At 73.8% G+C, this 55,672-nt stretch carries 51 protein-coding genes and 1 pseudogene (1 of these 52 cut by a window edge); 30 read left to right on the forward strand and 22 right to left on the reverse strand.

Annotated elements, in window-relative coordinates; translation table 11 throughout:
- Window positions 1-110: 110 nt before the first annotated feature.
- Both ACFVYI_RS27380 and ACFVYI_RS27385 read right to left on the reverse strand, forming a co-directional pair.
- The gene (locus tag ACFVYI_RS27380) at window positions 111-2,600 is read right to left on the reverse strand and encodes a Tex family protein (RefSeq protein ID WP_387890280.1); all 2,490 of its coding nucleotides are present in this window, start codon (window positions 2,598-2,600) and stop codon (window positions 111-113) included.
- 124 nt (window positions 2,601-2,724) lie between these two features.
- Window positions 2,725-3,306: a hypothetical protein gene (locus tag ACFVYI_RS27385; protein WP_387890283.1), complete on the reverse strand. Its 582-nt coding sequence runs from the start codon at window positions 3,304-3,306 to the stop codon at window positions 2,725-2,727.
- A gap of 63 nt (window positions 3,307-3,369) precedes the next feature.
- Between ACFVYI_RS27385 and ACFVYI_RS27390 the strand changes: the two genes are divergently transcribed.
- Entirely contained in the window at window positions 3,370-4,266 is an 897-nt protein-coding gene (locus ACFVYI_RS27390; RefSeq protein WP_387890284.1) for an aminoglycoside phosphotransferase family protein, read from the forward strand.
- 96 nt (window positions 4,267-4,362) lie between these two features.
- On the opposite strand, the gene ACFVYI_RS27395 is transcribed toward ACFVYI_RS27390, so the two are convergent.
- From ACFVYI_RS27395 to ACFVYI_RS27405, 3 genes are all read right to left on the reverse strand, one after another.
- Window positions 4,363-4,881: a DUF3995 domain-containing protein gene (locus tag ACFVYI_RS27395; RefSeq protein ID WP_387890287.1), complete on the reverse strand. Its 519-nt coding sequence runs from the start codon at window positions 4,879-4,881 to the stop codon at window positions 4,363-4,365.
- A 201-nt stretch (window positions 4,882-5,082) separates the two neighbouring features.
- Window positions 5,083-5,718: a tetratricopeptide repeat protein gene (locus ACFVYI_RS27400; RefSeq protein WP_387890289.1), complete on the reverse strand. Its 636-nt coding sequence runs from the start codon at window positions 5,716-5,718 to the stop codon at window positions 5,083-5,085.
- 10 nt (window positions 5,719-5,728) lie between these two features.
- Complete coding sequence (locus ACFVYI_RS27405) at window positions 5,729-6,163, reverse strand: ATP-binding protein (RefSeq protein ID WP_387890291.1); 435 nt, start codon at window positions 6,161-6,163, stop codon at window positions 5,729-5,731.
- Between the two features lie 172 nt (window positions 6,164-6,335).
- On the opposite strand from ACFVYI_RS27405, the gene ACFVYI_RS27410 reads away from it, so the two are divergent.
- The 10 genes from ACFVYI_RS27410 (at window position 6,336) to ACFVYI_RS27455 (ending at window position 14,235) form a co-directional block, all read left to right on the forward strand.
- Window positions 6,336-7,265, forward strand: a complete 930-nt coding sequence (locus tag ACFVYI_RS27410; protein ID WP_387890293.1) for a helix-turn-helix domain-containing protein — start codon at window positions 6,336-6,338, stop codon at window positions 7,263-7,265.
- Entirely contained in the window at window positions 7,258-7,395 is a 138-nt protein-coding gene (locus ACFVYI_RS27415; protein WP_387890295.1) for a DUF397 domain-containing protein, read from the forward strand. The genes ACFVYI_RS27410 and ACFVYI_RS27415 overlap by 8 nt, the downstream gene beginning before the upstream one ends.
- 208 nt (window positions 7,396-7,603) lie before the next feature.
- Window positions 7,604-8,476, forward strand: coding sequence for a heavy metal-binding domain-containing protein (locus ACFVYI_RS27420; protein WP_387890296.1), 873 nt, complete (start codon window positions 7,604-7,606; stop codon window positions 8,474-8,476).
- A gap of 1 nt (window position 8,477) precedes the next feature.
- Window positions 8,478-9,341: a heavy metal-binding domain-containing protein gene (locus tag ACFVYI_RS27425; RefSeq protein ID WP_387890298.1), complete on the forward strand. Its 864-nt coding sequence runs from the start codon at window positions 8,478-8,480 to the stop codon at window positions 9,339-9,341.
- Window positions 9,334-9,726 (forward strand): hypothetical protein, encoded by a 393-nt coding sequence (locus tag ACFVYI_RS27430; protein ID WP_387890301.1) that lies wholly within the window; start codon window positions 9,334-9,336, stop codon window positions 9,724-9,726. The genes ACFVYI_RS27425 and ACFVYI_RS27430 overlap by 8 nt, the downstream gene beginning before the upstream one ends.
- A gap of 131 nt (window positions 9,727-9,857) precedes the next feature.
- Window positions 9,858-10,589 carry a tyrosine-protein phosphatase gene (locus ACFVYI_RS27435; protein WP_387890303.1) on the forward strand — a complete coding sequence of 244 codons (732 nt, stop codon included), beginning with the start codon at window positions 9,858-9,860 and terminating at the stop codon, window positions 10,587-10,589.
- 356 nt (window positions 10,590-10,945) lie between these two features.
- On the forward strand, window positions 10,946-11,347 hold the full coding sequence (locus tag ACFVYI_RS27440) for a hypothetical protein (protein ID WP_387890306.1): 402 nt from the start codon (window positions 10,946-10,948) through the stop codon (window positions 11,345-11,347).
- Window positions 11,348-11,538: 191 nt separating this feature from the next.
- Window positions 11,539-12,327 carry an ATP-binding cassette domain-containing protein gene (locus ACFVYI_RS27445; protein ID WP_387890307.1) on the forward strand — a complete coding sequence of 263 codons (789 nt, stop codon included), beginning with the start codon at window positions 11,539-11,541 and terminating at the stop codon, window positions 12,325-12,327.
- 1 nt (window position 12,328) lies between these two features.
- Window positions 12,329-13,636, forward strand: a complete 1,308-nt coding sequence (locus ACFVYI_RS27450; protein WP_387890310.1) for a hypothetical protein — start codon at window positions 12,329-12,331, stop codon at window positions 13,634-13,636.
- Window positions 13,633-14,235 carry a hypothetical protein gene (locus tag ACFVYI_RS27455; RefSeq protein ID WP_387890312.1) on the forward strand — a complete coding sequence of 201 codons (603 nt, stop codon included), beginning with the start codon at window positions 13,633-13,635 and terminating at the stop codon, window positions 14,233-14,235. The genes ACFVYI_RS27450 and ACFVYI_RS27455 overlap by 4 nt, the downstream gene beginning before the upstream one ends.
- A 51-nt stretch (window positions 14,236-14,286) precedes the next feature.
- Here the strand turns inward: ACFVYI_RS27455 and ACFVYI_RS27460 are convergent, their stop codons facing one another.
- Entirely contained in the window at window positions 14,287-15,219 is a 933-nt protein-coding gene (locus ACFVYI_RS27460; protein ID WP_387890314.1) for a pentapeptide repeat-containing protein, read from the reverse strand.
- 277 nt (window positions 15,220-15,496) lie between these two features.
- Here ACFVYI_RS27460 and ACFVYI_RS27465 point away from each other — a divergent pair, with 277 nt between their 5' ends.
- The gene (locus tag ACFVYI_RS27465; RefSeq protein ID WP_387890316.1) at window positions 15,497-17,152 is read left to right on the forward strand and encodes a DUF2079 domain-containing protein; all 1,656 of its coding nucleotides are present in this window, start codon (window positions 15,497-15,499) and stop codon (window positions 17,150-17,152) included.
- A 218-nt stretch (window positions 17,153-17,370) separates the two neighbouring features.
- A complete protein-coding gene (locus tag ACFVYI_RS27470; protein WP_387890318.1) occupies window positions 17,371-18,375 on the forward strand; it encodes a magnesium and cobalt transport protein CorA in 1,005 nt (334 codons plus the stop codon).
- A gap of 80 nt (window positions 18,376-18,455) precedes the next feature.
- On the opposite strand, the gene ACFVYI_RS27475 is transcribed toward ACFVYI_RS27470, so the two are convergent.
- The 3 genes and pseudogenes from ACFVYI_RS27475 to ACFVYI_RS27485 form a co-directional block, all read right to left on the reverse strand.
- On the reverse strand, window positions 18,456-19,268 hold the full coding sequence (locus tag ACFVYI_RS27475; protein ID WP_387890320.1) for an SGNH/GDSL hydrolase family protein: 813 nt from the start codon (window positions 19,266-19,268) through the stop codon (window positions 18,456-18,458).
- 405 nt (window positions 19,269-19,673) lie between these two features.
- On the reverse strand, window positions 19,674-20,126 hold the full coding sequence (locus ACFVYI_RS27480) for a DUF3291 domain-containing protein (protein WP_387890323.1): 453 nt from the start codon (window positions 20,124-20,126) through the stop codon (window positions 19,674-19,676).
- 73 nt (window positions 20,127-20,199) lie between these two features.
- Window positions 20,200-20,589: pseudogene (locus ACFVYI_RS27485) on the reverse strand (winged helix-turn-helix transcriptional regulator); the annotation flags it as partial.
- Between the two features lie 96 nt (window positions 20,590-20,685).
- Here ACFVYI_RS27485 and ACFVYI_RS27490 point away from each other — a divergent pair.
- Together ACFVYI_RS27490 and ACFVYI_RS27495 are read left to right on the forward strand one after the other, a co-directional pair.
- Window positions 20,686-21,900 carry a pyridoxal phosphate-dependent aminotransferase gene (locus ACFVYI_RS27490; RefSeq protein ID WP_387890325.1) on the forward strand — a complete coding sequence of 405 codons (1,215 nt, stop codon included), beginning with the start codon at window positions 20,686-20,688 and terminating at the stop codon, window positions 21,898-21,900.
- Window positions 21,901-21,969: 69 nt separating this feature from the next.
- On the forward strand, window positions 21,970-22,302 hold the full coding sequence (locus ACFVYI_RS27495) for a YnfA family protein (RefSeq protein WP_387890327.1): 333 nt from the start codon (window positions 21,970-21,972) through the stop codon (window positions 22,300-22,302).
- A 120-nt stretch (window positions 22,303-22,422) separates the two neighbouring features.
- Here ACFVYI_RS27495 and ACFVYI_RS27500 read toward each other — a convergent pair whose 3' ends face one another.
- Window positions 22,423-23,511: a sugar ABC transporter substrate-binding protein gene (locus ACFVYI_RS27500; protein ID WP_387890330.1), complete on the reverse strand. Its 1,089-nt coding sequence runs from the start codon at window positions 23,509-23,511 to the stop codon at window positions 22,423-22,425.
- A gap of 277 nt (window positions 23,512-23,788) precedes the next feature.
- On the opposite strand from ACFVYI_RS27500, the gene ACFVYI_RS27505 reads away from it, so the two are divergent.
- Window positions 23,789-24,274 (forward strand): peroxiredoxin, encoded by a 486-nt coding sequence (locus ACFVYI_RS27505; RefSeq protein WP_387890332.1) that lies wholly within the window; start codon window positions 23,789-23,791, stop codon window positions 24,272-24,274.
- A gap of 98 nt (window positions 24,275-24,372) precedes the next feature.
- On the opposite strand, the gene ACFVYI_RS27510 is transcribed toward ACFVYI_RS27505, so the two are convergent.
- The 4 genes from ACFVYI_RS27510 to ACFVYI_RS27525 all read right to left on the reverse strand — a co-directional run bounded on the left by ACFVYI_RS27510 (window position 24,373) and on the right by ACFVYI_RS27525 (window position 29,049).
- Window positions 24,373-26,040, reverse strand: coding sequence for a fibronectin type III domain-containing protein (locus ACFVYI_RS27510; protein ID WP_387890334.1), 1,668 nt, complete (start codon window positions 26,038-26,040; stop codon window positions 24,373-24,375).
- A gap of 229 nt (window positions 26,041-26,269) precedes the next feature.
- Entirely contained in the window at window positions 26,270-26,533 is a 264-nt protein-coding gene (locus ACFVYI_RS27515) for a hypothetical protein (RefSeq protein WP_360629539.1), read from the reverse strand.
- A 112-nt stretch (window positions 26,534-26,645) separates the two neighbouring features.
- Entirely contained in the window at window positions 26,646-27,056 is a 411-nt protein-coding gene (locus tag ACFVYI_RS27520; protein ID WP_387890337.1) for a (2Fe-2S) ferredoxin domain-containing protein, read from the reverse strand.
- Between the two features lie 4 nt (window positions 27,057-27,060).
- Window positions 27,061-29,049: a heavy metal translocating P-type ATPase gene (locus ACFVYI_RS27525; RefSeq protein ID WP_387890339.1), complete on the reverse strand. Its 1,989-nt coding sequence runs from the start codon at window positions 29,047-29,049 to the stop codon at window positions 27,061-27,063.
- Window positions 29,050-29,120: 71 nt separating this feature from the next.
- On the opposite strand from ACFVYI_RS27525, the gene ACFVYI_RS27530 reads away from it, so the two are divergent.
- Window positions 29,121-29,471, forward strand: a complete 351-nt coding sequence (locus ACFVYI_RS27530) for an ArsR/SmtB family transcription factor (RefSeq protein WP_387890340.1) — start codon at window positions 29,121-29,123, stop codon at window positions 29,469-29,471.
- Between the two features lie 205 nt (window positions 29,472-29,676).
- Window positions 29,677-30,351, forward strand: a complete 675-nt coding sequence (lepB, locus tag ACFVYI_RS27535) for a signal peptidase I (protein WP_387890343.1) — start codon at window positions 29,677-29,679, stop codon at window positions 30,349-30,351.
- 7 nt (window positions 30,352-30,358) lie between these two features.
- Here the strand turns inward: lepB and ACFVYI_RS27540 are convergent, their stop codons facing one another.
- The gene (locus ACFVYI_RS27540) at window positions 30,359-30,730 is read right to left on the reverse strand and encodes a winged helix-turn-helix transcriptional regulator (protein WP_387890346.1); all 372 of its coding nucleotides are present in this window, start codon (window positions 30,728-30,730) and stop codon (window positions 30,359-30,361) included.
- A gap of 106 nt (window positions 30,731-30,836) precedes the next feature.
- Between ACFVYI_RS27540 and ACFVYI_RS27545 the strand changes: the two genes are divergently transcribed.
- Entirely contained in the window at window positions 30,837-31,484 is a 648-nt protein-coding gene (locus tag ACFVYI_RS27545; protein ID WP_387890348.1) for an NADPH-dependent F420 reductase, read from the forward strand.
- A 43-nt stretch (window positions 31,485-31,527) separates the two neighbouring features.
- On the opposite strand, the gene ACFVYI_RS27550 is transcribed toward ACFVYI_RS27545, so the two are convergent.
- From ACFVYI_RS27550 to ACFVYI_RS27560, 3 genes are all read right to left on the reverse strand, one after another.
- Window positions 31,528-33,486, reverse strand: a complete 1,959-nt coding sequence (locus ACFVYI_RS27550) for a protein kinase (RefSeq protein WP_387890349.1) — start codon at window positions 33,484-33,486, stop codon at window positions 31,528-31,530.
- Window positions 33,487-33,547: 61 nt separating this feature from the next.
- Window positions 33,548-34,189 carry a TetR/AcrR family transcriptional regulator gene (locus ACFVYI_RS27555; protein WP_387890350.1) on the reverse strand — a complete coding sequence of 214 codons (642 nt, stop codon included), beginning with the start codon at window positions 34,187-34,189 and terminating at the stop codon, window positions 33,548-33,550.
- Between the two features lie 180 nt (window positions 34,190-34,369).
- Complete coding sequence (locus tag ACFVYI_RS27560) at window positions 34,370-36,025, reverse strand: FAD-binding dehydrogenase (protein WP_387890352.1); 1,656 nt, start codon at window positions 36,023-36,025, stop codon at window positions 34,370-34,372.
- 315 nt (window positions 36,026-36,340) lie between these two features.
- On the opposite strand from ACFVYI_RS27560, the gene ACFVYI_RS27565 reads away from it, so the two are divergent.
- Window positions 36,341-37,285 (forward strand): SGNH/GDSL hydrolase family protein, encoded by a 945-nt coding sequence (locus ACFVYI_RS27565; protein ID WP_387890353.1) that lies wholly within the window; start codon window positions 36,341-36,343, stop codon window positions 37,283-37,285.
- Between the two features lie 66 nt (window positions 37,286-37,351).
- Here the strand turns inward: ACFVYI_RS27565 and ACFVYI_RS27570 are convergent, their stop codons facing one another.
- Both ACFVYI_RS27570 and ACFVYI_RS27575 read right to left on the reverse strand, forming a co-directional pair.
- On the reverse strand, window positions 37,352-39,781 hold the full coding sequence (locus ACFVYI_RS27570; protein WP_387890356.1) for an endonuclease/exonuclease/phosphatase family protein: 2,430 nt from the start codon (window positions 39,779-39,781) through the stop codon (window positions 37,352-37,354).
- Between the two features lie 422 nt (window positions 39,782-40,203).
- Entirely contained in the window at window positions 40,204-41,190 is a 987-nt protein-coding gene (locus tag ACFVYI_RS27575; RefSeq protein WP_387890451.1) for a LuxR C-terminal-related transcriptional regulator, read from the reverse strand.
- 472 nt (window positions 41,191-41,662) lie between these two features.
- On the opposite strand from ACFVYI_RS27575, the gene ACFVYI_RS27580 reads away from it, so the two are divergent.
- Window positions 41,663-41,887, forward strand: a complete 225-nt coding sequence (locus ACFVYI_RS27580; protein ID WP_387890359.1) for a hypothetical protein — start codon at window positions 41,663-41,665, stop codon at window positions 41,885-41,887.
- 7 nt (window positions 41,888-41,894) lie between these two features.
- Complete coding sequence (locus ACFVYI_RS27585) at window positions 41,895-42,164, forward strand: hypothetical protein (RefSeq protein ID WP_387890361.1); 270 nt, start codon at window positions 41,895-41,897, stop codon at window positions 42,162-42,164.
- Window positions 42,165-42,399: 235 nt separating this feature from the next.
- Here ACFVYI_RS27585 and ACFVYI_RS27590 read toward each other — a convergent pair whose 3' ends face one another.
- Entirely contained in the window at window positions 42,400-42,720 is a 321-nt protein-coding gene (locus ACFVYI_RS27590; RefSeq protein WP_387890363.1) for a hypothetical protein, read from the reverse strand.
- Between the two features lie 343 nt (window positions 42,721-43,063).
- Here ACFVYI_RS27590 and ACFVYI_RS27595 point away from each other — a divergent pair, with 343 nt between their 5' ends.
- From ACFVYI_RS27595 to ACFVYI_RS27620, 6 genes are all read left to right on the forward strand, one after another.
- Complete coding sequence (locus tag ACFVYI_RS27595) at window positions 43,064-45,007, forward strand: ATP-binding protein (RefSeq protein ID WP_387890364.1); 1,944 nt, start codon at window positions 43,064-43,066, stop codon at window positions 45,005-45,007.
- 141 nt (window positions 45,008-45,148) lie between these two features.
- Window positions 45,149-47,506, forward strand: a complete 2,358-nt coding sequence (locus ACFVYI_RS27600; RefSeq protein ID WP_387890367.1) for a hypothetical protein — start codon at window positions 45,149-45,151, stop codon at window positions 47,504-47,506.
- 165 nt (window positions 47,507-47,671) lie between these two features.
- Complete coding sequence (locus tag ACFVYI_RS27605) at window positions 47,672-48,325, forward strand: DedA family protein (protein WP_387890370.1); 654 nt, start codon at window positions 47,672-47,674, stop codon at window positions 48,323-48,325.
- Window positions 48,326-48,454: 129 nt separating this feature from the next.
- Window positions 48,455-50,335: a threonine/serine exporter family protein gene (locus ACFVYI_RS27610; protein WP_387890372.1), complete on the forward strand. Its 1,881-nt coding sequence runs from the start codon at window positions 48,455-48,457 to the stop codon at window positions 50,333-50,335.
- A gap of 130 nt (window positions 50,336-50,465) precedes the next feature.
- A complete protein-coding gene (locus tag ACFVYI_RS27615; protein WP_387890375.1) occupies window positions 50,466-51,521 on the forward strand; it encodes a hypothetical protein in 1,056 nt (351 codons plus the stop codon).
- Between the two features lie 232 nt (window positions 51,522-51,753).
- Window positions 51,754-53,124 carry a C40 family peptidase gene (locus ACFVYI_RS27620; RefSeq protein ID WP_387890377.1) on the forward strand — a complete coding sequence of 457 codons (1,371 nt, stop codon included), beginning with the start codon at window positions 51,754-51,756 and terminating at the stop codon, window positions 53,122-53,124.
- Window positions 53,125-53,214: 90 nt separating this feature from the next.
- Here the strand turns inward: ACFVYI_RS27620 and ACFVYI_RS27625 are convergent, their stop codons facing one another.
- Window positions 53,215-54,060, reverse strand: a complete 846-nt coding sequence (locus ACFVYI_RS27625; RefSeq protein ID WP_387890380.1) for an oxidoreductase — start codon at window positions 54,058-54,060, stop codon at window positions 53,215-53,217.
- A 106-nt stretch (window positions 54,061-54,166) separates the two neighbouring features.
- On the opposite strand from ACFVYI_RS27625, the gene ACFVYI_RS27630 reads away from it, so the two are divergent.
- Entirely contained in the window at window positions 54,167-55,081 is a 915-nt protein-coding gene (locus tag ACFVYI_RS27630) for a LysR family transcriptional regulator (protein ID WP_387890382.1), read from the forward strand.
- A gap of 149 nt (window positions 55,082-55,230) precedes the next feature.
- A protein-coding gene (locus tag ACFVYI_RS27635; RefSeq protein ID WP_387890384.1) for a VOC family protein crosses the window boundary here: on the forward strand, window positions 55,231-55,672 show its 5' portion. Its footprint extends 296 nt past the window's final position; 442 of the gene's 738 nt are visible here — the first part of the coding sequence; it begins with the start codon at window positions 55,231-55,233; the stop codon falls past the right edge of the window.

Raw genomic sequence — 55,672 nt, forward strand, 5'->3', positions numbered from 1 at the left:
GGGGTGCTCCCCCCCCCGGGGCCCCGGCCGGCCGGCGGGGGGGGGGGTGCCCGCCCCCCCCCCCCCCCCGCCGTACGTCCGTCACCGCCCTCGGCGGCCGGTTCCGGGGCTCAGCGGCGCCCGGAGCGGCGGCCGCCCTCGGAGCCGGACCCGCCGGCCAGACCGGCCCGGCGCAGCGCGTCCGCCATCGCACCGTTGCCCAGCGGGGCCTGGCCGCCCGAACCGGAGCCGCCGGCCGAGCCCGCACCGGAGCCACCGCCCGAGCCGCGCCGGTCCTGGCGCGGCGGGCGCGCCTGCCGGCCGCCCCGCTCCCCCGCGCGGTCGCCGCCACGCTCCCCACCGCGCTCGCCACCGCGGCTGCCGCCCCGGTCGCCGCCGCGCTCCCGGCCGGCCTCGTCGTCCAGCCGCAGCGTCAGCCCGATCCGCTTGCGCGGCACGTCCACCGTGGTCACCCGGACGGTGACGATGTCGCCCGGCTTGACCACCTCGCGCGGGTCCTTGACGAAGGTCTTCGACAGCGCCGAGACGTGCACCAGGCCGTCCTGGTGGACGCCCACGTCCACGAAGGCGCCGAAGGCGGCGACGTTGGTCACCACGCCCTCCAGCAGCATGCCGACCTCCAGGTCGCCGATCTTGTCGACGCCCTCCTTGAAGGTGGCCGTGCGGAAGGCCGGGCGCGGGTCGCGGCCCGGCTTGTCCAGCTCGCCGAGGATGTCGGTCACGGTCGGGATGCCGAAGGTGTCGTCGGCGAAGTCCCCCGGCCGCAGCGCCCGCAGCGCGGCGCTGTTGCCGATCAGCTCGCGCAGCTGGCCCCCGGTGCCGGCGAGGATCCGGCGCACCACCGGGTAGGCCTCCGGGTGCACGCTGGAGGCGTCCAGCGGGTCGTCGCCGTCCGGGATCCGCAGGAAGCCCGCACACTGCTCGAACGCCTTCGGGCCGAGCCGGGCAACGTCCTTGAGCGCCTTGCGGGTCCGGAACGGGCCGTTGGCGTCACGGTGCGAGACGATGTTGTCCGCGAGCGTGCCGGTGATGCCGGAGACCCGGGTGAGCAGCGGCGCGGAGGCGGTGTTGACGTCCACGCCGACCGCGTTGACGCAGTCCTCGACCACCGCGTCCAGCGAGCGGGACAGCTTCACCTCGCTCAGGTCGTGCTGGTACTGGCCGACGCCGATCGACTTGGGGTCGATCTTGACCAGCTCAGCCAGCGGGTCCTGGAGGCGGCGGGCGATGGAGACCGCGCCGCGGATCGACACGTCCAGCTCGGGCAGCTCCTGCGAGGCGAACGCGGAGGCCGAGTAGACCGAGGCGCCGGCCTCGCTGACCATCGCCTTGGTGAGCTTCAGCTCCGGGTGGCGCTTGATGAGGTCCTCGGCGAGCTTGTCGGTCTCGCGGGACGCGGTGCCGTTGCCGATCGCCACCAGGTCGACGGCGTGCTTCTTCGCCAGCGCCGCCAGCGTGGCCAGCGCGGCGTCCCACTTGTTGGCGGGCTGGTGCGGGTAGATCGTGTCGTACGCGAGGACCTTCCCGGTGGCGTCCACGATCGCGACCTTCACGCCCGTCCGGAAGCCCGGGTCCAGACCCATCGTGGCGCGGGTGCCCGCCGGGGCGGCGAGCAGCAGGTCGCGCAGGTTGGCGGCGAAGACGCGCACCGCCTCGTCCTCGGCCTCCTGGCGCAGCCGGCCGCGCAGGTCGATGCCGAGCCGCACCAGGATGCGGGTGCGCCAGGCCCAGCGGACGGTGTCGCCGAGCCACTTGTCGGCCGGGCGGCCGTGGTCGGCGATGCCGAAGCGGGCGGCGATCCGCTGCTCGTAGTCGCTCTCGCCGGGGAGGTCGCCGCCCTCCTCACCGTCGAACGGGGAGAGTTCGAGGTCCAGCACCTCCTCCTTCTCGCCGCGCAGCATCGCCAGGATGCGGTGCGAGGGGAGCTTGGTGTACGGCTCGGCGAAGTCGAAGTAGTCGGCGAACTTGGCGCCGTCCTGCTCCTTGCCCGCGCGAACGGTGGCGACCACGCGGCCGCGCGTCCACATCCGTTCGCGCAGCGAGCCCACCAGGTCGGCGTCCTCGCCGAACCGCTCGACCAGGATGGCCCGCGCGCCCTCCAGCGCGGCGGCCCGGTCGGCCACCGACTCGTTCAGGTAGGCGTCCGCCACGGCCGCCGGGTCCTGCGCCGGGTCGGCGAGCAGGGTCTCGGCCAGCGGCTCCAGGCCGGCCTCGCGGGCGATCTGCGCCTTGGTGCGCCGCTTCGGCTTGTACGGGAGGTAGATGTCCTCCAGGCGGGCCTTGGAGTCGGCGGCGAGGATCTGCGCGCGCAGCGCGTCGTCCAGCCTGCCCTGCGTCTCGATCGACTCCAGGACGGCCGTGCGCCGCTCCTCCAGCTCCCGCAGGTAGCGCAGCCGCTCCTCCAGGGTGCGCAGCTGCGTGTCGTCGAGCGAGCCGGTGGCCTCCTTGCGGTAGCGGGCCACGAACGGCACGGTCGCGCCGCCGTCGAGCAGGTCGACGGCCGCCTTCACCTGCCCGCCGCGGACGCCCAGCTCCTCGGCGATCTTCCGCTCGATGGCCTGCTGGGCCTGCTGGGCCACCTGTCCGTCTGGCGTGCTCACGAAGCCGGTCACCTTCTCCAGAGTTGCTTTCCCCGTACCCCCGCATTCTGGCAGGTACCCCCGACGCCCCCGCCCGCCCCGTCGCGGCCGGGCGTGGCGCGGGCCCGCCTGGTGCGGAACCTCGTCAGGACCGGTCACCGACGGTCGACTCCGGTCGGCCGTCGGCGAGGATCGCGATCAGCCGGGTGCCGCCCTTGCTCGTCACCACGCGCAGCCGGTCCGGTCCGTCCCAGGCGGCCTCGCGGAGGTCGTCGTGGTCCCCGTCGACGTACGTGACACGCCAGCGACGGGTGGCGAGACCCGAACCCTGGTCGACGTAGACCCAGTAGAGCGGGTCGGGCCCGAACCCGGCCTGGTCCTGCCGGACCACCAGGACGCGGTCCGGGCGCCCCGGTGCGGCCTCGGTGTGCGTGGTCCGGGGGCCGTCCGAGGAGAGGATCCAGAACGGCACGGTGCCCACGCCCAGCACGACCACGGCGCAGCCGAGCCCGCCGCGCACCCACGACGGCCACGGCGAGAACACCAGTGCCACGATGAGCAGGGCCAGCGCCGACGTCCCGAACAGCAGCGGCTCGTCGAGCCGCTGCTGCGCCACCAGCAGTCCGCCCGAGCGCCGGTTGGACCGCCCCACCACGGCGGCGCCCACCAGCGCGGCCGCGCCCCCGAGCGCCCCCCACATGACCCAACGTCCCCACCTGATCGCCATCGCCCCACCCTAGTGTTCGAAATACCGCGAACAGCCGAGGAGCCCGGGAGTACAGTGCCGGGCATGTGCGCTGCAGCCCGGATGCATGACGACGAACCGGACATCGACACCGCCCTGGTACGGCGGTTGCTCGCCGCCCAGTTCCCGCACTGGGCCGGGCTGCGGATCGAGCCGGTCGCCTCCGCCGGGACGGACAACGCGATGTTCCGGCTCGGGCCCGAACTCGCCGTCCGGCTGCCCCGGGTGGGCTGGGCGGCCGAGAGCGTCGGGCGCGAGCAGCGCTGGTTACCGCAGCTGGCCCCGCACCTGCCGCTCCCCATTCCCGCCCCGCTCGCGCTCGGCCGGCCGGCCGCCGGCTACCCGTGGGAGTGGTCGGTGCTGCACTGGCTCGACGGCGCCAACCCGGTCGTCGGCGCGACCACCGCGCCCGTCCAACTCGCCCAGGACCTCGCCGGGTTCGTCACCGCCCTGCGCGCGGTCGACCCCGCCGACGGCCCGCCGGCCTCTCGGGGCGTGCCCCTGGCCGCCCGCGACGCCTCCACCCGGGCGGCGATCGGCCGGCTGCGCGGATCGATCGACACCGACGCGGCAACCGCCGTGTGGGAGAAGGCACTTCGACTGCCGGAACACACCGGCAGACCGGCCTGGATGCACGGCGACCTCTCCCCCGGCAACGTCCTGCTGCACCGTCAACACCTCAGTGCTGTCATCGACTTCGGACTGATGGGCGTCGGCGACCCGACCGTCGACCTGATCGTCGCCTGGAACCTGCTCCCCGCCGCGGCCCGGCCCGTCTTCCGCGCCGCCCTGGCCGCCGACGACGACGCCTGGGCCCGCGGCCGGGCCTGGGCCCTGTCCATCGCCCTGATCCAACTCCCCTACTACCGCACCACCAACCCGGCACTGGCCGCCAACGCCCGCCATGTGATCCGCGAGGTCCTCGCCGACCGCAGTGTGTGACGGGCCGCGCTGCCGTCGGCCGATCCGGTGACCGTCGGCCGATCCGGTGACCGTCGGCCGACCCCGGTGAGCGTCGACGACCGACCCCGGTGAGCGTCAGCCGATCCCGGTGACCGTCGACGCCAGCGACAGGAGCAGCGCGCCGAGCGCACCGATGCCACCGAGGAGTCGCAATCCGCGCCGGTCGTCATGACGGTGGGCGTAGCGCGTGGCGGCGGCGGCGAACGCCAGGCCGCCGACGATGAACCACGGCCCCCACAGGTAGAGGTACCAACGGGTCAGCCCGACCAGATCGGGATCGACCGAGACGGCCCCGGCCTCGACCAGCAGGCCGTGGAGGACGAAGAGGCCACCGTGCCAGGCGAGCAGGACCGTCGCGCCGCCACCGCAGAACACCAGGAAGCGACTGAGCCGCAGGCTCCGCCGCCGCGTCAGGCCGAAGCCGATCAGGGCGCCGAAGACCTTGAGCAGACCGGTCACCCACAGGACGGCCAGGAACCACGGGACGCGGTCGCGAGCGAGCTCCACCAGTGACGGCGCCACCGTCGACCGCGCGCCGACGGTGCCGCCCAGCGCCCAGACGAAGCTGGGTACCGCGAACAGCAGCCCCCACACCGCAACGGCGTGGCCCCACCGTGTGCCCGGGCCGCGACCGCGCACCCGCGGCGGGGCCGGTCGCACCGTGGTACCCGAAGAACGCGTGATCGACATGGCTCCACCGTCGCAGCAGGGTGGAGCCGGCAGATCATCTGCGCGGAGGATCCTCCTCCCCCGCGAGAGCCACGTCCCGCCGCCCGCCCGGGGCCGGCCATCCGCTCAGAGAGCGGCCCGCGCCTCGTCGATCGAGTCCAGGACGGCCTTCGCACCGGCGGTGGCGGCGAGCTCGGCGGCCTCGTCGAGCAGGGTGCGCGCGTCGTCGGAGCGGCCCTCGGCGACGGCGATGTACACGAGGCCGACCAGGTTGGCGGCCACGCCCTCGGGGAAGGCGAGTTCCCGGCGCAGGCGGGTCGACTCCTCCAGCAGCTCCCGGGCGGCCGGAAGTCGGCCCGCCTTGTGCTCGGTGATGCCGAGGTGGCGCAGGGCGTAGGAGAGCGTGAGGCGGTCGCCGGCGGCGATCGCCAGCTCGCGGGAGCGCTGGAAGGCCGGGAGCGCGGTGAAGTCGTCGCCCTGGACGACCTGGTGATAGGTGCCGATCCAGAACTGCGCCTCGGCCTCGCCGCGCCCGTCACCGAGGCTCCGGTAGAGGTGCGCCGCATGCTGGAACAGCTCCAACTCGCGTTCGTCCGACGTCCGCTGCTGCAGGAAGCGGGCGTGCAGAACGCGGCCGCGAATCAACGTGAGGTCGGCCTCGACGGCGTCCAACTCGCTGTCGGCAACGGGCAGGACATCCGTCTCACCCCCGAACACCGCCTGGTTGCAGAGACGTCGCGCGTGCTCGATTCGTTCGTCCATGGGCACGACTTTATGCCGTGGTGCCCGACGGCGGGTCGAGCTGCGCCCAACCGAGACTGGTGGAGAGTTCGCCCTCGCTCGACTCCTGCCCCCACGCGGAGGCGAACTCCCTGACGAGCCGGAGTCCGGGTTCCGGATCCGCGCTGTCTCTCGGGAGCCGTCCCGGGTCGACGCGACCGGTGTCGTACACCTCGATCCGCAGACCGGAGGGGGCGGTGTACTCGAACAGCACGTCGATGAGCAGGTGTTCGGGCACGCGCGGGCGCAGCACGGTGTGCGCGACCAGCTCGGTCACGATCAACTCGGCCGCCTCGGCGTAGCGTTCGCCACCCTTGAGATCGGACAGGAACCCCCGCAGGACCACCCGCGCGGCGGAGGCGGAGGAAAGGTGGCGCGGGAGGGAGCAGAACTGGTCGCTCGGCGTCCTGTCAAGGGATTCGGGCATGGCGGTGCCACCTTCTGGGTGCAGTGGGATTCCGTGCGCGGGGCAGGCGCTTCGTGCACTCACTCAAGGCGAGCGCCTGTTCCGTTCCATCAACAAGCATGGGCCATTCCGGCTAGCGTGACGACAGATCAGCTGTTTCCAGGGCACGTTCTGGCACGAGGGGGAACGCACCATGACCCGCAAGACGTCGACCAACCCCAACCTCCGAGCGAGTGCCGGTGCCGTGTTCGGCGCCGTCGTGCGGCGTCATCGGCTGAGCAAGCGGATGTCCCAGGACGAACTGGCCGTACTGGTGCCGTGCAGCCGCTCCCAGGTCTCCCGAATCGAGTCCGGCACTCGCACCCCGCAGGAGGACTTCGTCACCGCTGCGGACAGGTGGCTGGAGACCGGGGGCGAGTTGATGGAGCTCTGGCGGGAGATCGACTGGTACGCCAAGGTCGACCACCCCGACTGGTTCCGTCGCTACGCGCAAATGGAGGCGAAGGCAGTCAAGGTCCAGGAGTACAACGCCACCTGGATCTCGGGCCTGCTCCAAACCGAGGAGTACGCCAGAGCGTTGTTCGAACATGGCGATGCAGCTGGAAACCCACAGGAGATCGACGAACGGCTCGCAGCCCGCCTCAACCGCCAGCAGCGCTTCCTGGACCCCAACGGACCGTTCCTCGTCAATCTGCTCTCCGAGGCAGCACTGAACATCAACGTCGGGGGCGCGGGTGTGATGGAGAGGCAACTCGACCATCTCATCAGGATGGCCGAACGCCCGAACAACCTGATTCACGTCGTGCCGTTCTCCCTCGGCGAGCGAATCCTGTTCAACGCCTCGGCGACTCTCATCACAGGACCAGACGGCAAGATTCGCATCTACTCGGAAATCGCCAACCACGGCCACTTCGTGGAAGATCCGCGCGAGGTCCAACGGTTCTCCCGGGTCTATGATCTCCTCCAGGCCGATGCCCTCTCGGTCCGCGAGAGCATGGCTCTGATCCGCAGAGCAAGGGAGAGGTACCTCAATGTCCATCGCCACACCCTCCTTCTCCAACCTCACTTGGCGAAAGTCCAGCTACAGCGGCAACAATGGCGGTCAGTGCGTCGAAGTGGCTGACCTCGCGTCCGGCCGGCTCGTCCGTGACTCCAAGGACCCCGAGGGCCCCGTCCTCGCCTTCCCCGCCCCCGCCTGGCAGGCCTTCGTCGACGCCGTCCGCACCGACGCCTTCCCGACCCCCGGCTGCTGACCGACGCAGCCGGTTCACGGAGATCGGCCCGGCCTTCCTGGCCCCCGCCCACCGGCGCCTGACGGCGGCGGCTCGGCACCCAAGAGCTCGGACGGGAGAACCCGTTGGAGCCCGTGATCACCGTTTCGCCGCTCCCTCCGATGACATAAGCTGCCGAACGGCGACGCGATCCGCGCGGTGAGCCGAGAGGTCGATGGCGCAGGGGTCGATGACACACCGACGAGATGCCGGTCCGCCGGGGGCCGCTGCCGACGGGACGGCAGAGCCCCGGTCCGGCAACACCTGGGACTCGGCGCTGTCGTCCGGGGAGTTCGCGGCGATCAAGGGTGCCGGGTTCGATCCGGTCGGGCAGGTGCTCGGCACGGCCGTCTTCACCATCGGGTACACCGGCGTCTGGGGCTGCCCCGGCGCGTGGTCGGCCGAAGACGGCATGAAGCCGCCGTCCTCGGCGTGGGATTCGTCCTTCGCGCCGCTGGTGAGGACGCTGTACGCGGCGCGCAGGCTGGCGCTGGCCCGGGCGGTCGCCGAGTGCCGCGCGTTCGGCGGCGACGGGATCGTCGGGGTGAAGCTGCGGGTCGACGAGTTCCCGGCGGGGGGCCTGGAGTTCACCGCGCTGGGCACCGCCGTCCGGGCCCGCTCGCGGATCCGGCCGCGCCTGCCCTTCACGTCGCACCTGAGCGGCCAGGACTTCGCCAAGCTGATACACACCGGATGGGTTCCCACCGGACTCGTTCTCGGCATCGCCCTCGCGATCCGGCACGACGACTGGCGCACCTCCCGCCGGATCCGGTGGACCGCCGGGAACCAGGAGGTCGACGGCTACACCCGGCTGATCAACCACGTCCGCCACGACGCCCGGAACCAGCTGGCCCTCGATGCGGCGAAGCACGGCGGCGACGGGGTGGTGGTCGACGAGGTCGAGTTGACGGTGAGCGAGAGCGAGTGCCCCACGTTCGGGTACTCGCGCGACCTCAGCGCGGAGGCGGTCTTCGTCGGCACCTCCATCGCCCGGTTCGGCCGCTCCGAGCGGCCCGCCGGGCCAAGGCCACTGACCATCATGAGACTGGAGCGCGAGCGCTGACATGACCGAGCGAACGGGGAAGGAACCGGCCGGGGAGGCCGCGCAGCCTGCTGCGGAGGGCGTGCCCGAGGACGCGATGCGGCGCCTCGCGCAGCTCCGGCCGGGGGAGAAGGGTTCGCTCTTCACCTCGGACCTGACGGTGAACGAGTTCCTGCTGGTCCGCGAGGCCGGCTTCCGCCCGCTCGGCCTCGTCCTCGGCTCCTCCGTCTACCACGTCGGCATCCAGCTCGGCCGGTGGTCGAAGAACCAGGAGCTGACCAAGCTGTCACAGGCCATGTACCACGCGCGCGAGTTGGCGATGAGCCGGATGGAGGCGGAGGCGAGCGCACTGGGGGCGGACGGGATCGTGGGGGTGCGGCTGGACATCGAGTTCAAGGAGTTCGGCTCGGACATCGCCGAGTTCATCGCGGTCGGCACGGCCGTGAAGGCGGACGGCGCGGACCCGGGACCGGGCGGTACCTGGCTCAACAACAAGGGCAAGCCGTTCACCTCGGACCTGTCCGGCCAGGACTTCTGGACACTGATCCGGGCCGGGTACGCACCGCTGGACATGGTCATGGGGTCGTGCGTCTACCACGTGGCGCACCAGCGCATCACCCAGGTGCTGGGCAACACGGGCCGCAACGTGGAGATCGAGCCGTTCACCCAGGCCCTCTACGATGCGCGCGAGTTGGCGATGAGCCGCATGCAGGCGGAGGGGCAGGCCCTGGAGGCCGAGGGGATCGTGGCGGTCCAGCTGAGGCAGCACTCGCACAGCTGGGGGTCGCACACCACCGAGTTCTTCGCCATCGGGACGGCGGTGCGCCCGCTTCGCGACGACCACGTCATCGACCGACCGACCATGGTGCTGAGCCTCGATGCCTGAGACGGATGTGGAACTGCTGGCCGCGGCGCTGCGCCGGGACAGCGCGGACCTCGACCTCTACGCCAAGGTGCTGTCGGCGAACCTGGCGGACTCGCTGCCGCCCGGCGCCGTGCGGGTGAAGCGCAGGCGTTCCGTCACGGAACGGCTGGCCGGGCGCGAGGGTTCGGTCGCCGAACTGGACGTCGCACTCGGGGAGTGGCGGCTCTCGCTGCGGATGGATCGGGGCCGGGTGGCCGGGGAGATCTGCCACGAGGTGCGGGGCATCGTACTCTCGCGGCGCCACGTGGGCCTGGACGAGTGGATCGATGCCCTGGCCCGGTCCCTGGCCGAGGCCGCGGCCTCGAACGCCCGTGCCCGCGAGGCCGTCGAGCGTTTTCTGGGCTGACCGTCACCGGCCCCGCCGCGTCGACGCCTTCCCGGCTCCCGGCTGCCGAACCCGGTGCCCCCGAATCCCCTCCCCGACCACCGCGGAGGGGATCTTCGGTGCCCCTCCGCGGTGGTCGGTAGGGTGCGTCCATGACACGTCACATCACCTTCGACGCCCTGCACAACTTCCGTGACCTGGGCGGATACCGGACCTCTGACGGGCAGTCGGTCCGGTGGCAGCGGCTCTACCGGTCCGACGCGCTCGGCAAGCTCTCCTCCCCCGCCGACCTCGCGCTGTTCCGCGAGCTCGGCATCGGCACCGTGATCGACCTGCGCTACCCCTGGGAGATCGCCGCCAAGGGGCGGATACCCGAGCTCGACGGGGTGGCGTACCACAACCTCTCGATCGAGCACCGGCCGTACGACCAGGCGGAGATCGACCCGGAGGTCGACCCCTGGCGCCACCTCGCCGACCGGTTCGCGGAGGTGGCCGAGGACGGGGTGGCGGAGATCCGCCAGGTGCTCGGTCTCATCGCTACGGCGGACCGGCCGCTGGTCTTCCACTGCGCCTCCGGCAAGGACCGCACCGGGCTGATCGCGGCCCTCGTCCTCAGCCTGCTCGATGTCTCCGAGGACGACATCGCGGCCGACTTCGCGCTCACCGAGCTGGCCACGCCGCACCTGGTCGCCGACTGGCACGCCGCCCACCCCGGGCGCACGCTGCGCTGGCCCGGGTACGGGCGCGCGCCGGAGGACGTGATCCGGCACGTGCTCGCCGATCTCACCGCCGCCCACGGCTCGGTGCGTGCCTATGCCACCGGCACACTCGGTGTCGACGAGGAACTGATCGCCTCACTGCGCACCCGGCTGCTCGCCGAGTAGCCGGGCGGCGGCGGAAATCAGCCAGCCCCTCACTGGAATGACAATCCCACAAAATCAGAGCTGAACAGCACATCGGTCAGCACTGAGCATTCCTGAAAGGGCTGCGCTGGTTCTCCTTCGGTCAAGTAAATATTCTGCCACTTCGAGTCACCGACTTGCCAAGCCAGGGCCCCACCACTCCCATTCTCCGAATGGCCGGAAATAATAGTTCTGGGCAGCTGTTCGTGCACGCTAAGGTCGTTCCCGCGGCGGCTCGTCCGATCGGGTGATCAAGGCCGGTGGCAGTCGAACCTCCGCTCGTTTCTTTTTGCCTGCATGACGCCCGTTGCGGCGTCACCGAAAAGATCGGACGGGATATGCACGCGAAGCACCGCACGCTCGTGCGCGGCATTCTGGTGGCCGCCGCGCTGCTCGGATTCGCCGGGGCGACGCCGGCCCTCGCGGAGGGCTCCTGGACGTCCCACATCAGCAACTGGGGGCCCGGCTCGGAGTCCCGCCGGTGGGCGGACAACGACCGGGACGACGCCGTGACGACGGTGTCGTTCAAGGGCTGCAGCACCGACACCAACGACTTCAAGAACGCCGACCTCCAGCTCTACAAGGACATCCTCGGCCCCGACAAGTCCTACGGCTACCGACTGAACCGGTGCGACACCTCCGTCTGGGGCGACCAGAGCTCCGGCGAGTACTACTTCGCGCTGGAGGGCGTGCGCTCCGGAGGCAAGCTCTGGGTCGACTCGGTGAACGCCCAGTACTGAGCCCGGCCCGACCCTGAGCCCGCTTTCCGGAGCTGTCGGAATTCACGGAGCCACCGGAATCGTCCGAGCTGCCGGAGTTCCCGGTGTGCCGACGGGAGCCCCCTTCCGTCGGCACACCACCCCTCCCACCGCATCGCCCCCGCACCCGCACCCGCACCCGCACCCACCGAGCGAAATGCGTCGACCCCGCCATGACCCTTGAATTCCACCGCATCGACTTCCGGTACACCCGGAAGGCCGGACTCTTCGCCGGCTTCGCCCTGCGGATCGACGATCCGGCCACCGTCCTGCTCGGCCCCAACGGCGCCGGAAAGTCCACCCTGATGGCACTGGCCGCCTCCCAGCTCGCCCCGCGACAGGGCTCGGTCTCCTGGCGCGGGCGCACCCCGACCGGGCACGACGGCCGGGCCGCGTACCGGCGGGCGGTGGCCTGGCTGCCGCAACAGGTCACCCCGGTGCCGGGGCTCAGCGTGCGCGAACAGGTCGCGTACTGCGGCTGGTTGAAGGGCATGTCGCGCGCCGAGGCCTGGCAGGCGTCGGCCGGTGCGCTGGAACGGGTCGGCCTGGCCCCGCTCGCCGACCGCCGGAGCCACCGGCTCTCCGGCGGTCAACTGCGCCGGCTGGGAATCGCCGGCTGCCTGGCCCACCGCAGCGAGCTGATCCTGATGGACGAGCCGACCGCCGGGCTCGACCCGGCACAGCGCGGCATGTTCCGCACCCTCGTCGAGGACCTGGCCGGAGAGGTCAGCGTGATCGTCTCCACCCACCAGACCGAGGACCTCGCCGCGACCTACCGGCACGTGGTGGTCCTGGACCAGGGCCGAGTCCGCTTCCAGGGCGGCATCGGGGAGTTCCACGCCCTCGCCACCGCCACCTCCCCTGACACCGGCCCCGACACCGGCCCGGGCACGGGTGGCGGCACGGCCCCGGGCACCGACGCCGAGGCCGCCTACACGCGCCTGGTCGAGCGGGAGGCCTGACGTGCTGCTGCGCACGATCCTCCGCACCTCCGCCAGCCTGCGGGCACTGCCGTTCCTGGTCGGTTTCGTCCTGGTCCCGCTCGGCGACGAGCTCTCCGCCTGGGTCACCCCCGGCTACGGCCTCTCCGCCGCCGGACACGCGAGCCTCGCGCTGCCGTTCGCCTGCGCGGCCTGCGCGGCCGCCGGATCCTGGGAGGGCGGCCGGCTGCACCGGGGGCGGGTCTTCGACCGCTCACCGGTCCGGTCACCGCTGGCGATCACCGCGCCCGTCCTGCTGCCGGTGGCGGTGATGGGCGGGCTCGGCATGGTCGCGGCCCTCGGCACCACCGCGCTGGCCGGCGGCACGGCGGCCGGCGCGCCACAACCGGGCGTCCTCGCCGTCTGGACCGGGCTGCTGCTCGCCGCCACCCTGGTCGGCTCGATCGTCGGACGGGTGTTGGCACCGGTGGTCGCCGTACCGCTGGCCCTGGTCAGCAGCTTCGTCCTGAACGCCTACCCGGCCTCCTTCGACGCCTACTGGGTGCGGCACCTGGTCGGCGGCGGGCTCTCCGACTGCTGCGCCGTGGACCAAGTCCTGGACCAGAAGGCCGTACTGAGCTCACTGGCGTTCTCCGGCGCGGTGTGCGCGGCGGCCGTCCTGCTGATCCGGTACCGGGGCGCGCCGGCCGCGCTCGCCGGCGCGCTGGCGGTGACGGCCGGCGGGGTGGCGCTCGCCGCCCACCTGGCCCAGGGGCTCGGCCCGGAGCCCGTGCTGGACCGGCCCGCCAGCGCACTGGTCTGCGACCACGGCCGGCCGCGGGTCTGCCTCTGGCCGGAGCTGGACGGCCCCCGCGCGAGCCTGGTCCGCGACGAGGCCAGGCGCGTCGTCACCACCCTGGCCGGACACGGCGTCCCGGTACCGGCGACGCTCACCATGGCAGCCCGCCCGGGGCCGGGCGAGGCGAAGCTGGGCATCCCCACCACGGCCCGCGTGCCGGACGTGACCCCCGGCGTGGTCGGCGGACTGCTCCCCCGCACCCCGGACTGCGCCCGGTCCGGCGCCCCCTACCCGGCGGGCGAGGCCGCCGGACCGGTGACCGCCTGGCTCACGGCCAAGGCGACACCGGACGGGACGGCACCGTTCGGGGCGGCAGCGAACGGGACGGCAGCGGGCTCCCGGGGCCGGTTCGGCGCGCAGGACACCGCGCTCGCCGAGCAGGTGCTGCGACTCCCCCGGGGCGCCCAACTCGACTGGTACCTGGCGACGACCGAGGCCCTGCGCCACTGCGACACCCCGGCACCGGCGCTGTTCCCGGGCGGTGCCCGGTGATCTGGTGGTGCAAGGCACGCGCGGTACCCGCCGTCCTCGCCGCCCTGGCCGGGACCTTCGCACTGGGCCTGCTCGTCGGCGACGGCGAGCTGCCGGTGCCCGCCCTGCGCGGGCACGCCGGCCACTTCCTGGTGGCGCACGTCATCACGCTGCTCCCCGCGGTGTTCCTGCTGCACGGCCTCGGCCGGGGCGACCTGCGGACGGAGGCCGTCGCCGGGCGCTTCCTGCGCGGGCTGGACGCCGGGCTCGCCCTGGCCGTGGCGACGGCGGGTGCGGCAGCGGGCGTCCTCGCCCACGCGGCCGGACAGGGCGACCTCGCCCTCGTCCTCGCCCGCAACATCGCCGGCTACCTCGGCTCGGCGCTGCTGCTCCACCCCCTGCTCGGCCACCGCCCGGCCGCCGCCGTGATCGCCGCCGTCCCGCTGCTCTGCTCGGCGGCCGGCTGGCACCCCGACGGCCGCCCCGAACCCTGGGCCTGGCCCCTCCACCCCGCGGCGTCCCCGTACGCCCTCACCGCCGTGACCCTCACCCTCCTCGCCGGCACCACCTGCACCCTGCTCCGCCACCGCCCACCGGTAGACCCGCACGCCCTGGCCTGACCACCGCCCGCACAGGAAGTCGGCCCACCCGACTTCCTGCGCGCCGAGCCGTCAGCGGCGGCGCGGCCGCCCGCCCGTGCCGCCCTGGCCGCCCGAGCGGCCGGGGTGCGGCTTGCGCGGGCCCCGGCGGGCAGTGGCCGCCGGGGCGCCGGCAGGCGCGGTGACCGTGGTGGCCCAGTGGCCGGGGCGGGTGAGGGCGGGGGGCAGCTTGGTGGCGGCGTCGCCGCGGGCCGCGTTGAGCTGGGCCTGGGTGAGGAAGAGCGCGTCGGTGAGGTCGGCGCCGGCCAGGTCGGCGTCCCGGAGGTCGGCCCCGATGAGGTCGGCCATCCGCAGATCGGCGCCGGCGAGGTCGGCCGCGACGAGCAGCGCCCCGCGCAGGCTGGCGCCCCGCAGGTCGGCGCCGCGCAGCCGGGCACCGAACAGGTCGGCGCCCCGGTGCTCCTTGCGGCGCGGGACGGCGGCCCGGACCAGCTCGCTCGCCTTCAGCAGCAGCTCGCTCACCCCGTGGCGGTGCGCGGGCACGTCGACCGCCAGGATCTCCGCCGGGGTGCCGGCCGCGAGCCGGTCGGTCTCCGCCAGGGCCCGGCGCAGCTCGGCGTGGACCGGGCGGGCGGGCTCGTAGGTGAGCGCCTCGGTGAGGTACCAGAGCAGTTCGTGCAGTTGCCGCACCACCGGGAACACGTCGGCCATCCGCCGGGTGTCCTCCGGCGCCTCGCGCCAGCTCCGGCCGCCGAAAGTGACCTGGGAGACGCGCTGGCCGGCCCCGAAGCAGTCGTACACCGTGCAGCCCTGGAAGCCGCTGTCGCGCAGCCGGGCGTGGATGCCGCAGCCGAAGTCGGCCTGCAGGTTGCGGCACGGGGTGCCGGCCGGCTTGTCGACGGCGAAGTCGGCGCCGGCCGCGAACGGCAGGGCGACGCAGCACAGCCCGAAACAGCTCCCGCAGTCGGACAGCAGGCTGATGGGGGCGGGCGTGGGCTCGGTCACTGTGCTGGTGTTCCTCCGTACGGCGGCGCCCGGGCGGTCCGGGCCCGCAGGGGCGGTCGGGGTGGCAAGGGGCTGCCGGGCTCCGCCGGGGGCTTGCGCGAAGTCTGCGAGGGCCTGCGGTAGAGCGTACCGACACCACCACCGGGGCCGGGCCGCCCGGGAACCGGGGGGCGGGGATCGGCAGTCCGTTAGTGTGGTCGGCCGGTGTCGGTTCGGGTCTGTACGAATCGGGGGCACCGGAGGCACCGGAGCAAACCGAACAGTGGAGGAAGCAGGCATGTCCCGGCACGACGTGACGGCGTACCCGGACACCGAGGGCAGCCAGGACGCCCCGGGCGCCGCAGCGGCGCCCGCGGACGGCACCGCGCCCGCGGAGGCGGAGGCGGAAGCCCTGCGCTTCCCGCGCCGCGCCCGGACCGCCGCCCTCACCCTGCTCTGCTTCGCCGTCTGCCTCGCGATCGGCGCCCAGCAGTGGACCACCGCCCAGCTGGGCGGTTTCGACCTCGGCATCTTCGACCAGGGCGTGCGCGGGTACGCGCACCTCGGCCTGCCGGTGTCGACGCTGAAGAGCTTCCACCACGAGTTCCCGCCGGACTTCTCCCTCCTCGGTGACCACTTCTCCCCCGTGATCGCGCTGCTGGCGCCGCTGTACTGGCTCTGGGACGACCCGCGCTCGCTGCTGATCGGCCAGGCACTGCTGTTCGCGGCGGGGGTGCCGCTGATCCGCCGGATCGCCGACCGCTGCTTCGCGGACGCCGACCCGCGCACCGCCCGCCGGGCCGCCGACCTCGCGGCGCTCGCCTACGGGCTCGGCTGGCCGCTGCTGGTGGCCTCGCGCGGCGGGTTCCACGAGGTGGCCTTCGCCGTCCCGCTCACCCTGCTGATGCTGGAGCGCGGACTGGCCCGCCGCTACGGCACGGCGGCCCTGGCCGGCCTGCTGCTCTGCTGCACCAAGGAGGACCTGGGGCTGGCGGTCGGCGCGTACGGGCTGGTGCTGCTGCTGCGGGCCCGCCGGGACGAGGACCGCGACCGGCGCCGGCAGACCGCCCGCTGGGGCACCGGCTTCCTGCTCGGCGGACCGCTCGCCTCGGTGGTGGCGATCGTCTGGCTGGTGCCGGCGATGGGCGGGGTGCCCGGCTACTACTGGAACTACGGCTCGCTGGGCACCGACGCCGGCGATGCCGCCTCCAGCGTGCTCGCCGACCCGACCCTGCTCGTATCGGCCGCCTTCGACGCCCCGCTGAAGCCGCTGCTGCTGCTCTGGATCTTCGGCACCCTGTTCCTTCTGCCGCTGCGCTCGGCGACGGTGCTCTGCGCCCTCCCGCTGCTGGCGGAGCGGGTGCTCTCCAGCAACCCGAACCACTGGTCGATCGCCCGGCACTACGACGCGTTCCTCTGGCCGATCCTGCTGGTCGCGGCAGTGGAGGTGCTCGGCCGCCGGCACGGCAGCGTGCGCACCCGGCGCCTCGGCGTGGCGGCCGCCGCCCTGACGATCGCGGCCGCGCTGCCGCTCGGGGCGGCCAACTTGTTCGTCCCCGCCTACTGGCAGCCGAAGGCGAGCGAGGCCGCGCTGATCCGGGGCGCCGAGCGGATCCCGGACGGCGCCTCGGTGGAGGCCGACAACCAGGCCGCCCCCCGGCTGACCGCCCGCACCGACGTGGTGCTGGTGGACGGCACCCCGCGCGGGCGCGAGTACGTGCTGATCCGCTCCGACAAGCGCGCGTTCCCGTTCAAGACCGACCGCGAGCAGGCGGCCCGGATCGAGCTGCTGCTGGCGCACGGCTACCGCCAGGTCTGGTCCGAGGACGGCGTCGTGCTGCTGCACCGGGAGAGCACCGAGCCGGTCCCCGGCGAGCACGTGCCCGGCCCGGACAGCACGGGGTACCAGGACGAGGTGCCCTCCGACGTCGGCCACAACCTCTTCCGGGGCTGACCCGACGGGACGACGGCGGCCGCTGCGGCTGCTCCAAGCATCGAGGACGCAGCGCCCTTCCGCGGCGGGCGCGCCCGGTCCTACGGAGTTCCGGGCCGGCCCCCTCGCGACCGCGGGCCGGACGGCAGCAGGTAGGTTGGCTGGCCGTCGGTGGCGGCGTCCCGTCGGCGGCATCTCGTCGCCGCGTCCCGTCGGCGGTGTCCGGAAGGCGGTGGGTGATGGTTGCGCGAGCGGTGGTGGACTGCGCGCTGTACGAGAACGGGCAGCGGCTGCCGGGCGAGGTGGAGCCGTCCGAGGCGCTGCGGCGGATAGACGAGGCGCCGGGGCGGTTCGTCTGGATCGGCCTGTACCAGCCGACGGCGGAGCAGTTCGCCGAGATCGCGGCGGCGTTCGACCTGCATCCGCTGGCCACGGAGGACGCGGTGCGCGCCCACCAGCGGCCGAAGCTGGAGCGGTACGGCGACACGCTGTTCCTGGTGCTCAAGACGATCACCTACGTCGACCACGACAGGGTGACGGCGACCAGCGAGATCGTGGACACCGGCGAGATCATGGTGTTCGCCGGTCCGGGCTTCGCGATCGTGGTCCGGCACGGCAGCGCGCGGTCGCTGACCGGGGTGCGGCGGGACCTGGAGGCCGCGCCCGAGTTGCTGGCGCTCGGACCGGCCGCGGTCCTGCACGCCGTGGCCGACTCCGTGGTCGACCAGTACCTGGAGGTGGCCGACGCCTTCGAGCGGGACGTGGAGGAGCTGGAGTCCGCGGTGTTCTCCTCCGAGCGCACCGACGACGCCGGCCGGATCTACCAGCTCAAGCGCGAGCTGCTGGAGTTCAAGCGGGCGGTGGTACCGCTCGGGGCGCCGTTGCAGCGTCTGTGCGACGGCTCGCTGCCGCAGGTGCCGACCGGGATCACCGCGTACCTGCGGGACGTCGCCGACCACCACGCGCAGGCCAGGGAGCGGATCGCCGCCTTCGACGAGCTGGTGGGCGGCATCCTGTCGGCGAGCATCGGCCGCCTGTCGCTGCAGCAGAACACCGACATGCGCAGGATCAGTGCCTGGGCGGCGCTCGCGGCGGTGCCCACCATGGCGGCCGGGGTGTACGGCATGAACTTCGACCACATGCCGGAACTCCACTGGACGTACGGCTACCCGGCGGTGGTCCTGGTCGTCGCCACGGTGTGCGTCTTCATCTTCCGTGCGTTCCGGCGCAACGACTGGCTCTGACCCGAGTGGTCCCGGCGGCCCGGGGACACCGCGCGGTGTCCCCGGCCCGGACCGGCGCCGTCCCCGACCGGCGGGCCCGGTCAGCCCTCGTAGGGCAGCAGCTCGGCGCGCTTCGGCGGCCGGCCGTCACCGGAGGACCGGCCGGTGAGGCGGCGGCCGATCCAGGGGCCGAGGTGGGTCCGGGCCCAACGGGCGTCGGCGGCCAGCTTCTCCGCCCGGCGTGGCGGGGCGGCGGTCGGCAGCGGGGCGCGCCAGTCGAAGGCGGCGGGGCGCCCGAGCGCCTCCAGGACGGCCTCGGCGACCCGGCGGTGGCCCTCGGGGGCGAGGTGCAGGCGGTCCTCGGCCCAGAGGCGGCGGTCGTCGAAGCAGGGGGCGGAGAAGAGGTCGACCACCGCGATGCCCGGGTCCTGGCCGAGCTCGTGCACGAAGCCCTTCATCCGCAGGATCGCCGGGAGCAGCCGGGCGCTGCCCGCCATCCGGCGGGTGGGGTCGGTGCTGGTGAACAGCACCACGGTGGCGCCGGTGGCGCGCAGCGCGGTGGCGGAGCGGCCGAGCAGGTCCTCGACCCGGGCGATGTCGCAGCGCGGCCGCAGCACGTCGTTGAGGCCGCCGGCCAGGGTGACGAGTTCGGCGCGCATCGCGGCGGCGGTGGGCAACTGCTCGTCGTGGATCTGGCCGATCAGCTTGCCCCGGACGGCGAGGTTGGCGTACCGGAAGGCGCCGGTCGGCTGCTCGGCGGCGAGCCGCTCGGCGACCCGGTCGGCCCAGCCCCGGTAGTGGCCGCCGGGGAGCAGGTCGTCGCACATGCCCTCGGTGAAGGAGTCCCCGACGGCGACGTAACTGCGGTACCCGGTGGGCTCGGTGGGCACGCGCTTCTCCAGTGTGTTCTCCATGGCCCGACGATCGTACGCGCACCTCCACCGGATCCCGGGGACGCCCCCCGGGACGACCGCGCGGCGGGCGGTCGCCGCTCGACGACGGCGGCAACCGAACGGCGACCGGTCGTTTATCGCCCCGGGGCAGAGTGGGTCGGGCCGGGAGGGGACGCCCGGCGAGCACCGCCCATCGGGGAAAGGCCCCGGGCGGCAGCGGCGGTCGTCGTCCGTACTCGACGGCGACCACGCTCGCCCGGGCCGCCCGACCACCGGCGCGGACCGACCACCAGCAACGGGGGAGCTGGTCGCCGGAGTCCGGTACGGACCCGCCGCCGGTACGGAGGGGTTCGCGCAGTTCCGCACGGGACTGCGCGAACCCGGTCCGCGCCCGACAGCCGCCCGGAGGACCGGCGCGGCCCGCGCTCACGCGCCCGGGGGCTCGAACACCTGGCGCATCGTGAACGCCTCCGCCGTCGGGCCCTCCGCACGCAGCAGGGTGAGCCTCTGCTCGGCCTCCTGCGGGGTGGGGCGGTGGCCGGCCGGCACCCACCACAGGGCGGTCATCGCCTCGACCGGCCGGGCGAACCACTCCCGCCGCCGGCGCATCACGGCCCGGTGCTCGGGGTGGAACACGAAGGCGTCGAGGGCCTTCGGGTCGCGCCAGACCGAGAGGTTGACCAGCAGCCACTCGTCGTCGAAGATCCGGAACCCGGTCGCGTACCCGCCATCCTCCTTCAGCCGCCAGACGAAGCCGTCGGCCTCGTCGGCGAGCGCGTTGACGGGTTCGAGGGCGGCGACGAAGTCCGCGAGCAGCGGGCTGTCGATCGGTTCGAGCATCCGCGAGATGTTCACCTGGGCGAGTTCGTAGGACGTCATCCGCAGGACCCTAGCCCGCCAACACCGCGCTGTCCTCCGCGTTTTCGCGCCGGCCCGCCACCGCGGGAGCACCCCCGGAACCGCTGCCGCCGGCATCGGCCGCCCCCGTGATCCAGTGCTCCCGCACCGCGTCCGTCGGGCGCTGCTCGCCGAGCAGGTCGAGGCCCCACGCGCCGAGTGCGTCGACCACGCCGCGCAGCGTCGCGCCGCGCTCGGTGAGCTCGTACACGGTGGCGTTGGCGGGCCGCTCCAGCCGGCGGCGCAGCACCAGGCCCTCGCCCTCCAGCTGCTTGAGCCGCGTGGCGAGGATGTCGGTGGAGACGCCGGGCAGGTCGGCGTGCAGGTCGGTGTAGCGGCGCGGGCCGGCGAGGAGTTCACGGACGATCAGGAGACTCCAGCGCTCCCCCACCGCGTCCAGGGCGCGGGCGACGGCGCAGTACTGGTCGTAGCTTCGGCGTGACATGTGGATCAGCATAGCCAAAAGGTTGGACTTTCCAAGTGCTTACTTGGTAGAACAAAGCAACCAGAACGTGCGGGGTGACCGGTCGGGAGGCCTCAGATGGAGTTTCGGCAGTCCAGCAAACTGACGGACGTGTGTTACGAGATCCGCGGCCCGGTGGTCGACCGGGCCAACGCGCTGGAGGAGGCCGGGCACAGCGTGCTGCGGCTGAACACCGGCAACCCGGCCACGTTCGGCTTCGAGGCGCCGGAGGAGATCCTCCAGGACATCATCCGCAACCTGCCGAACGCGCACGGCTACAGCGACTCGCGCGGCATCCTGCCGGCCCGCCGCGCGGTGGTGCAGTACTACCAGCAGCGCGGCGTCGCCGGGGTGGGCGTCAACGACGTCTACCTCGGCAACGGCGTCTCCGAGCTGATCCAGATGGCCGTCACGGCGCTGGTCGACGACGGTGACGAGGTGCTCGTCCCGATGCCCGACTACCCGCTCTGGACGGCCGTGGTCCGGCTGGCCGGCGGCAAGGCCGTCCACTACGCGTGCGACGAGCAGGCCGAGTGGTACCCCGACCTCGACGACATCGCGGCCAAGATCACCCACCGCACCAAGGCCATCGTCGTCATCAACCCCAACAACCCGACCGGCGCGGTCTATCCGAAGGAACTGCTGGAGGGCATCCTCGACCTCGCCCGCCGGCACCAGCTGATGGTCCTGGCCGACGAGATCTACGACAAGATCCTCTACGACGGCACCGAGCACCACTGCCTGGCCGCGCTCGCCGAGGACGTCCTGACCCTCACCTTCAACGGCCTCTCCAAGTCCTACCGGGTGGCCGGCTTCCGCAGCGGCTGGCTGGTCGTCTCCGGCCCCAAGCAGCACGCCACCGACTACCTGGAGGGCCTCACCATGCTCTCCGGCATGCGTCTGTGCCCCAACGTCCCGGCCCAGTACGCCGTCCAGGCCGCGCTCGGCGGCCACCAGTCCATCAACGACCTCGTCCTGCCCACCGGCCGGCTCGCCGAGCAGCGCGACGTCGCGTTCAAGGCGCTGAACGAGATCCCCGGCGTCAGCTGCGTGAAGCCCAAGGGCGCGCTGTACGCGTTCGCCAAGCTGGACCCGGCGGTGCACCGGATCGTCGACGACGAGCAGTTCGTCCTGGACCTGCTGCTCCGCGAGAAGATCCACGTCGTCCAGGGCACCGGCTTCAACTGGCCGCGCCCGGACCACTTCCGCTTCGTCACCCTCCCCCGGGCCGACGACCTGGAGACGGCGATCAACCGGATCGGGCGCTTCCTCACCACCTACCGGCAGGTCTGACGGACTCCTGGAGGAGTACTACGGTCCGTCCTACGGGGGCGACCTCTACGGCTCGTAGGCTTGTCGGCCATGACCGTCCTGCGCTCCGCCGCCCTGTTCGCCCTCGCCGCGCTCGCCGAGATCGGCGGCTGCTGGCTGATCTGGCAGAGCGTGCGCGAGGCGCGACCGTGGTGGCTGGCCGGCCTCGGGGTGGTGCTGCTCGGCGGGTACGGCTTCGTCGCCGCGCTCCAGCCGGACAGCACCTTCGGCCGGGTGCTGGCCGCGTACGGCGGTGTCTTCGTCGCCGGCTCGCTGCTCTGGGGCGTGGTGGTGGACGGCTTCCGGCCCACCCGCTACGACGTGGCCGGGGCGCTGATCTGCCTGGCCGGGGTCGCCGTGATCATGTACGGGCCCCGGCGCTGATCCGCCCGGCCGGCGTGCCGCCCCCCGGCGGCACGCCACGTGACACCGCGCGGCACGTGACACCGCGCGGCACGTGGCCCCACGTACCACGTGGCCCCACGTACCACGTGGCCCCACGTCCTACTTGACGCCGGCCGCCTCGCAGGCCTCCGCGAACGGCGCGGTGCAGATCTCGGACGCCTTGTACAGGCCGCCGCCGACCACCGTGGCCTGCACCTTCGCCCTGGTCACCACGATCGGGGTGAGCAGCAGCGAGGGGATCCGCTGCCCGCCGCTGTCGACGCCCGCGTTGGCCGCCGCGTTGATGTCCATCCCCTTCAGCAGCTGGACGGCGATGCTCCCGGCGGCGTCCGCCTCGGGCTTGTACGGCTTGTAGACGGTGTAGGTCTGCTCGCCGGTGAGCACCCGGCGCACCGCGTCGATGGAGGCGTCCTGGCCGCCGACCGGGATGTTCTTGATCCCGGCCGCCTTCAGCGCCTCGATGACCGAGGCGGCCATGCCGTCGTTGGCCGCGTACACGGCCTGGAAACCGTCCTTGCCGAGGGTCTTGATGGCCTCGTTCGTCTTCGCCAGGGCCACCTCCGGCTTCCACTCGCCGGACTGCTCGTAGGCGATCTTCTTGACCCGCCCGTCGAGGGCCCGGTGCGCGCCGGCCTTGAACATCGCCGCGTTGGGGTCGGACTCGGCACCGTTGATCATCACGACCGTCGCGGCGGCGGCCTTCGGGCCGAGCGCGTCCAGCAGCGCCTGGCCCTGGATCTCGCCGGTGCGCTGGTTGTCGAAGGAGACGTACGCGGCGACCTTGCCCTCGGCCAGCCGGTCGTAGGCGACGACCTTCACGCCCTTGGCGGCGGCGGCGTCCACCCAGGAGGCCGTGATCTTGGCGTTCACCGGGTCGAGCAGGACGACCTTGACGCCCTTGGCCAGCAGGTCGTCGAACTGCTGCTTCTGGCGGGTCTCGTCGCCGTCCGCGTTGGCGTAGTCGATGACGCACCCGGTGCAGAGGGAGGCCACCGTGGACTCGATCAGCGGCTTGTCGAAGGCCTCGTAGCGGGTGGAGGAGGTCTTCTCGGGCAGCAGCAGACCGATGGTCCTGCTCGCGACGCCGTTCGACTGCGGTGCTCCGTCGCTCTGGCCGCAGGCTGCGAGGGCGAGGGCCAGCGCCAGCGCGGCCGTACCGGCGGCGGCGCGACGGGTCGTTCTGTTCATGGTGGGTGGTGCCTCCTGACTGCGCCGCGGCATTGCGGCAGAGGACGGAGTCAAGCCCGCTCCCGACGATTCCGTCAATAACTGAAGGGAAACTCGGGGCACCACTGCTCGATTCGTTATGAAGTGAAGAGCTTGCGTGCATTCCTGCACGACGGCCGCGAAGTCTCCGAAGATCGGCATCAACTCTTCAACGGCAAAGGAGCGGCAACCTCCCGGCCACCGCACCCGGGCATAGGGTGGCGGCGACCGCGCCACCCACCCGAAGGACCGGACAACGATGGCGAAACCACCCGAAGTCGGCTCCCCCGCTCCTGAGTTCACCCTGCCCGGTCTGCTGCTCGACGAGCAGTCCGGCACCGCCGAACGCCGCGAGTACCGGCTCGCCGAGGCCAAGGGCAGCCCGCTGGTCCTGGTCTTCTACCCCGGCGACGACACCCCCGTCTGCACCAAGCAGCTCTGCTCGTACAGCTCCGACCTGGACCGCTTCCGCGGACTCGGCGCCACCGTGTGGGGCATCAGCCCGCAGGGCCTGGACAGCCACGAGCAGTTCGCCCGCAAGCACCACCTGGGCTTCCCCCTGCTCGCCGACCCGGACCGGACCGTCGTCCGCGCCTACGGCATCGCCGTCCCCGGGCTCGGGCTGCGCCGTTCGGTGTTCGTCCTGGACGGCGACGGCACGGTCCGCTGGAAGCACGTCGCCCTCGCCGGGCTGACCTTCCAGCACAGCGACACCCTCGCGGCGCAGCTGGCCGCACTCGGCTAGACCCGCCGCCGCGGCCCCGCCCCGACCGGTCGGGCCCGTGAACGCCGGTGGCCCGGCCGGGAATCCCCGGCCGGGCCACCCGAACGTGCCGGGGCGCGCTACCAGCCCCAGCCGCCGCCCTCGCCGTCGTCGTCGGTGGCGCTGTCCCAGCCCTCGCCGACCTTGCGCAGGATGGTGTAGTGGTCGACCTGCGTGCCGTTCTCGGCCAGCGCGGTCACCTTCATCGACGACTTCTGCCCCAGGTGCGCCGGGGTGACGTCGACCTTGATGAAGGAGTAGCCGGTGTAGCGCACCCGCGACCACTCGACCTTCTCGGTCACCTTCACCCCGCCCTTGGCGAAGTGGTAGGTGTCCACCGAGTCGAGCCGGTTCTCGTGGCCCTCGTAGGTGTCCGGGGCGTCGAAGCTGTACAGGCTGCGGCCGGCCGCGCCCGCCGTCACGTACACCACGCCGTCGGTGGCCGGCTCGACGGTGGCGCCGCTCGGCACCGCCTTGGAGACCTTGTTGCCGAGGATCGCGTCGGTGCGCTCGTAGACGTGGTTGTGACCGTTGATCACCAGGTCCACCCGGTACTTCTCGAACAGCGGCACCCAGGCCTCGCGGACCCCGCCCTCGGAGGCGTGCTGGTGGGTGGTGGAGAAGGCGCAGTGGTGGAAGAAGACCACGACGAAGTCGACGGTCTCGTCGTCGCGGAAGTCCTTCAGCGTGCGCTGCAGCCACTTGGTCTGCTTGCCCGCCGAGATGCCCAGGTTGGCCGGGATCTCGTAGGAGACGTCGTTGGCGTCCAGCGAGATGACGCCGACGTTCTTGTAGCGGAAGGAGTAGACGCCGGGGACGGTGCGCGGGTCCGGGCCGTTGTCCGGCAGGAAGAAGCGGTTGCTCTCGCCGCCGTACCCGTTGTGCGAGTACCAGGCCTCCATGTCGTGGTTGCCGTAGGAGACCATCCACGGCACCTTCGACGCCACGGTCTCGGTCTGCACCAGGAAGTCGTCCCAGGTGCGGGCGTTGTAGACCGACTTGTCGGAGTCCTGGCCGGAGCCGGCCGGGTCGGCGTAGCAGATGTCGCCGGCGTGCAGGTGGAAGGCCGGGTTCTGGGCCAGGATCACGTGGTCGTTGCCGGCCGCGTGCGCGCTGACGCCCTGGTCGCCGAAGGCGGTGAAGGTGAACGGCTCGTACACCTTGCCCCAGCGGTGGTCGCGCGAGGGCGCGGTGCGGAAGGTGCTCAGGGTGGAGACCGCCTGCTGCGAGGCCGGGTCGAAGCCCTGGTGGCCGACGCCGTAGTAGTACGTGGTGTCGGGCTGGAGGTCCTCCAGCGCGACGTGCAGGTAGTACTGGTCCACCGGCTGACCGGTCGGGGTCAGCGCGGGGGTGTGCAGGGCGCGCACCTCGGCCTGGACCTTGTGGCTGAGGTCCCACGGCTGCTTGCCGTAGCGCAGGAACGGCTTCTTCACCGGGGCCGGGACCTGCCAGGAGACCCGGAACTGGGTGTCCGGCTCGGGACCGAAGGCGAGGTGACGACCGATCGGGGCGACGAGCGCGCCGTCCACGCCCCCGGCCGCACCGCCCGTCAGCAGCTGCGGGGAGGCCGGTGCGGCGGTCGCGGTGCCGCTGCCCAGCGCACCGCCCACCGCCAGGGCGCCGACGGTGACGGCGCCGGTGCGCAGCATCCGGCGACGGGAGAAGCGGGCCCGCAGGTACTCGTGCTGCTCGGCCATGCTCATGCGGTCGGCGAGCTTCGCGGGCACGCCCATGTTGGGGATATCCATGGGCGGGACTCTTCCAGCGGAGCGTTGACCGGACACGGACGTACGGTGAACGCGCCCCGGCGTGCCGGTCAGTCGAACGCCAATGTTCGACCATGTCTCGGCAAAGCCGCCCCGGGCGGCGGGAGCTCGGCGGATCATCCGCCACCGCCCGGATCCTGATCCGGCGTCGCCGGCTCCCGCAGAGCCGTGGTGACCGGGGCTCAGCTGACCGCAGCCCGGGCGGCGGGGCTCACCGGGGCGGCGGGGCGATCTCGTCCCAGCTGGAGGGGGCGCGGTTGCCGGTGCCGTCACAGGTGCGGCAGACCTCGTCGCGGTAGGCGTGCTTGGCGCCGGCCGCGTCGACCCGGTAGCGCACGTAGACACCGGTGCCGTCGCAGAGGAAGCAGTTGCCGCCACCGCCGCCGACCTCGGTGGTGCCGGTGCCCTGGCAGGTGCGGCAGCTGAGACCGGCGGTGCGGCCGGTGCCCGCGCAGATGCGGCAGACCGTGGTCACGTCGAAATTCCTCCCAAGCCGGGGCGCCCGGTAAATGGTAGTGCCCCGGCCCGCCGCGCGGACCGCCCCGGAGTCGGACGGTCCGACGGGGCGGGTGCCGCCGGTTCGGACCTCAGCCCGGGAGACCGTCGCGGACCCGGCGGGAGACGGTGACCTGCTGGAGGTCGAGCAGCCCGGGCGGCTCGGCCACGCCGGGGCCGCCGGCGTGCACCCACTCGGCTATCTCCTCGACCATGTCGTCCGCCAGGACCCAGCCCAGCCAGACCGGGCGGCCGCCCGCCGCACGGCCCTCGCTCGACGGGCCGACCACCACGACGTTGGAGTGCGCGCACACGTCCAGGCACTTGACCGCGCGGACCCTGCCCGCCGTGCCGACCGCCTCGCGCAGCCGCTCGTACTGGCCCGCGTGGTCGACCCCCGGGTGCTTCTCCTGGGTGCCGCAGCAGCAGCCCCGGCAGACGGTGACGGTCACCGGGGCCGCGGCCCCCTTGGTGCCACCGCGCTCGCGGTCTCGACGGCTCATCGGCTCAGCACTCCTCGTGGTTCCCGGCCCCGCCGTTCGGGGCTTCCTGGTGGAGGGCCCGCAGCCACGCCCGTTCGCGCAGCAGCCGCAGGCCGTTGAGGCCGACGATCACGGTGGAGCCCTCGTGCCCGGCGACGCCGAGCGGCAGTGGCAGCGTACCGGCCAGGTCCCAGAGCGTCAGGACGGCGATGAACGCCCCGGCGATCACCAGGTTCTGCACGACCAGCCGACGGGCCCGCCGGGACAGCGCCACCACGGCCGCGACGGCGGTCAGTTCGTCGCGCACCACCACCGCGTCGGCGGTCTCCAGGGCGAGGTCGGAACCGGCCCGGCCCAGCGCGACCCCGCTGTGCGCGGCGGCCAGCGCGGGTGCGTCGTTGACGCCGTCCCCGACCATCAGCACCCGGTGCCCGCGGTCGGCCAGTTCGCGGACCGCCGCCACCTTGCCCTGGGGCAGCAGCCCGCCCCGGACGTCGGTCAGGCCGACCTCCCGGGCGAGGTGCTCGGCGGCACGCCGGTTGTCCCCGGTGAGCAGCACCGGCGGGCGGCCGGTGAGCGCGGCCAGGCCCCGGACGGCGGCCGCGGCCTGCTCGCGCGGGCGGTCGGCGAGGCCGAGCACGCCGACGGGTTCACCGTCGCGCAGCACCAGGACGGCGGTGCGGCCGTCCTCCTCCAGCTCGGTGACGGCGGGGTGCGCGCGGTACGGGCCGGGGGCGCCCACCGCGACCACCGCGCCGGCGACCACGGCCCGCACGCCGACCCCCGGCGTGGAGGTGAAGTCGGTGGCACCGGGCAGCGCCAGGCCGCGCTCGCGGGCGGCGGCGACCACCGCCCGGGCCAGCGGGTGCTCGCTGGAGTGCTCGGCGGCGGCCGCGAGGGCCAACAGCTCTCCCTCCGTGACGCCCAGCGGGCGCAGCTCGACGACCCTCGGTGTGCCCTCGGTGAGGGTGCCGGTCTTGTCCAGGGCGACGGCGTCCACCTGGCCGAGCCGCTCCATCACCACGGCGGACTTGACCAGCACGCCGTGCCGGCCGGCGTTGGCGATGGCGCAGAGCAGCGGCGGCATGGTGGCCAGCACCACGGCGCACGGCGAGGCGACGATCATGAACGTCATGGCGCGCAGCAGGGTGGCGGTCAGCTCAGCGCCGAACGCGAGCGGGACGGCGAAGAGCAGCAGGGTGGCGGCCACCAGAGCGGCGGCGTAGCGCTGTTCGACCTTCTCGACGAACAGCTGGGTGGGCGCCTTGGTCCCGGAGGCCTCCCGCACCATGGCGACGATCCGGGCGATCACGGAGTCGGCGGCGTCCCGTTCGACGCGGATCCGCAGCGCGCCCGCGCCGTTGAGCGTGCCCGCGTACACCTCGTCGCCCACGGACCTGGCGACGGGCAGCGGCTCGCCGGTGATGGTGGCCTGGTCGACCTCGCTGCTGCCGTCGAGGACCCGGCCGTCGGCGCCGATCCGCTCGCCGGGGCGGACCAGCACGGTGTCGCCGACGGCGAGTCCGGCGGTGGGGACGCTCTCCTCCCGGCCGTCGGGGGTGAGCCGGCAGGCGGTGACGGGGGCGAGGTCGAGCAGGCCGCGGACGGAATCGGCGGTGCGGGCGGTGGCCAGCGCCTCCAGGGCGCCGCTGGTCGCGAAGATCACGATCAGCAGGGCTCCGTCCGGCACCTGCCCGATGGCGGCGGCGCCGAGTGCGGCGACCACCATCAGCAGGTCGACGTCGAGGGTCCGCCCGCGCAGCGCCCGCAGCCCGGCCAGGGCCGGCTCCCAGCCGCCGGCCAGGTAGGCGGCCGCGTACAGCGCGCCGGACGCCCAGCCCGGGCCGTCGAGCAGCCGCAGGGCGAGCGCGGCCAGGAAGGCGGCGGTGGCGGCGGCCGCCCAGCGCGCCTCGGGCAGGGCGAGCACCCGGGTGCGGCGCGGCCGTGCCGTCGCGGGGGCGGCGGCGGCCGCCGGTCGGGTGAGCAGGGCGCTGGACAGGGGCGTCGCGGACATGGCCGTCACCATACAGGAACACATGAACAAGCTTTCATCCTTTGGCCGACCGCTGCCCGTAGGATGCCCCCATGGGACACGCCGCCGCCGAGAACACCGTGCCGCAGATGCGCCTGGACGCGTCCAACGCGGCCAAGGTGGCGAGCACCCTCCAGGCCCTCGCCACCCCCTCCCGCCTGCTGATACTCGCCCAACTGCGGGAGGGCCCGCGGGCCGCCACCGAACTCGCCGACGCCGTCGGCATGGAGCAGTCCGCCTGCTCCCACCAGCTCCGCCTGCTGCGCAACCTCGGCCTGGTCGTCGGCGAACGCCGCGGCCGCTCGGTGGTCTACTCCCTCCACGACGACCACGTCGCCGCCCTGCTCGACCAGGCCGTCTACCACGTGGACCACCTGCGCCTCGGCCTCACCGACGACCGCTAGGCCGACACCGCCGGCCCGGCACCCGACCGGCACCCGTCGCGGCCCGGACGGCCCGGCACCCGCCTCCCGACCGGCACCCGTCCCGTCGCGGCCCGCACCGGCGCCGTCCCCCCTCCGCACCCCGCCCCCGCCCACCCGCCGGATCCGGCGTCGGCGCCGCCCCCTAGGGTGTCGCCCGTTCGAATGGATCAAGGAAGGGCGATGGATGATGACAGGTCCGAAGCGGTGGCCACTGTGGACGTCGGTCGGGGTGGCGGCAGCGGGCCTGCTGGCGGCCGCCTTCGGGATGGCCCTGGTGGCGTTCGGCTACTCCGTGCACCAGACGCCGAGCCAGGCGATGAACCCGACGCTGGAACGGGGCACCTCGATCATCACCGAGAAGGTGCGCGGCGACGAGGTGCGGCGGGGCGACGTGGTCCTCGTCGCCGACCCCTGGGACCTGCGGGGCATGGTCGTCAAACGTGTCATCGGCATCGGCGGCGACCGCGTCGCCTGCTGCCCGCAGGGCGGCGGCGTCACCCTCAACGGGCAGCCGCTCTCCGAGCCCTACCTCCACGAGGGCTCGCCGAACGGCGGCCTCCCGGAGTACAGCGCCGTCGTCCCGGCGGGGCGGCTCTTCCTGCTCGGCGACCACCGCACCGACTCGCTCGACTCCCGGATGTACCAGGCCGCCGATCAGGGCAGCGTCGCCGCCTCGGCCGTCCGTGAGCGGGTGGTCTGGCACGGCGGCACGGACCCGGAGCCCCTCCCGGGGAAGCTGCTCGGCGCGCTGGCCGCGATCGTCGGCGGCGGGCTGCTGCTCGTCGTCGGCACGATCGGCGCGATCGTCGCCGCCGTCATCGGCGCCCGCCGCCGGTCGCGGATGCCGATCACTGTCTGACGTGACGTCAGTTCTGGTCCAGCGAACGGTCCTGGGCCTCCAGTACCGCGTCGCCGTGCCGGAATCCCCACTCCCCCAGGGCCTCCAGACTCGGCAGCAGGGTGCGGCCGAGCGGGGTCAGGGCGTACTCGACGCGAGGCGGCGCCTCGGCGTAACTGCGGCGTTCCACCAGGCCGTTGAACTCCAGCCGGCGCAGTGTCTCGGTGAGGACCTTGGCGCTGATGCCACCGATCCGCGCCCGCAGTTCGCCGGGGCGCTCGGGGGCGTCGCGCAGGGCCCAGAGCACCACCGAGTTCCAGGTGTTGGCCAGCAGGTCGAAGGCGACCCTGGCCCGGCAGTCCGCCAGGAACGCCTCGCCCGCCACGTCGTCCGCCGCCATCGACGCCCCCATCCTCTCCGGTCCGCCACGCACCGATCGGTAACCATCGCCGTTCCTAGAGTCATCCCGAACCGGCCGACCGGGCCGGAGCTGGAGAGGATCGCACATGCGGATCGGCATCATCGGAGCGGGGAACATGGCCCAGGCGCTCGGCGGGCAGTGGGTCCGGGCCGGGCACGAGGTGGCGTTCGGCGCCCGGGACGCCACCCGGGCCGCGGCCGCCGCACGACGGCTGGGCGAAGGCGCGCGGGCGCTGGAACACCCGGCCGCGGCCGCCGGGTTCGGCGAGGCGGTGCTGCTCGCCGTCCCGGCCGACCGGGTGGAGCAGGTGGTCGCGCAGGCGGCCCCGCCGGGCGGCCGGGTGCTGATCGACTGCACCAACCCGATCGCGGCCGGCACGCTCGCCCTCACCACGGCCGGCGGGCCGTCGATGGCCGAGCGGATCGCCGCCGCCGCGCCCGGCACGCACGTGGTGAAGGCGTTCAACGTCTGCCACGAGAGCGTCTGGCGGCTCACCCCGCCGGTCTTCGACGGGCACCCGCTGGGCGTCCCGCTCTGCGGGGACGACCCGGCCGCAGTGGCCCTGGTCGGCCGGCTGGTCGCCGACCTCGGCGCCGAACCGCTGCCGGCCGGCGGCCTGGCCCGGGCGGGGCTGCTGGAGGCGGCGACCGCCTTCGCCATCGGCCTCTGGTTCGCCGGCCGGGACGCCCGGGCCGTCCTCCCGCCGCTGGCGTACGCGGGCGGGGAGGGCTGAACGGGCCCCGGCGCCCCGGGACCAGGGCGCCGGGATCCGGGGATCAGGGGATCCGCCACTCCTGGTACTTGTTGCCCGGGGTGCAGGCGGTCATGGTGACCTGCTTGCCCGCGCCGTTGTCGGTCAGACAGGTCGACCCCGAATAGTTCTTGAGGTAGTAGGCGCCCGAAGTGCTCGCTCCGATCACCGACCAGCTGGTCAAGAAGCTGAACCCGGGCGAGAGCAGCACCTTCTGGCTCGACTGGTTCGAGAAGTCGGCCTCCTGGACGAGGACCGGGCCGCTCAGGTTGCACGGGTAGATCTTGTACCAGCCGCCGGGGTCCGGCGCCGAGCGGACCCAGCCGTAGGCGGTCGTCCCGCCCATGACGGCCGCGGCGCCCGGCGCCGGGCTGTCGGTGGACAGGCCGAGCTTCTGACCGTCGGCCACGTTGACGATGGCTCCCCAGTTCGCGCCGCCGCACCCGGCGGGCACGGTCGGCGCCGGCGGGTTCGACGTGGGCGGGTTGGGGGCGGGCGGGTTGGGCGCGGGCGGGTTGGGCGCGGGCGGGTTGGGCGCGGGCGGGTTGGGCGCCGGAGCAGGTGGGGCCGGCTGGTTGGGCGCGGGAGCGGCCCCGCCACCGCCGCTGCCACCACTGCCACCGCCCGTCTTCGGCGCAGTGCCACCGGACCCGCCGGACGAACCGCCGGACGCCCCGGTGCCGCCCGCCACCGCCCCGCCTCCGGCGTTGGGCGCCGGGGCCACCGGCTGACCGCCGGTGTTCGGCGCGGGGGTGGTCTCGGGCGGGGCGGGCGGCGGGGTGCCGGGCGTCGTCTCCCCGCCCGGCGGCGTGGTCGGGGCCGGCTCGGTCGGCGTCGCGTCGGCCGTCGGCGGGTCGGTGATCGTCGTGGCGGACACCGAGACGGCGGGCTGCGCACCGGGGGGCTGCCCCTGGGACTGGAACGGGCCGGCATCGACCAGCAGGACGGTGGCGGCGCCGCTGGTGATGATCACCGGAACGACGACGGGCACCAGGAAGCGGCGCCAGCTCCGGCGCGCGGGGGGCTCGGGGACGGTCCGGGGCGCCACCCGGGCGACCTCGACCGCCGGGCCGCCGGCCGCCTGGCCCCCCGCGACGGCGGGAGGAACGGCCCGCACCACCGCGGCGACCGGCGCCGACCGGTCGCCCACCGCGGCCCGCGCCGCGGCCGCCATCGCGGCGGCGTCGGCGAACCGGTCCCCGGGCTGCTTGGCCAGCGCCCGCGCGACGAACTCCCGCACCGCCGGCGGGAACTCCGCCGGCAGGTCCGGCGCGGGCTGCTGGACGTGCTTGAGCGCGACCTCGACCACGCTCTCGCCGGTGAACGGCGGTCTGCCGGTGAGCAGTTCGTAGCAGACCACGCCGAGCGAGTAGAGGTCCGAGGCCGGCGTGACGCCACCACCACCGGCCTGCTCGGGAGCCATGTACAGCGCGGTGCCGATCACCACGTTGGTCGCCGTGAGCGTGGTGCTCACGAGCGCCCGCGCGATGCCGAAGTCCGTCACCGTCACCCGGCCGTCGTCCCCGAGCATCAGGTTCGACGGCTTGACGTCCCGGTGCACGATCTCCTGCTGGTGCGCGGCGTGCAGCGCGTCGAGCGCCGTGGCGAGCATGCCCAGCACCCGTTCGGGCGGCATCGGCCCGCTCTCGGCGAGGACCTTGTCCAGCGGCCGCCCGTCAACGAGCTCCATCACGATGTACGCGATCCGCTCCCGCTCGACGCCGCCCTCCCCCTCGCCGCCGCTCTCCCCGTAGTCGTAGACGTCCACGATGCCCGGGTGGCTGATCGCCGCGAGCAGCTGGGCCTCGCGCCGGAAGCGCCGGGCGAACGTCCCCTCCTCCAGCAGCCCCGCGTGCAGGACCTTGACCGCCACCTGCCGTTCCAGCACCCCGTCGTCGGCGCGCCAGACGGCCCCCATTCCCCCGCCACCGATCCACTCGGTCAGCGTGTAACGCCCTCCGAGTACGGCCCCCCGACCAGTCATGCCCTGCCCTCTCGCGATGCCTCGCACCAACGGGTTGTCAATAACGCGTCATGTTCTGCCATCAGTCTCCCCCACCCGCCGCCCCGTCAGTACCGGTCGCGGCGGGCGGATCGGGCCGCAGCGAGCGCCAGATGCTCTCCGGCAGGATCCGCGCGACCTCGCCCAGGTCCAGCTCGTAGGTGTCGGACAGCCAGCGGCGGGCCGCCTCCGCGACCGGCCCCATCACCAGGACCTCGACCAGCGGCCCGGGCAGGGGCAGGATCTCGCCCCGCTCCATCCGGGGCTGCATCCAGGCGCCGATCACCGCCAGCCTGGCCGCCTTGGCGGCCTTGATCTGCTCGGCCCGGGCGGCCAGGTAGCCGGAGTAGGCGGAGGCGTGCAGGAAGAGCGCGGCATCCCGGTGCTCCTGGGTGAACCGCAGGTAGGCCTGGACGAGCGCCCGCACGCCGGTGCGCGCGGTGCGGCTGCGCCGCAGCGCGACGATCATCTCGTCGAAGAGCCGCTCCATGCACCGGATGTAGAGCGCGGCGGCCAGACCGTCGAAGCTCCCGAAGTGGTGGTAGAGACTGCCCAGGCTGACCTTGCTCGCCGCCGTGACGGCGCTGACGGTGAACCCCTCCTGACCCGCCTCGGCGTACACGCGCAGCGCACTGGTCAGCAGCAACTCTGCGGTGGCCTCACCCCGTTGCTGCTTGGGGGACATCGCCGCCGCCTCCGCTCGACCGTCACCACGGCCGCGGCCGCCAACTCGGCCAGCTTAGAGCAGGACTGGAGAAGTTCTCTAGAACAGGGCTCTACTTCCGACGCCGCTTCGGGTCGCCGCGGGAGGGCCTCACCGGCCGCCGTGGGAGGGCCCGCCCGCCACCGCGGGCGGACCAGCGCCCTACGCCGTCGCGGCCGCCGCCGCCCGGCCCGCCGTACGGCCGGAGAAGAGGCAGCCGCCGAGGAAGGTGCCCTCCAGCGAGCGGTAGCCGTGCACGCCGCCGCCGCCGAAACCGGCCGCCTCGCCCGCCGCGTACACGCCCTCCAGCACCTCGCCGCCGGGCCGCAGCACCCGGGCCGAGAGGTCGGTCTCCAGCCCGCCGAGCGACTTGCGGGTCAGGATGCTCAGCCGGACGGCGATCAGCGGGGCGGCGGCCGGGTCGAGGATGCGGTGCGGCGCGGCCGTGCGGATCAGCTTGTCACCCAGGTAGCGGCGGGCGCCGCGGATGGCGGTGACCTGGAGGTCCTTGGCGAACGGGTTGGCCAGCTGGCGGTCCCGGGCCTCGACGGTGCGGCGCAGCTCGTCCGGGTCGATCAGCGCCTCGCGGGTGCGGGCGTTCATGCCGCGCGCGAGGTCCGGCAGGTTGCCGGCGACCACGAAGTCGGGGCCGTGCCGCAGGTGCGCCCGGACCGGGCCGGGGGCGCCCGGCAGTGCCCGGCCGAGGACGCCGCGCAGCGAACGGCCGGTGAGGTCGGGGTTCTGCTCGGAGCCGGAGAGGGTGAACTCCTTCTCGATGATCTTCTGGCTGAGCACGAACCAGGTGTGGTCGTACCCGGTGGTGCGGAGGTGTTCGAGGGTGCCGAGGGTGTCGAACCCGGGGAAGAGCGGGACGGGCAGCCGGCGGCCGCGGGCGTCCAGCCAGAGCGAGGACGGGCCGGGCAGGATCCGGATGCCGTGCCGGGACCAGATCGGGTCCCAGTTCTCGATGCCCTCGGTGTAGTGCCACATCCGGTCGCCGTTGATCAGGTTGGCGCCGGCTTCGCCGGTGATCCCCAGCATCAGCCCGTCGACGTGCGCGGGCACCCCGGAGAGCATCCGGTCGGGCGGGGTGCCGAGCCGGGCCGGCCAGGCCTTGCGGACCAGGTCGTGGTTGCCGCCGATGCCGCCGGAGGTGACGATCACGGCCTGGGCGCGGAGCTCGAAGTGGCCGGCGACCTCGCGTGAGCTGGCCGTGCCGCGGGCCGCGCCGCTGGGCACCAGCACCTCGCCGGCGACGGTGTCGGTGACCCCGGCGTGCGCGGACAGTCCGGTGACGCGGTGACGGAACCGCAGGTCGACCAGGCCGCGTTCGGCGGCGGCCCGGACCTTGCGGACGAAGGGTTCGAGCAGGCCGGGCCCGGTGCCCCAGGTGATGTGGAAGCGGGGGACGGAGTTGCCCGGTCCGTCGGCCAGCAGCCCGCCGCGCTCGGCCCAGCCGACCACCGGGAAGAAGCGCACGCCCTGGGCGTGCAGCCAGGCCCGCTTCTCCCCCGCCGCGAAGTCGACGTACGCCTCGGCCCAGCGGCGCGGCCAGGCGTCCTCGGGGCGGTCGAAGCCGGCGGTGCCGTGCCAGTCCTGCAGGGCGAGCGCGTGCGAGTCGCGGATCCGCATCCGGCGCTGCTCGGGCGAGTCGACCAGGAAGAGGCCGCCGAAGGACCAGTGCGCCTGCCCCCCGAGCGAGGCCGCCGGCTCCTGGTCGAGCAGGATCACCCGCCGTCCGGCGTCGGCGAGTTCGGCGGTCGCGGCGAGGCCCGCGAGGCCGGCTCCGATGACGATGACATCGGCGTCCAGGGCCATGCGCTCTCCTCCATCAGTGGTCCGGCGGCGCGGCCGGCGGTCCGGCGGTGCGGCGTGCGCCCGATACTGCGGCCTGCGGCGGGGCGCGTCAACCGGTGGGTAACAAGCTGTCGCGTGAATTCCGCTCCGGGGCGTTTCGGAAATACCTTCGATACACGGTGGAGCGTTATTCCGAAATGCTTCTGACGGTTTTTCGGGAATTTCCGCGCCGCGCATGGACGGATTCGAAACCTGGCAGTAACTTACCTGTCGGTAGTAAAGCTGTGGCCCGGCTCGCACGACCCCCACTCGTTCTCTCTCCCCCAGGAGGAACCCGTGCTCCGCCCTGCCCGGAAACGCCGCACGACCCGCACCTCCCGGAAGTCCGCCCTGTTCGGCGCCGCGGCACTGGGCGCGGCCCTCGCCCTGACCTCCACCAGCGCGCAGGCCGCCACCCCCGCCCCCGGCCACTACGTGGCCCTCGGCGACTCCTACGCCGCCGGCGCCGGGGTGCCCGGCCAGTCGGCCGGACTCTGCCTGCGCTCCGACCGCAACTACGGCCACCTGGTGGCCACCGCCCTCCAGGCCAAGGCGTACACCGACGTCACCTGCTCCGCCGCCAAGGTGAGCGCGATGACGCAGCCCCAGTACCCCGGCCTACCGTGGGGCGGCGCCGCCCAGCTGGACGCCGTCACCGCCGACACCGACCTGGTGACCCTCGGCATCGGCGGCAACGACCTCGGCGTCACCCCGCTCGGGATCGCCGAGGTGATCGCCACCTGCATCGGCGGCGCCGTGGTCAACCCGCTCGGCACGCCCTGCAAGGACGTCTACAACCACGGCCACTGGGACTGGTCCAGCTGGTCCTGGCAGTACGGCAGCGACGACCTCACCGACCGGATCAACGGCGCCGCGCCGCAGCTCGCCGACGTGCTGAGGCAGGTCCACGCCAAGGCCCCCAAGGCCCGTGTGCTGGTGGTGGGTTACCCGTCCGTGCTGCCCGCCGACGGCTCGGACTGCTTCCTCGCCCAGCCGGTCACCTCCGGCGACGTCGAGTACCTGCACGGCGTGCTCGGCAAGCTCAACGGCATGCTCAAGGCCACCGCCGCCGCGGGCGGCGCCACCTACGTGGACACCGCCACCCCGACCAGGGGCCACGACGTCTGCTCGGCCGACCGCTGGATCGAGGGCGCGCTGCCCGGCACGCCGGCCGTCCCGTTCCACCCCAACGCCACCGGCGAGAAGGTGATGGCGGACGCGGTGCTCGCCGCGCTGAAGTAGCCGCACACGCCCGAGGGGGCGGTGACCGGGTGTCCGGTCACCGCCCCCTCGGTCGTACCGCGGGAACTACGGCTTGATGCGGACCACCTGCGGGTCGTGGTCGCTCGCCTGGACGGCGAACTCACTGTTGATGTGCACCACGTCGTACTTGGCGTACCCGACCTCGGGGCTGACCAGGATGTGGTCCAGCACCTGCGAGTTGCCCTGGTAGACGTAGGAGTACTGCTCCTTCTCCGGCAGCTCGTTCACCAGGTCGCGCAGCACGCCGTCCTTGGTGAGCGCGGCCAGCGCGGGAGAGAACTGGTAGTCGTTGAAGTCGCCGAGCGAGACCACCTTGGCCTCCTTGTCGGCGGCCAGCAGCTTGGCGACGAAGGCCTGCTCCAGCGTGGCCTGCTTGATCCGCTGCACCTCGGAGCTGCGGGCCGGGGCCTGGAAGCGGCTGTCGATGCCCTGGTCGCCGCCCTTGCTGTTGAAGTGGTTGGCGATGACGAAGACCTTCTTGCCGCGGAAGGAGAACTGGCCCACCAGCGGCTTGCGGCTGTTCGCCCAGGCCTCGTCGGCGGGGGTGATCCGGCCGGGCGAGGCGGTCAGCGTGGTGGCGGAGCCGGTGCCGGTCACGTCCACCGCGGAGGTGGCGCTGCCACCGGGGATGTCCGTGTAGGAGACCCGCTGCGGGTTGAAGAGGAAGCCCTGGCGGATGTTGCCGCCGGGCTCGCCGCCGTCCTTGCCGTCCACGGGGTCGATCGAGCGCCACTCGTAGGCCGGGCCGCCGGCCGCCTTGATGGCGGCGACGAACTTGGCGACGGTCGCGCTCGCGTCCACCGTGCCGTCGTTCTTGGCGCCGTTGTTGTCCTGGATCTCCTCCAGGGCGAGGACGTCGGGCGAGCGCAGGTTGGTGACGACGGCCTGGGCCAGCTCGGCGAACTTGGCGTCCGGGTTGCCGGGCGCGAGGTTCTCCACGTTGTAGGTGGCGATGGTCAGTTCGCGGTCGGCCGGCTGGGCCGTGACCTCGCGCTGCAGGTGGTTGTCCCGGAGCGCGCCGAGGGTGCCGGCGACCAGGGTGTACCCGCCGAAGCTGTTGTAGTCCAGCGGGCCGTCGGTGGTGCCGGTCAGCACGTCGCCGACGTTGGCGACCGGGAACGGCTGCTGGGCCACCGGCGCCTGCTGCTGCACCATCAGGCGGCCGACGTTGGGCTCCTCGTACGACTCGTACAGCACGCCGCCGCGCTGGCTCTTCTGGTCCTGCTTGTCGGCCGCGACCCAGAGCTCGTTGTACTTGTCGGTCGCCTGGATCACCCGGACGTCCTTGACCTGGACGAGCATGCCCTCCAGCGACTCGTAGAAGTCCAGGGTGTACTTCTCCGGCTGGAGCGGCAGGGCTTCGATGGTGGCGCCGGCCGGGGCCTGCGGCGTGTAGGTGCCGGGGATGTTGCGGGTGTCGACCACGACCGGCGCCGGCAGCGGGTTGCCGGCGGAGACCACGGTGACGGCCGGGTTGCTGAGCTGGGTGAGCGACTGCGAGCCGCCGTTGAAGTTCGGGTAGTACTCCGTCACCTTGCCGGTGACCAGCACCGAGTCGCCGACCTTGACGGTCGGGGTGGCGCTGCCGGTGTAGACGAAGAGGCCCTCGCTGGTGGCCGGGTCGGCGTCCGGGTTCGGGTCCTGGATCCAGAAGCCCTTGGAGCCGTAGCCGCGCACGCCGGTGACGATGCCGGGCACGCCCGCGACCGTCTTGCCGGTCCGGTCCGAGAGCCGGGTGGTGCCCTGGATGTCGTGGATCCGGACGGTGCCCGGCTCGGTCGGACCGGTCGGGGTGGAGCCCTCGGCGACCTCGCCCTTGGCGTTGGTCGGGGTCGGGGCGCCCGCGGCGAGGTCCGCCGCGTTGTCGTCGGTGTCGACGAGGCCCGCCTTGCGGGCCACCGAGGCGCTGTTGGAGGCGCCGGCCGCGGAGGCCGGGCCCTCGTGGACGACGGCGGTGCCGAAGCCGACCAGGTCCCGCACGCGCGGGTCGGCGGCGCAGTCGGCGGCGGTCTTGCAGCTCAGCGGGTCGGTGCCGTGGACCAGGGCGACGGTGCCGCTGGTGCCCGACAGGGCCAGCGCACCGGCCGCGTCCGGGGTGGGCAGCTCGACGGTGCCGGCCGCACCGGCCGCCTCGGCGACCAGGTAGCGCGCACCGGGCGCGATCGCGCCGGTCAGCGGGGTGACGCCCCACTGGGAGTTCGCGCCGGGCGTGCCGGATATGTACTGCACGCTCCAGCCGTCCAGGCCGAAGGCGGCGCCACCCTTGTTGGCCAGCTCGATGAAGTCGTTCTTCAGCGTGGCACCCGAGTTGCCACCCCCGCCGTACACCTCGGCGATCACCGCGTCGGCCGAGGGCGCGGCCACCGCGGCCGGCAGCGGGACGAGCACCAGCGAGGCGGCCAGGCCGGCCGGGAGGAGGGTCGCACGGAGCAGGGCGCGGCGCGAACGCGGGCGGGGAGCGGGGGAGGTGGTCACCTGGACGGGACTCCTTGGTCTGTCGTGGCGCGCGGCGGCACGGCAACGGGGGCGGCACGTTTCGTCCGGCAGTCGTGGGGCCGCCGGGTCGTGAGGGTGGGTCAGGCAGGCGCGGACCGCGCGCTACCCGCGTAGAAATGCAGGCACGGGGACCCGGAACGGCCCCCCGCAGCGCCTTAAGATACGCGCGTAGAAAATGACGCGACAAGCCCCCGGCGGTGAACAATCGGTACCGCCGAAGAGATCGCACCCGAAGCTGTGACGTGCGCGACAGCTTCGACGCCGACCGACCTGACGACCCGCCGGACGACCGACCGGCCCGGGGCACGCCGAGCGACCGCAGCGTCGACCGGCCCAGCGGGCGCGCCGAGCGACCGGGGGCGGGCGCGCCGGCCGAACCGGGGGCACCGCGCCGACCGGCCCTACAGCCAGCCCCGCTGAGCCGCCTTCAGCCCCGCCTCGAACCGGCTGCCCGCGTCCAGCCGCTCCATCAGCGCGGCCATCTGCCGGCGCACCGTCCGCACCGAGACGCCGAGCCGTTTGGCCGCCGCGTCGTCGGTGAGCCCGGTGGAGAGCAGCCGCAGCAGCTCGCGCTCGCCGGCGCTCAGGCCCGTCCCGACGTCCTCGGCGCGGTGGGTGCCGAGCGGGACGGCCGTCTCCCAGGTCTGCTCGAAGAGCGCGACCAGCGAGGCGACGATGCCCGGCTCCTCGGTGCACAGGGCGCCGAGCCGGGTGTTCTCCGGGTCGATCGGCACCACCGCGGTGGACCGGTCGAAGACCAGCATCCGGGGCGGCAGCACCGGCGCGGTGCGCACCCGGCCGCCGAGGCCGGTCATCCACTGCGCGTACCCGAGGGTCTCCGGGTCGTTGCGGACGCTGTCCTGGTAGATGGTGCGCAGGCTCACCCCGCGCACCAGGGCGTCCTCGTCCAGCGGCCGGGAGGCGGCCAGGCTGGCCGCGGACTGCGCGCCGCCGGGCATCACCGCGAGGCACTCGGAGGTCAGCCGGGCGGTCAGCACCTCCAGTTTGGCCTGGATGGCGTCCAGGCCGACCAGCCGCTCGCCGCCGTCCACCAGGGTGCTCGCGCGCAGCGTCGCGTACTCGGCCACCGCCCGCGCCACGGCCGCCTTGGAGACGGCCAGCTCCTGCTGGCGCCGGGCCAGGTCCTCCTCCTGGCGTCGCAGCAGCAGCTCCAGGCCGCGCTCCGGGCTGACCGGCCAGAAGGCCCCGGGGCGATCGCGGGAGGCGCGCAGCAGGGTCAGGTCGGCGAGTCGGTCCAGGGCCTCCCGGACGGCGCGCTCGGGGAGCCGGAGCCGCTCGCAGAGCTCGACGACGCCACCCTCGGGGTCGGCCAGCATCTCGCGGTAGACGGCCTCCGCGGTGGTGTCGAGCCCCAGCAGTTCCAGCACTTCCACGACCCCTGATCGTCGCAATGGGATTATCGGGCGATCCGCGGCTCGATCCTTGCGCCGCGACACCGGCGTCACAAGGCATGATCCGGTCAAGCGACTCGGGTGTACGCCGGCCCGCACCGGGGAACCACGCCGACAGCCGCGCCGGGGCGATCCGGGAGAGCCGCCGCGGGGGCACCGGCGGCGGGCCCGGGCGAGCGCCCGGGCCGCCCTGCCAGGAGCCGGTCAGGGACTTCCGGCGGGCCGGCGGGACCGTTCGCGGGGCGCACCCCGGGCGCTCGCGCCAGCGGGTTGCAGCTTGCTGCCTGTCCTGTTGCTGCCCGCTGCCGCCCTTCCCGCCGAAGGGCGGCCACCGGGAGGATTCCCCGTGCGTGCACCCTCTCCGCGTTCCACCGCCCCGCGCTCGCCCACCGCCCCGCGATCCGCCCCCTTCGCGCCCTGAACCACCGTGCCCAGAACAGGAACCGTCGTGCCCAAGACCGTCCGGCTGCTCGCCGCCGCCGCCCTCGCACTCTCCCTCGCCACCGCCGCCGCGCCCGCCTTCGCCGCCCAGCCGTCCGGCACCGCCGCCGCCGTCACCGCCCCCGCGGGCAGCGCGGCCGCCGGGGACGGCATCGGCTGGGACCTCGCGCTGCCCGGTGCGATCGGCTGGGACACCAACGCCACCGGCACCCCGGGCATCGGCTGGGACTGACCGCTCGGTGTTCTCCGTCCACCTGACGCTCCTGGAGGTCTCCGCCGCGCCGACGGGCGCGGCGGGGGCCGCCGACGTCCAGGCAGCTCTGTGGGGGTGCGCGGGGCCGGGCGACGGGCTGGAGCACGTCCGCGCCTGTGCCGTCCCGGGCGGCGTCGGTCTGGTGCTGTACGTCCGCGCCCCGGACCAGGGGGTGGCCGAGCTGCGGGCCCTGGCCCTGCTCGACCGGACCCTGGCGGCCGGCCCGACCGGCCGTTTCGCACCCGCGATGCCCTGACCGCACCGCCCCGGCCGCCATCCGGCCTTTCGTAGGGGTTTCCACCGATCCCCACCCCTCGGAAATTTGGCCGATTCCGAGCGCTCGCCTCCACCGGCCGGACACATCGGACCCACGGCGGCACCACCTGGGGGCGGGGCCGGGCTCCTGCGCACGGACGGACGAAACGGTGGGGCGGGCCCGGGGGGCCCCCCCCGCCGGCCCCCCCACGCCCCGCGGTCGGAGGGCGCCGGTGCTAGAAGAAGATGTGCGGGTGCACGTCGGCCGCGAGGTTGCCGTTGCCCTGGAGGGCGCCGATGTTGCCGGCGTTGCCGGTGACGGCGAGGCCGTTGTTCTGGTTGCTCGCGCCGGAGCCGGTGGCCGTCTGCTGGGTGTTGACCACGTTGCCGTGGACGTTGCCGATCACGTTGTTGGAGCCGGTGTTGCTCACGATGCTGCTGTTGGAGTGCTGGCCGGCACCGGCGCCGTTGTCGGCGTGCGCGGTGGCGGCACCGACCCCGACGAGGAGGAACGCCCCGAGGGCGGTGACGGCGGCGGCTGCGCGGATACGGGACACGGTGGTCTCCCTGGGAGTGGAGTGCGAAAAGTGGCGCGTCCCGGGGTGGCCGCCCCGAAGCGCCGGTTCCTGACGTCGCACGAACAGCATTCACCAGCACCGTGGACGAACTCCACCGAATGGGTGGCAATTCGCCCGATGGTGTCACGAAGGAGACGAACCGGGAGGGCGGGCGATCCTGCCGAAGGTCACCCGGGTGCGGTCAAGTTCCCTCGAAGGAAGGCGGGTTGGGTCACCAGGGCGGCGGTGTCGGCAGGGTGCCGCTGTCAATGCGGGGCTGACCGGACCCCCGGCGCCAGAAAGAAATGGTCGCCGGATAGTCGCACTGGCACACTGAGGACCCATGTCTGATGGTCTCCCGCCCGTGCCCGCCGAGGATCTGCGTACGACCGAGGTCGATCTCGGCGGACTGGTGAACGTCCTCGCCACCCACCTCTACTCCACCCCGCTGGTGGCCCTGCGCGAACTCGTCCAGAACGCCCACGACTCGCACACCCGGCGGCTGCTGGAGGACCCGGACGGCGACCACCGCCCGCTGATCCGGGTACGCGCCGACGCCGACCGGCGCACCGTCGGCATCGAGGACACCGGCGCGGGCCTCACCGAGCCGGAGATCCACGCCTTCCTGGCCACCGTCGGCACCGGCTACACCCGGATGCTGCGCGACCTCACCGGCAACCAGGAGCTCATCGGCGCCTTCGGGCTCGGCTTCCTCTCCGCCTTCTCGGTGGCCGACGAGGTCACCGTCACCACCACCTCGCACCGCGATCCGCTGCTCGGCCACCGCTACCGCAGCCGCGGCGGCGAGCAGTACAGCGTCGAGCAGGTGCCGGCCCGGCCGACCCCCGGCACCCTGGTCGAGCTCTCCCTGAAGACCGAACACGCCCACCTCGCCGACGAGCACGCGCTGCGCGAGGTGCTCGGCCGGTACTGCGTGCTGCTGCCGATCCCGGTCTTCGTCGGCGACGACGAGCAGCCCGTCAACGCCGTCCCCGTGCCCTGGCGCCAGAGCGTCGACGGGGACCAGCACGCCGCCCGGATGCGGTTCGCCGGCGCCTTCGGCCGCCGCTTCGAGCCGCTCACCGCCTTCCCGGTGCAGCCCGTCGAGGGCGGCAGCGACGCCGTCGGCCTGCTCTGGGTCCAGGACGGCGGCACCTACGGCAGCAGCGACAACCGCGACCTCGCGGTCTACCTGCGCGGCATGCTGCTCGCCGAGGACGCCCGCGACCTGCTGCCCGGCTGGGCCGGGTTCATCGGCGGCGTGGTCGAGTCCAGCCGGCTCACCCCCACCGCCAGCCGCGAGGACCTCCAGCGCGACGAGCACTACCGCGCCCTCCAGGAGGCCCTCACCGACGCCGTGGTGGAGGGCCTCTACGAGACCGCCCGGCTGCGCCCCGCCGTCTGGCGCCGCATCCTCGCCCGGCACGGCCAGGACCTGCTCGGCGCCGCGCTCTGCGACGACCGGCTCTTCACCCTGCTCGCCGACGACGTCCCGGTGCCCACCTCCCAGGGCGACCTGACGGCCGGTGCGCTGCGGGCCGCCGGCGGCGGCGCGGTGCACGTCGCGCTCGGCAGCGGCGGCGGCTTCGAGGAGATGCTGTACCGGGCGATGCAGGTGCCGATAGCCCGCGGCGACCGCTACGCCGTCCTGCCATTCCTGCGCCGCTACGCCGGGCTGCGCGACTGCCGGATCGTCGAACTGGGCAGTGAGAGCGGCAACCGCGAGCTGTTCCGCGACCCGGAGCGCCCGCTGCCGGCCGAGGAGGCCGCCTGGCTGGCCGGCGCCCTGGCCGACCCCGGCGAGCAGCTCGTCCCCGCCCGGTTCGACCCGCCCGGTCTGCCGCTCGTCCTCGTCCCCGACCGCGAGGCCGAGCTGAAGGCCCGGATCGAGGACGACCAGGCGGACGCCCGGATCCCGTCCGCGGCGCTGCGGCTGGCCCGGGCCTTCACCGCCCGCTCCGGCGGCGAGGTGAAGGCCCGGCTCTACCTCAACCTGGCCAGCCCGGCCGTCCAGGACCTGCTCACCGCCTACCGCGGCGGACACACCGGCAGTGCCACCGCCGCCGGGCTGCTCCGCTCGCTCAAGGTGATCATGGCGGCGGCCTCGGCCGGCTCCGCCACCGGCGACCTCGGCGGCGCCCTGGCCGGGATCGGCACCGCGGTCTCCGCGCTGACCGCCGCCGTGCCGGCCGGCCTGCCCGCCGTCCCGGACAGCCCCGGCAGTCTCGGCGGGCTCGGGGAAACCGGCGGCCCCGGCAGCTCCGGCGGCTCTCACGACCGGGGCTGACCGGGCCCCGACGCGGCCCGCCGAGCGGACCACCGGGGCCCCCGCCCCGCCACCGTCCAGGACCGTGGACGGATCGTCAGCGGTGGTCGGCAGACCGACCACCAGCGCAGCGCACCACCCGCAGGGGGAGACGCAAGCAGTATGAGCACCGACATCTGGGCCTGGGTGCACGACACCCACCGGCAGCTGGCCGAGGCCGGCCACCGGCGGCTGGCCGACGCCATCTACGAGCTCCCCGGCCACGCCAACGAGGGGCGCAACGACCAGCTCGACGCCGTCTACCCGGAGGCGGTCGCCGCCGCCCGGGCGCTCGGCCTGCCCTGGGTGGAGGTCTACCTGCGGCACTGGCGGATGCAGAACCTGCTGAACAAGCGCCACCAGGGCGAACAGGCCCTGCCCGAGGCGGTCGACCTGCTGGAGTTCGCGCACCGCGAGGAGACGGCCGGCTGCCCGCAGTCCGTCTGCGTGGTGCAGGACTTCGCGATCTGCCACGCCCGGGTCGACGGCCCCGGCTACGTGCCCGAGCGGCTCGCCGTGCTGAGCGAGACGCTGGAGCGGATCGAGCCCGCCCGGGCCTGCTTCGACTGCCTCTCCCGGGAGTACTCGGACGCCCTGGAGGACGACGGCCGCCCCGCCGAGGCGCTCAGCCACCTCGACACCGCCGCCGCCCGGATGCAGTCCGCCGGCCAGCGGCTCTCGCTGCACTTCCACCACTCCCGGGCCGGCACCCTGCACCTGCTCGGTCGGCACGAGGAGGTGCTCGCCCTGCTCGACACCGCCGAGCAGGGCGAGCGCGCCCGCGGGCGGGAGATCGACGCCGGCGACCGCCGCTGGGGCGCCGTGCTGCGGGCCCGCGCGCTCGCCTCGCTCGGCCGCACCGACGAGGCGCTCGCCCTGCTGCCGGCCCTGGCGGAGGCCGAGCGCCACGCCGACCTCCGCGCGTCCTGGACGACGACGGTCGAGCTGCTGGTCGCGGCCGGCGCCCGGGAGAACGACGCCGAACTCGGCGCCGCGCTGGCCTGCTGGGTCGGCTACCTCGACGGCACCGGCTCCCACCGCCCCTGCGTCGACCTGCTGCTGGCCGCCGGCCGGCTGGCCGTCGGGCGCGGCGCCCGGACGATCGCGCTCACCCTGGCCGCGTTCGGCGAGCGCAAGCTCGCCCTGCTGCGCCGCACCGACGGCGTCGCGGAGCCGCTCGCGCGGCTGCGGGCGGACGCCGAGGCGCTGCCCGTCCCCGAGCTGCCCGTCCCGCCGGCCGAGCTGTCGGCGTACCTCGCCGAAGCGCAGGTGCCCTACGAGACCGGCGCCGACCTGCTCGCCGTCGCCCTGGAGAGCTACCGGGGCGAGCCGGCCGGCGCCACCGCCCTGGCGCTCGACCTGGCCGCGGTGCTCGGCGGCCTCGGCCACTCCCGGGCCGCCGCCGACCTGCTCTGGGACCGGCTGGACGCCGACCCGGCGAGCGAGGAGCTGACCGCCATGCTCGGCAGCGCCCTGATCGACGCCGCGGACGACGAGGGCGTCCGCCGGCTCGCGGACCGGCTCGCCGCGTCCAGCCCGTCCGGCGGCCACTGGGTCCGGGCCCGCTGGGCCGCCGCGGAGGGCCGCTGGGCCGAGGTGCTGGAGCAGTGCGAGGCGATCCTGGCCCTGCACGCGGACCGGATCAACACCCGCCGGCTGGCCGCCACCGCGGCCACCGAGCTGGGCGACCACGCGGCCGCGCAGCGGTACTACCAGGAAATCCTGGAGCACGCGCTGCCCGCCGAGGGCACCCCGGCCGACCAGCGGCACCGCACCGTCCAGGAGCCCGACCTCTGGCACCTGGTCACCGCCGCGACCGTCAACCGGGACTGGGCGGCGGTCCGCTCGGCCGGCGCGTCGATCGGCATCGAGTTCGACGAGCCCGAGGGCCCGGTCGACGAGGAGTGGCAGCTGGTCACCGTCCGGGCCACCCGGACCAACGGCAGCACCGCCGACCTCCCGGCCGTCCGCACCGGCCCGGCCACCGCCCGCATCCTGCCGGTGCTCGGCGACGACCTGACGCTCAACCACGGCGACGTGGTGGTCTTCGCCCCCGCCCTGCTGGAGGCGCCGCCCGGCGAGGACGCCCCGGAGGAGGAGCGGCGCCGCCACCGCCCGGTGTTCGGGCTGCTGACGCTGCTCGACCCGGCCGGCTACGCCACCTACTGGCTCGACGGCGGCTGGCCCGGCGACGAGGCCTGGGCCCGGCTGCGCGAGGAGCTCGGGCAGGCCGGCTACGCGGTCTGGGCCTACAGCGGGGACCAGTACGGCATCACCGACCCGGCCGACGAGGACGCGGTGCTGCCCGGGATCTACGCCGCCGTCGGGGTGCCGCCCACCGCCAGGGCCGCCGAGGCCGACGCGCTGCTGCACCGGCTCACCGCGGACTGGCCGCACCCGCCGGCCTGGCTCGCCCTGGCCGAGGCGGCGGGCGCGGACACCGCCCGGCACGAGGAGATCATCGAGCGCTACGGGCTGTAGCGGGCGCCCGAGTCGGGCGGGGCGGGCTGTGGCGGGCGCCTGAGTCGGGCGGCGAGCAGCGCCACGGCCCGCGCGGGAGCGGGGCAGGGACTCCGGCTTTAGTGGCTCTTGGTAAATGCTTTACTGTTTCATTGCCAAGAGTCGACCTTCAGGAGTGTCTGCCCCGTGACCAGCCTCGCCCTCGGCCCGTCCTGGCTCGATCCGACCACCCTGATCTCCACCTTCGGGCCGATCGGCATCCTGGCCATCGTCTTCGCCGAGTCCGGTCTGCTGATCGGCTTCTTCCTGCCCGGCGACTCCCTGCTCTTCACCACCGGCCTGCTGGTGGCCGACGGCACCTACCTGCACCAGCCGCTCTGGCTGATCTGCGCACTGATCGTGGCCGCCGCCGTGGCCGGGGACCAGGTCGGCTACCTCTTCGGCCGCAAGGTCGGGCCGAGCCTCTTCCGGCGGCCCGACTCCCGGGTGTTCAAGCAGGAGAACGTGGAGAAGGCGGCCGCCTTCTTCGACCGGCACGGACCCAAGGCGATCGTGCTCGCCCGCTTCGTGCCGATCGTGCGGACCTTCACCCCGGTCGTCGCCGGGGTGAGCGGGATGAACTACCGCACCTTCGTCGTCTTCAACGTCCTCGGCGGCGTGCTCTGGGGCGCCGGCGTCACGGTGCTGGGCTACTTCCTCGGCCAGATCCCCTTCGTCCGGGACAACATCGAGGCGATCCTGGTCGGCATCGTGCTGGTCTCGGTGGTCCCGGTGGCGGTCGAACTGCTGCGCGCCCGCCGGTCCGGCCGGTCCGTCCCCGCCCGCCACCGCGCCGGGTAGGCACCCCCGGCGGCCACCGCCCGCCGGGACGTACATGTGCGTCCGGGAGTTCGATCAGGCAAGGTTGTCACCTGAGATCGAACGGTGGCCGGGCCGACGGGGCACCACCAGGGGCGGCGAGGAGCGGAAGTGCCTAAGCGGGGCCGACCGGGCGGAGGCAAGCGGGCCAGGGGCGGCAGGACGGCCCGTCAGGCGCGGCAGACGCGCCCGGGCCCACAGGCGCGCCCGCTGCACCCCTCCGAGGCGCCGCCCACCGAGGGCCTGCTCGGCCACCCCGCCCCGACCGTCGAACCCGCCACCGTGATCCCGCTGGTCTCGCCGAACCCGGAGACCAAGGGCCTGCTGAACCCGGAGACCAAGGGCCTGCTGAACCCGGAGCCCTCCGGCGAGCCGGAGCCGGTCGCGGCGCAGGGCACCGGGAGGCCCGACCCGGGGACGGCGGGCACCGCCGGTGGAGCCGACGTCGGGGGCGCTCCCGTCTACCGCCGGCGCTCGGTCGCCGAGGACACCCTCACCCCCGAGGAGTGGCGGGCCGCCGGCTACACCCCGCCCGAGGGCATCGCCGTCCCCACCCTGACGGCGGGCGCTCCCGGCGAGGCGCCCTGGCCGGACCGGATGCGCACCCTGCTGCGCACCCCGATGTCCGAGCGCCCGGCCTTCGAGCGGACCCCGCGCGAACTGCACCCCTCCGCCGGCCGCAGCGTCCCGCGCATCCTCGACCTGACCCTGCGCATCGGCGAGCTGCTGCTCGCCAGCGGCGAGGCCGCCGAGGACGTCGAGGCGGCCATGCTCGGCATCGCCCACGCCTACCGGCTGGACCGCTGCGAGCCGCAGGTCACCTTCACCCTGATCGGCATCTCGCACCAGCCCTCGCTGGTCGAGCCGCCGGTCACCGCGGACCGGGTGGTTCGCCGCCGCACCTCCGACTACACCCGGCTGAACGCGGTGTACGAGCTGGTCGCCGACATCACCGCCGAGAAGGTCTCCGTCAACGACGCGTACCGCCGCCTCGCGCTGATCCGCCGCAACCGGCACCCGTACCCGGCCTGGCTGCTCTCGCTGAACACCGGGCTGCTGGCCGGCGCGGCGACCTTCCTGGTCGGCGGGCGGGTGGACGACAAGGGCTGGCTGGTCTTCGCCAGCGCGTTCATCGCGGCCGTCCTCGGCGACCGGCTGGCCTCGCTGATCGCCCGGCGCGGGCTGCCGGAGTTCTACCAGTTCGTCCTCGCCGCGATGCCGGCCGCGGCCTCCGGCATCATCCTCTCGTTCAACGACTGGGGCCTGCGCGGTTCCGTGGTGATCACCGGTGGGCTGTTCGCCCTGCTGCCCGGACGCGCCCTGGTCGCCGCCGTCCAGGACGGCCTGACCGGCTTCTACATCACCGCCGCCGCCCGGCTGCTCGAAGTGATCTACCTGGTGGCGGGCATCGTCATCGGCGTGATGCTGATCCTCTACCTCGGGGTCGGCTTCGACCCCCAGCTCAGACCCGACGAGAGCCTGACCGGGGTGAACTACCCGCCGGTCCAGATGATCGCCGCGCTGGTGCTGACCCTGGCCTTCGCGATGCTGCTGCAGACCGACCGCCGCTCGCTCGCGCTGGTCACCCTGAACAGCGGCATCGGCTGGGCCAGCTACGGCGTGCTGGTCTACAACGCCGGGGTCTCCCCGATCGCCGCCACCGGCGTGGCGGCCGGACTGGTCGGCCTCTTCGGCCAGCTGATGGCCCGCTACCGCAACGGCTCGGCGCTGCCCTACGTGACCGCCGCGATCGGCCCGCTGATGCCCGGTTCGGCGCTCTACCTCGGGATGCTCTCGTTCACCCAGGGGCACGCCAGCGCCGGTCTGGTGCAGATCACCCGCGCCGCCGCGATCGCCCTGGCGCTGGCGATCGGGGTGAACCTCGGCGGTGAGATCGCCCGGCTCTTCATGAAGCTCCCGGCCGGCGCCGAGCGGCCGGAACCCTACCTCGCCGCCCCCCGTCGGGCGGCCAAGCGCACCCGCGGCTTCTGACCGCCCGGCGGGCGGCGTCCGAACCGCCCGGCGCCGCGTCGGCGCGGGCGGCGGACTCGTTGGGCCGGTGTTGGCCCCCGGGACATGTCGTGGCAGGCAGTACGCAGGACCAGGAACGAAGGTAAGACGCATGACCACACTGCTGGACGGCTACCGCGAGCACATCGTCGCCGCGCACAAGCAGCCGCTCTTCCTGCTGCTGGTCGGATTCATCACCTCGTTCGTCCTGATCCGCTTCAGCGTCCGGATGATCCGGGCCAAGGTGCGGTGGTGGCCCGGCAACGTGACCCCCGGCGGTCTGCACATCCACCACATGGTGTTCGGCCTCGGCTTCCTGCTGACCGGCGGCATCGGGGTGTTCGCCACCTACGGCGGCCACCCCTGGATCGACGTGTTCGGGCTGCTCTTCGGCATCGGCTGCGGCCTGGTGCTGGACGAGTTCGCGCTGATCCTGCACCTGGACGACGTCTACTGGAGCGCGCAGGGCCGCAAGTCGGTGGACGCGGTGATCTTCGGCATCCTGTGCACCTCGCTGCTGCTCGTCGGGTACGTGCCGCTCGGCGTGGTGCCCAGTCAGGAGACCAGGTGGGGGCTGGTCACGGTGATCTCGGTGAACGCGCTGGTCTCGGTCATCACCCTGCTCAAGGGCAAGATGTGGACCGGTCTGCTCGGCATCCTGGTGCCCGGCCTGTCCTGGATCGGCGCGATCCGGCTGGCCCGCCCGAGCAGCCCGTGGGCGCGCTGGCGGTACGCGACCCGTCCGCGCCGCCGGGCACGCGCGCTCCGGCGCGAGCGCCGACTCCACCGGCGTGCGGACATCGCCCGCACCTGGCTTTTCGACCTGATCGCCGGTGCCCCCGACAAACTGCCGGCCGGCCACCCCGCCGCCCACCGGGTCGCCGAGCGGATGGCCGCCCGCGCCTCCGCCCACCTGGACGCGCACGCCGCCCGGGCGCTGGCCCGCCGCTCCGCCCGGCTGGCCGACCGCCGCTCGGCGGCGGCCCCCGCGCCCGGCGCCGAGCCCGCCGTCGGGCCCGAGCCCGGCCCCCGGCCCCGGGCGCAGCAGCGCCGTCGCACCGTCCGGGCCGGCCGCAGCCGCACCTACGCGGTGCGTCCGACCGGCCTGGAGCCCCGGCCCGACCGACACCCCCGGCCGCGGCCGCACACCCGCCGGATCCACCGGTAGTTCGTATACCCTGTGCGCCTGGCCGACGGTGGGGTCCGGCCGGATCGGACGGTGCGTCCGATCTGATCATCCGACAGGTCACCCGGTCGGCGGCGCGGGCTTGGGGTGTGAAAGCCGCCCGGCTTGAGAATATGGCGATGAGTGACCGTCTTGTCATGTGATGGGATATTTCGCCAGGTTCGCCGGGTGCTCCCCGGGCGACCCTCGTCCGACACCTGAGAAGGGATGTCTCGTGGCGCGCAGGCTCCTGCCGACCCTCCTGCTGTCCCTCACCGCCCTGCTCGGGCTGCTCCCCGCCGCCGTGGCCGCCCCGGCGGAGCCCTCGGCCGGCGCGGCCCCGGCGGACTCGCCGGCCGACGGGCCCTACCCCTCCGCCGAGGAGGTCGACCGGTCCCGCGCCGAGGCCGACCGCCGGGCCGCCTCGGTCGCCACCATCGAAGCCGGGCTCACCGCCGCCACGGCCGAACTCGACCGGGCCGGCCGGTCCGCCGAGCAGGCCGTCGAGGCCTACAACGGTGCCCAACTCGCGCTCGCCCGGGCCCGCGCCGAGGAGTCCGCCGCCGCCGGCCGGGCCGCCGGCGCCGAGGCCGAGCGCGTCGAGGCCGCCGAGAACGCCGCCCAGCTGGCTGCCGAAACGTACCGTCAGGGCACCACCGCCGAACTCTCCGCCATCAACGCCCTGATCGGCGCGCGCGGACCGCGCGCGGCCGGCGACCAGGCCGCCGTGGTCGGCGTCGCCAGCGACCGCACCCGGCAGATCCTGGACGCGGCCACCTCCACGGCCGCCGCCGCCACCCGCGCCTCGGCCGCCGCCCGCGCCGCCGCCGAGGCCGCCGGGAAGGCCGCCGACGAGGTCGGCGCGGCCCGAGGACGGGCCGAGGCCCGGCTGACCGCCCAACAGACGCAGGTCGTCGCGGTCGGTCGGCGCCGCGAACAGCTGCTCGCCGACCTCGCCGCCGCCCGTCACACCACCGTCGAACTGGAGCGGCAGCGGCGCGAGGCGCTGGAGGCGATCGCCGCCCGCGAGGCCGAGGCCGCCGCCCGGGCCGCCGCCGAGAAGGCTGCTGCGGAACAGGCGGCGGCGGAACAGGCCGCTGCGGAGAAGGCCGCTGCCGAGAAGGCGGCTGCGGAGAAGGCCGCCGCGGAACAGGCCGCCGCGGAGAAGACGGCGGCCGAGGCGGTGGGCGCGGCGAAGGCGCCCGCACCGGGCCCGCCCCCGGCCGCCCGACCGTGGTCGGCCGAGGGCGCGGCCGCCGCCGTGGCGTTCGCCCGCTCCAAGGTCGGCCTGCCCTACGTCTGGGGCGGCGAGGGCCCGGGCGGCTACGACTGCTCCGGGCTGACCATGATGGCCTGGCGCGAGGGCGGCAAGCGGCTCAACCACTTCGCCGCCGACCAGTACGCGCAGAGCACCCCGATCGGCTACCGCCAGCTCCGCCCCGGTGACCTGGTCTTCTGGACCGACACCGGCCGGGCCGCCGACATCCACCACGTCGGCCTGTACATCGGCGACGACCAGATGATCGAGGCCCCCCGTCCGGGCAAGCCGGTCAAGCAGGCCAGCCTCTGGATCATGGGCACCCCGGACTTCTACGCCCGCCCGTAGCCCCGGCACTGCCCGCTGCCGTGGCCGTGGCCGTGGCCGGCCCGGGTCGGTGGGTTCACCGAGCGCCGGCGCCGGCCCCCTGCCCGGCTGTCACCGCGCGTCGAAGTCCGTCCCCCGGGAGACCTTCTCCCACTCGGTGAGCTCGGCCCGCACCGAGTCCAGGTGTGCGGTCAGGAAGTCGACCGCGTCGCCGCCGAGGGCGAGGCGGAGCGGGGTCCTCTCGGCGTCCAGGGCCAGCAGAATGGCTGCCGCGGCCTTCGCCGGGTCGCCGGGCTGACTGCCGTCGCCGCCCTGCACCAGCTGCCGGGTCGCGCCGACCTTCTCCGCGTACGCGGGGTTCTCCTCGGAGAAGTACGCCGCACCCTTGCCGAACAGGTTGGTACGGAACGCGCCGGGCTCCACGATCAGCACCTTGATGCCGAACGGCGCCACCTCGTCGGCCAGGCCCTCCGACAGCTGCTCCAGCGCCGCCTTGGTCGCGCTGTACGCGGAGAACCCCGCGAAGGACAGCTGCCCGCCGAAGCTGCTGATGTTCACGACCGATCCACTGCCCCGCTCCCTCATCTGCGGCAGCAGCGCCCGGGTCAGCCGCGCCGGGCCGAACACGTGCAGCTCGAACAGGTCGCGCAACTCCCGGTCGGTGGTCTCCTCGAACGCCCCGACCTGGGTACGGCCGGCGTTGTTCACCAGCACGTCCACCCTGCCGTAACGGGCCAGGACGTCGGCGGCCACCACATCGATCCGCTCGCCGTCGGTGACGTCCAGGCCGATCGCCTCCACCCGGTCCGGGTACGCGGCGACCAGGTCGTCCAGGGCCTCCGCCCGTCGGGCCGTACCGATCACCGTGTCACCGGCGGCGACCGCGGCCTCCGCGATGGCCCGCCCGAAACCGCTGGTCGCGCCGGTGACCAGCCAGACCTTGGCGTTCTCGCTCATCTTCATCCCCCTCGTCAACTGCCGTTCGGGGCTGCCCCGTCGACTGATCCCATTGTTCGTCAGGTGCCGGGGAGGCGTCCAAGTCCCGTTGTGATAGCCATGAGGCATGAACGTCCACGGGCGCGACCTGCACTACTTCAGCGCGGTCGCCGAGGAACTGAGCTTCACCCGCGCCGCCGAGCGGCTGTTCGTCTCCCAACCCGCGCTGAGCAAGCAGATCCGGATGCTGGAGAAGCAACTGGGCGTGGCCCTGTTCGAACGGGACCGGCGGACGGTGCGGTTGACCGCGGTGGGCGAAGCACTGGTGCCGCACGCCCGCGCGGTGCTGACCGCCTGGCAGGCCGCGGAGGCGGCGGTGGAGGAGGCGAAGAGCGCCGAGCGGCGCACCCTGGTGATCGGCATGTCCACCAGCCCGGGCCGCGGACTGCTGCCCGCCCTGCGGACCCGCCTCGTCTCCCGGCATCCGGACGCGCAACCCGTCCTGCGCCAGGTCAACTGGGCGGATCCCAGCGCCGGGCTGGCGGACGGATCCAGCGACGTCGCCTTCGTCTGGCTGCCACTGCCGGACGACGACCGGTACCAGTACGCGGTGGTGGCCCGCGAACCCCGGCTGGTCGCGCTCCCCGACGGACACCCCCTGGTGGCGCGGGCCGCGTCCGACCCCGAGGGGAAGGTGGACTTCACCGACCTGCTGGACGAGCCCTTCCTCGCCCTCCCCCCGGAGGCCGGTCCGCTGCGGGACCACTGGCTCGCCCTGGACGCCCGGGACGGTCGCCCGCCGCGGATCGGCGGGGTGGTGGCCAACGCCGAGGAGACCCACGAGGCGGTCGCCGGCGGCCAGGGAGTGGCGTTGCTGGCCACCGGTAACGCCCCGCTGGTCGTCCGGGACGGCGTGATCGCCGTGCCGGTCCGGGGCATATCCCCGTCCCGCCTGGTGGTGGCCGCCGCCCGGGACGACGGACGGCCACTGGTTCTCGCCTACCTCGCCGCCGCGCGGGAGGTCGGGGCCACCACCGGTTGATCCGGCGCGGAGTGCGGTGGAACAGCGGGCCTCGCCTTCGTTCACAAGGACTCGCACAGTCCCGACGAGGGTGACCATGGGTCAGTACCTGATGGAGCCCGTCATTAATTGCGGCGGCCCGGACCGCGGCAGCTTCTAGGATCTGCCACATGGCAACAAGACTCGTGCAGATCAATATGAAGGCACTCGACGACTCCGTGCTCGGCCGGTTCTGGGCGGAGGCACTCGGTTGGGGTGTCGACAGCGAGGGACCGGGCGTGACCAACCTCGAACCCGTGGGCTTCGCCTACCCCGACCCCGCGGCCGTCTGCATCGACATCATCACCCGCCCCGAACCCAAAACGGTGAAGAACCGGGTGCACGTCGATCTGGCCACCACCTCGACCGCCCACCAGGCGGAGTTGGTCGCGCGTCTGAAGGACCTCGGCGCGACGCTCGCCGACGTGGGTCAGGGCGACGTCCCCTGGACGGTCATGGCCGACCCGGAGGGCAACGAGTTCTGCGTCCTCGAACCCCGCCCCGTCTACCAGGACACCGGGCCGATCGCCGCGGTGGTGGTCGACTGCACCGACCCACGAGAGATGGCCCGGT

It is taken from the genome of Kitasatospora sp. NPDC058218, assembly GCF_042882445.1.
In the GTDB taxonomy this organism is placed as follows: Bacteria; Actinomycetota; Actinomycetes; order Streptomycetales; family Streptomycetaceae; genus Kitasatospora.

What these genes read in the sequence shown, in the direction of transcription:
- ACFVYI_RS27385 (WP_387890283.1), bottom strand. Translation starts at nt 3,306, where the DNA reads ATGGCGATCAGGTGGGGACGTTGGGTCATGTGGGGGGCGCTCGGGGGC.
- ACFVYI_RS27390 (WP_387890284.1), top strand. Translation starts at nt 3,370, where the DNA reads ATGTGCGCTGCAGCCCGGATGCATGACGACGAACCGGACATCGACACC.
- ACFVYI_RS27400 (WP_387890289.1), bottom strand. Translation starts at nt 5,718, where the DNA reads ATGGACGAACGAATCGAGCACGCGCGACGTCTCTGCAACCAGGCGGTG.
- ACFVYI_RS27405 (WP_387890291.1), bottom strand. Translation starts at nt 6,163, where the DNA reads ATGCCCGAATCCCTTGACAGGACGCCGAGCGACCAGTTCTGCTCCCTC.
- ACFVYI_RS27410 (WP_387890293.1), top strand. Translation starts at nt 6,336, where the DNA reads ATGACCCGCAAGACGTCGACCAACCCCAACCTCCGAGCGAGTGCCGGT.
- ACFVYI_RS27420 (WP_387890296.1), top strand. Translation starts at nt 7,604, where the DNA reads ATGACACACCGACGAGATGCCGGTCCGCCGGGGGCCGCTGCCGACGGG.
- ACFVYI_RS27425 (WP_387890298.1), top strand. Translation starts at nt 8,478, where the DNA reads ATGACCGAGCGAACGGGGAAGGAACCGGCCGGGGAGGCCGCGCAGCCT.
- ACFVYI_RS27430 (WP_387890301.1), top strand. Translation starts at nt 9,334, where the DNA reads ATGCCTGAGACGGATGTGGAACTGCTGGCCGCGGCGCTGCGCCGGGAC.
- ACFVYI_RS27435 (WP_387890303.1), top strand. Translation starts at nt 9,858, where the DNA reads ATGACACGTCACATCACCTTCGACGCCCTGCACAACTTCCGTGACCTG.
- ACFVYI_RS27440 (WP_387890306.1), top strand. Translation starts at nt 10,946, where the DNA reads ATGCACGCGAAGCACCGCACGCTCGTGCGCGGCATTCTGGTGGCCGCC.
- ACFVYI_RS27445 (WP_387890307.1), top strand. Translation starts at nt 11,539, where the DNA reads ATGACCCTTGAATTCCACCGCATCGACTTCCGGTACACCCGGAAGGCC.
- ACFVYI_RS27465 (WP_387890316.1), top strand. Translation starts at nt 15,497, where the DNA reads ATGTCCCGGCACGACGTGACGGCGTACCCGGACACCGAGGGCAGCCAG.
- ACFVYI_RS27470 (WP_387890318.1), top strand. Translation starts at nt 17,371, where the DNA reads ATGGTTGCGCGAGCGGTGGTGGACTGCGCGCTGTACGAGAACGGGCAG.
- ACFVYI_RS27475 (WP_387890320.1), bottom strand. Translation starts at nt 19,268, where the DNA reads ATGGAGAACACACTGGAGAAGCGCGTGCCCACCGAGCCCACCGGGTAC.
- ACFVYI_RS27480 (WP_387890323.1), bottom strand. Translation starts at nt 20,126, where the DNA reads ATGACGTCCTACGAACTCGCCCAGGTGAACATCTCGCGGATGCTCGAA.
- ACFVYI_RS27490 (WP_387890325.1), top strand. Translation starts at nt 20,686, where the DNA reads ATGGAGTTTCGGCAGTCCAGCAAACTGACGGACGTGTGTTACGAGATC.
- ACFVYI_RS27495 (WP_387890327.1), top strand. Translation starts at nt 21,970, where the DNA reads ATGACCGTCCTGCGCTCCGCCGCCCTGTTCGCCCTCGCCGCGCTCGCC.
- ACFVYI_RS27500 (WP_387890330.1), bottom strand. Translation starts at nt 23,511, where the DNA reads ATGAACAGAACGACCCGTCGCGCCGCCGCCGGTACGGCCGCGCTGGCG.
- ACFVYI_RS27505 (WP_387890332.1), top strand. Translation starts at nt 23,789, where the DNA reads ATGGCGAAACCACCCGAAGTCGGCTCCCCCGCTCCTGAGTTCACCCTG.
- ACFVYI_RS27510 (WP_387890334.1), bottom strand. Translation starts at nt 26,040, where the DNA reads ATGGATATCCCCAACATGGGCGTGCCCGCGAAGCTCGCCGACCGCATG.
- ACFVYI_RS27520 (WP_387890337.1), bottom strand. Translation starts at nt 27,056, where the DNA reads ATGAGCCGTCGAGACCGCGAGCGCGGTGGCACCAAGGGGGCCGCGGCC.
- ACFVYI_RS27525 (WP_387890339.1), bottom strand. Translation starts at nt 29,049, where the DNA reads ATGTCCGCGACGCCCCTGTCCAGCGCCCTGCTCACCCGACCGGCGGCC.
- ACFVYI_RS27530 (WP_387890340.1), top strand. Translation starts at nt 29,121, where the DNA reads ATGGGACACGCCGCCGCCGAGAACACCGTGCCGCAGATGCGCCTGGAC.
- lepB (WP_387890343.1), top strand. Translation starts at nt 29,677, where the DNA reads ATGATGACAGGTCCGAAGCGGTGGCCACTGTGGACGTCGGTCGGGGTG.
- ACFVYI_RS27540 (WP_387890346.1), bottom strand. Translation starts at nt 30,730, where the DNA reads ATGGCGGCGGACGACGTGGCGGGCGAGGCGTTCCTGGCGGACTGCCGG.
- ACFVYI_RS27545 (WP_387890348.1), top strand. Translation starts at nt 30,837, where the DNA reads ATGCGGATCGGCATCATCGGAGCGGGGAACATGGCCCAGGCGCTCGGC.
- ACFVYI_RS27550 (WP_387890349.1), bottom strand. Translation starts at nt 33,486, where the DNA reads ATGACTGGTCGGGGGGCCGTACTCGGAGGGCGTTACACGCTGACCGAG.
- ACFVYI_RS27555 (WP_387890350.1), bottom strand. Translation starts at nt 34,189, where the DNA reads ATGTCCCCCAAGCAGCAACGGGGTGAGGCCACCGCAGAGTTGCTGCTG.
- ACFVYI_RS27560 (WP_387890352.1), bottom strand. Translation starts at nt 36,025, where the DNA reads ATGGCCCTGGACGCCGATGTCATCGTCATCGGAGCCGGCCTCGCGGGC.
- ACFVYI_RS27595 (WP_387890364.1), top strand. Translation starts at nt 43,064, where the DNA reads ATGTCTGATGGTCTCCCGCCCGTGCCCGCCGAGGATCTGCGTACGACC.
- ACFVYI_RS27600 (WP_387890367.1), top strand. Translation starts at nt 45,149, where the DNA reads ATGAGCACCGACATCTGGGCCTGGGTGCACGACACCCACCGGCAGCTG.
- ACFVYI_RS27615 (WP_387890375.1), top strand. Translation starts at nt 50,466, where the DNA reads ATGACCACACTGCTGGACGGCTACCGCGAGCACATCGTCGCCGCGCAC.
- ACFVYI_RS27625 (WP_387890380.1), bottom strand. Translation starts at nt 54,060, where the DNA reads ATGAGCGAGAACGCCAAGGTCTGGCTGGTCACCGGCGCGACCAGCGGT.
- ACFVYI_RS27630 (WP_387890382.1), top strand. Translation starts at nt 54,167, where the DNA reads ATGAACGTCCACGGGCGCGACCTGCACTACTTCAGCGCGGTCGCCGAG.